Origin of the sequence: Microbulbifer sp. ARAS458-1, assembly GCF_045348205.1 — a bacterium.
Classification (GTDB): domain Bacteria; phylum Pseudomonadota; class Gammaproteobacteria; order Pseudomonadales; family Cellvibrionaceae; genus Microbulbifer.
The window spans coordinates 2,072,730-2,130,400 of record NZ_CP155838.1 but is presented as its reverse complement, the minus strand read 5'-3'; the positions used below and the strand labels follow the sequence as shown (position 1 = coordinate 2,130,400).

At 55.7% G+C, this 57,671-nt stretch carries 41 protein-coding genes (2 of these 41 cut by a window edge); 22 read left to right on the top strand and 19 right to left on the bottom strand.

What is annotated here, in order from left to right; genetic code table 11:
- The 5 genes from AAFH99_RS08670 to AAFH99_RS08650 all read left to right on the top strand — a co-directional run.
- Nucleotides 1-63, top strand: partial view of an ABC transporter substrate-binding protein gene (locus AAFH99_RS08670; RefSeq protein WP_406827518.1) — the 3' portion only. 1,143 nt of this gene lie to the left of the window's left edge; only the last 63 of its 1,206 coding nucleotides appear in the window; its start codon lies off the left edge, out of view; its stop codon occupies nucleotides 61-63.
- Between the two features lie 15 nt (nucleotides 64-78).
- Nucleotides 79-1,278, top strand: coding sequence for a CaiB/BaiF CoA transferase family protein (locus AAFH99_RS08665; RefSeq protein ID WP_406827517.1), 1,200 nt, complete (start codon nucleotides 79-81; stop codon nucleotides 1,276-1,278).
- Entirely contained in the window at nucleotides 1,275-2,435 is a 1,161-nt protein-coding gene (locus AAFH99_RS08660; protein ID WP_406827516.1) for a CaiB/BaiF CoA transferase family protein, read from the top strand. Before AAFH99_RS08665 ends, AAFH99_RS08660 begins: the two co-directional genes overlap by 4 nt.
- A 25-nt stretch (nucleotides 2,436-2,460) precedes the next feature.
- Nucleotides 2,461-3,255 carry an enoyl-CoA hydratase/isomerase family protein gene (locus AAFH99_RS08655; protein ID WP_043316981.1) on the top strand — a complete coding sequence of 265 codons (795 nt, stop codon included), beginning with the start codon at nucleotides 2,461-2,463 and terminating at the stop codon, nucleotides 3,253-3,255.
- A 69-nt stretch (nucleotides 3,256-3,324) separates the two neighbouring features.
- Nucleotides 3,325-4,785 carry an aldehyde dehydrogenase family protein gene (locus AAFH99_RS08650; RefSeq protein WP_406827515.1) on the top strand — a complete coding sequence of 487 codons (1,461 nt, stop codon included), beginning with the start codon at nucleotides 3,325-3,327 and terminating at the stop codon, nucleotides 4,783-4,785.
- Between the two features lie 235 nt (nucleotides 4,786-5,020).
- Here AAFH99_RS08650 and AAFH99_RS08645 read toward each other — a convergent pair whose 3' ends face one another.
- The gene (locus AAFH99_RS08645) at nucleotides 5,021-5,980 is read right to left on the bottom strand and encodes a DUF4862 family protein (RefSeq protein WP_406827514.1); all 960 of its coding nucleotides are present in this window, start codon (nucleotides 5,978-5,980) and stop codon (nucleotides 5,021-5,023) included.
- Nucleotides 5,981-6,279: 299 nt separating this feature from the next.
- On the opposite strand from AAFH99_RS08645, the gene AAFH99_RS08640 reads away from it, so the two are divergent.
- From AAFH99_RS08640 to AAFH99_RS08615, 6 genes are all read left to right on the top strand, one after another.
- A complete protein-coding gene (locus AAFH99_RS08640) occupies nucleotides 6,280-7,380 on the top strand; it encodes an XdhC family protein (protein ID WP_406827513.1) in 1,101 nt (366 codons plus the stop codon).
- Nucleotides 7,377-8,048, top strand: coding sequence for an NTP transferase domain-containing protein (locus AAFH99_RS08635; protein ID WP_406827512.1), 672 nt, complete (start codon nucleotides 7,377-7,379; stop codon nucleotides 8,046-8,048). The genes AAFH99_RS08640 and AAFH99_RS08635 overlap by 4 nt, the downstream gene beginning before the upstream one ends.
- Entirely contained in the window at nucleotides 8,036-8,554 is a 519-nt protein-coding gene (locus tag AAFH99_RS08630; RefSeq protein ID WP_406829172.1) for a (2Fe-2S)-binding protein, read from the top strand. Before AAFH99_RS08635 ends, AAFH99_RS08630 begins: the two co-directional genes overlap by 13 nt.
- Nucleotides 8,547-10,811, top strand: coding sequence for a molybdopterin cofactor-binding domain-containing protein (locus AAFH99_RS08625; RefSeq protein WP_406827511.1), 2,265 nt, complete (start codon nucleotides 8,547-8,549; stop codon nucleotides 10,809-10,811). Before AAFH99_RS08630 ends, AAFH99_RS08625 begins: the two co-directional genes overlap by 8 nt.
- Before the next feature lie 289 nt (nucleotides 10,812-11,100).
- Nucleotides 11,101-12,138 carry a hypothetical protein gene (locus AAFH99_RS08620; protein ID WP_406827510.1) on the top strand — a complete coding sequence of 346 codons (1,038 nt, stop codon included), beginning with the start codon at nucleotides 11,101-11,103 and terminating at the stop codon, nucleotides 12,136-12,138.
- 54 nt (nucleotides 12,139-12,192) lie between these two features.
- Complete coding sequence (locus AAFH99_RS08615; RefSeq protein WP_406827509.1) at nucleotides 12,193-13,647, top strand: sulfatase; 1,455 nt, start codon at nucleotides 12,193-12,195, stop codon at nucleotides 13,645-13,647.
- 217 nt (nucleotides 13,648-13,864) lie between these two features.
- On the opposite strand, the gene AAFH99_RS08610 is transcribed toward AAFH99_RS08615, so the two are convergent.
- The 3 genes from AAFH99_RS08610 to AAFH99_RS08600 all read right to left on the bottom strand — a co-directional run bounded on the left by AAFH99_RS08610 (nucleotide 13,865) and on the right by AAFH99_RS08600 (nucleotide 18,786).
- Nucleotides 13,865-14,761, bottom strand: a complete 897-nt coding sequence (locus tag AAFH99_RS08610) for an SMP-30/gluconolactonase/LRE family protein (protein WP_406827508.1) — start codon at nucleotides 14,759-14,761, stop codon at nucleotides 13,865-13,867.
- A gap of 338 nt (nucleotides 14,762-15,099) precedes the next feature.
- Nucleotides 15,100-17,454 carry an agarase gene (locus AAFH99_RS08605; RefSeq protein ID WP_406827507.1) on the bottom strand — a complete coding sequence of 785 codons (2,355 nt, stop codon included), beginning with the start codon at nucleotides 17,452-17,454 and terminating at the stop codon, nucleotides 15,100-15,102.
- A 33-nt stretch (nucleotides 17,455-17,487) separates the two neighbouring features.
- Nucleotides 17,488-18,786, bottom strand: coding sequence for an MFS transporter (locus AAFH99_RS08600; RefSeq protein ID WP_406827506.1), 1,299 nt, complete (start codon nucleotides 18,784-18,786; stop codon nucleotides 17,488-17,490).
- Between the two features lie 192 nt (nucleotides 18,787-18,978).
- Here AAFH99_RS08600 and AAFH99_RS08595 point away from each other — a divergent pair, with 192 nt between their 5' ends.
- The gene (locus AAFH99_RS08595; protein WP_051686978.1) at nucleotides 18,979-20,304 is read left to right on the top strand and encodes a carbohydrate-binding protein; all 1,326 of its coding nucleotides are present in this window, start codon (nucleotides 18,979-18,981) and stop codon (nucleotides 20,302-20,304) included.
- 59 nt (nucleotides 20,305-20,363) lie between these two features.
- Here AAFH99_RS08595 and eno read toward each other — a convergent pair whose 3' ends face one another.
- The 3 genes from eno to AAFH99_RS08580 are packed head-to-tail and all read right to left on the bottom strand — an operon-like array spanning nucleotide 20,364 to nucleotide 24,075.
- Nucleotides 20,364-21,680: a phosphopyruvate hydratase gene (gene eno, locus AAFH99_RS08590; RefSeq protein ID WP_406827504.1), complete on the bottom strand. Its 1,317-nt coding sequence runs from the start codon at nucleotides 21,678-21,680 to the stop codon at nucleotides 20,364-20,366.
- The gene (locus AAFH99_RS08585) at nucleotides 21,677-22,669 is read right to left on the bottom strand and encodes a phosphotransferase family protein (protein WP_406827503.1); all 993 of its coding nucleotides are present in this window, start codon (nucleotides 22,667-22,669) and stop codon (nucleotides 21,677-21,679) included. The genes eno and AAFH99_RS08585 overlap by 4 nt, the downstream gene beginning before the upstream one ends.
- A gap of 2 nt (nucleotides 22,670-22,671) precedes the next feature.
- Nucleotides 22,672-24,075 (bottom strand): aldehyde dehydrogenase family protein, encoded by a 1,404-nt coding sequence (locus AAFH99_RS08580; RefSeq protein WP_406827502.1) that lies wholly within the window; start codon nucleotides 24,073-24,075, stop codon nucleotides 22,672-22,674.
- Nucleotides 24,076-24,443: 368 nt separating this feature from the next.
- On the opposite strand from AAFH99_RS08580, the gene AAFH99_RS08575 reads away from it, so the two are divergent.
- Complete coding sequence (locus AAFH99_RS08575) at nucleotides 24,444-26,873, top strand: agarase (RefSeq protein ID WP_406827501.1); 2,430 nt, start codon at nucleotides 24,444-24,446, stop codon at nucleotides 26,871-26,873.
- A 411-nt stretch (nucleotides 26,874-27,284) separates the two neighbouring features.
- On the top strand, nucleotides 27,285-31,358 hold the full coding sequence (locus AAFH99_RS08570; protein WP_043317023.1) for a carbohydrate-binding protein: 4,074 nt from the start codon (nucleotides 27,285-27,287) through the stop codon (nucleotides 31,356-31,358).
- Between the two features lie 104 nt (nucleotides 31,359-31,462).
- Here the strand turns inward: AAFH99_RS08570 and AAFH99_RS08565 are convergent, their stop codons facing one another.
- The 4 genes from AAFH99_RS08565 to AAFH99_RS08550 all read right to left on the bottom strand — a co-directional run bounded on the left by AAFH99_RS08565 (nucleotide 31,463) and on the right by AAFH99_RS08550 (nucleotide 38,062).
- A complete protein-coding gene (locus tag AAFH99_RS08565; protein WP_043318258.1) occupies nucleotides 31,463-32,227 on the bottom strand; it encodes a ThuA domain-containing protein in 765 nt (254 codons plus the stop codon).
- 18 nt (nucleotides 32,228-32,245) lie between these two features.
- Nucleotides 32,246-33,934: a GMC oxidoreductase gene (locus AAFH99_RS08560; protein WP_406827500.1), complete on the bottom strand. Its 1,689-nt coding sequence runs from the start codon at nucleotides 33,932-33,934 to the stop codon at nucleotides 32,246-32,248.
- A 28-nt stretch (nucleotides 33,935-33,962) separates the two neighbouring features.
- Nucleotides 33,963-34,493, bottom strand: coding sequence for a gluconate 2-dehydrogenase subunit 3 family protein (locus tag AAFH99_RS08555; RefSeq protein WP_406827499.1), 531 nt, complete (start codon nucleotides 34,491-34,493; stop codon nucleotides 33,963-33,965).
- 80 nt (nucleotides 34,494-34,573) lie between these two features.
- Nucleotides 34,574-38,062, bottom strand: a complete 3,489-nt coding sequence (locus AAFH99_RS08550) for a TonB-dependent receptor (RefSeq protein WP_406827498.1) — start codon at nucleotides 38,060-38,062, stop codon at nucleotides 34,574-34,576.
- Nucleotides 38,063-38,530: 468 nt separating this feature from the next.
- Between AAFH99_RS08550 and AAFH99_RS08545 the strand changes: the two genes are divergently transcribed.
- Complete coding sequence (locus AAFH99_RS08545; protein WP_406827497.1) at nucleotides 38,531-39,505, top strand: sugar kinase; 975 nt, start codon at nucleotides 38,531-38,533, stop codon at nucleotides 39,503-39,505.
- A 28-nt stretch (nucleotides 39,506-39,533) separates the two neighbouring features.
- Complete coding sequence (locus AAFH99_RS08540) at nucleotides 39,534-41,930, top strand: alkaline phosphatase D family protein (RefSeq protein ID WP_043317031.1); 2,397 nt, start codon at nucleotides 39,534-39,536, stop codon at nucleotides 41,928-41,930.
- 69 nt (nucleotides 41,931-41,999) lie between these two features.
- Here the strand turns inward: AAFH99_RS08540 and AAFH99_RS08535 are convergent, their stop codons facing one another.
- The 3 genes from AAFH99_RS08535 to AAFH99_RS08525 all read right to left on the bottom strand — a co-directional run bounded on the left by AAFH99_RS08535 (nucleotide 42,000) and on the right by AAFH99_RS08525 (nucleotide 47,206).
- Nucleotides 42,000-42,764: a SapC family protein gene (locus AAFH99_RS08535; RefSeq protein WP_051686980.1), complete on the bottom strand. Its 765-nt coding sequence runs from the start codon at nucleotides 42,762-42,764 to the stop codon at nucleotides 42,000-42,002.
- 14 nt (nucleotides 42,765-42,778) lie between these two features.
- On the bottom strand, nucleotides 42,779-44,332 hold the full coding sequence (locus tag AAFH99_RS08530; RefSeq protein ID WP_406827496.1) for a tryptophan halogenase family protein: 1,554 nt from the start codon (nucleotides 44,330-44,332) through the stop codon (nucleotides 42,779-42,781).
- 93 nt (nucleotides 44,333-44,425) lie between these two features.
- A complete protein-coding gene (locus tag AAFH99_RS08525) occupies nucleotides 44,426-47,206 on the bottom strand; it encodes a TonB-dependent receptor (protein WP_406827495.1) in 2,781 nt (926 codons plus the stop codon).
- 387 nt (nucleotides 47,207-47,593) lie between these two features.
- Here AAFH99_RS08525 and mutS point away from each other — a divergent pair, with 387 nt between their 5' ends.
- Nucleotides 47,594-50,266: a DNA mismatch repair protein MutS gene (gene mutS, locus AAFH99_RS08520; RefSeq protein WP_406827494.1), complete on the top strand. Its 2,673-nt coding sequence runs from the start codon at nucleotides 47,594-47,596 to the stop codon at nucleotides 50,264-50,266.
- A gap of 142 nt (nucleotides 50,267-50,408) precedes the next feature.
- Nucleotides 50,409-50,732 carry a ferredoxin FdxA gene (gene fdxA, locus AAFH99_RS08515; protein ID WP_043317038.1) on the top strand — a complete coding sequence of 108 codons (324 nt, stop codon included), beginning with the start codon at nucleotides 50,409-50,411 and terminating at the stop codon, nucleotides 50,730-50,732.
- A 93-nt stretch (nucleotides 50,733-50,825) separates the two neighbouring features.
- Here fdxA and AAFH99_RS08510 read toward each other — a convergent pair whose 3' ends face one another.
- Complete coding sequence (locus AAFH99_RS08510) at nucleotides 50,826-51,362, bottom strand: carboxymuconolactone decarboxylase family protein (RefSeq protein ID WP_043317040.1); 537 nt, start codon at nucleotides 51,360-51,362, stop codon at nucleotides 50,826-50,828.
- 74 nt (nucleotides 51,363-51,436) lie between these two features.
- Between AAFH99_RS08510 and dinB the strand changes: the two genes are divergently transcribed.
- The 4 genes from dinB (at nucleotide 51,437) to AAFH99_RS08490 (ending at nucleotide 54,335) form a co-directional block, all read left to right on the top strand.
- Complete coding sequence (gene dinB / locus AAFH99_RS08505; protein WP_043317042.1) at nucleotides 51,437-52,519, top strand: DNA polymerase IV; 1,083 nt, start codon at nucleotides 51,437-51,439, stop codon at nucleotides 52,517-52,519.
- Nucleotides 52,520-52,696: 177 nt separating this feature from the next.
- Entirely contained in the window at nucleotides 52,697-53,017 is a 321-nt protein-coding gene (locus AAFH99_RS08500; RefSeq protein ID WP_197023769.1) for a DUF6116 family protein, read from the top strand.
- A 152-nt stretch (nucleotides 53,018-53,169) separates the two neighbouring features.
- Nucleotides 53,170-53,868, top strand: a complete 699-nt coding sequence (locus AAFH99_RS08495; RefSeq protein WP_406827493.1) for an RNA polymerase sigma factor — start codon at nucleotides 53,170-53,172, stop codon at nucleotides 53,866-53,868.
- Nucleotides 53,865-54,335 carry a hypothetical protein gene (locus AAFH99_RS08490; protein WP_043317046.1) on the top strand — a complete coding sequence of 157 codons (471 nt, stop codon included), beginning with the start codon at nucleotides 53,865-53,867 and terminating at the stop codon, nucleotides 54,333-54,335. The genes AAFH99_RS08495 and AAFH99_RS08490 overlap by 4 nt, the downstream gene beginning before the upstream one ends.
- 25 nt (nucleotides 54,336-54,360) lie before the next feature.
- Here the strand turns inward: AAFH99_RS08490 and AAFH99_RS08485 are convergent, their stop codons facing one another.
- The 4 genes in view from AAFH99_RS08485 to AAFH99_RS08470 are tightly spaced (at most 48 nt apart) and all read right to left on the bottom strand, a layout consistent with a single transcriptional unit that may run on beyond the window.
- On the bottom strand, nucleotides 54,361-55,155 hold the full coding sequence (locus AAFH99_RS08485) for an SDR family NAD(P)-dependent oxidoreductase (RefSeq protein WP_043317048.1): 795 nt from the start codon (nucleotides 55,153-55,155) through the stop codon (nucleotides 54,361-54,363).
- 2 nt (nucleotides 55,156-55,157) lie between these two features.
- Nucleotides 55,158-55,934 carry an SDR family oxidoreductase gene (locus AAFH99_RS08480; protein ID WP_406827492.1) on the bottom strand — a complete coding sequence of 259 codons (777 nt, stop codon included), beginning with the start codon at nucleotides 55,932-55,934 and terminating at the stop codon, nucleotides 55,158-55,160.
- Nucleotides 55,935-55,982: 48 nt separating this feature from the next.
- Complete coding sequence (locus AAFH99_RS08475; protein WP_406827491.1) at nucleotides 55,983-57,032, bottom strand: phosphotransferase; 1,050 nt, start codon at nucleotides 57,030-57,032, stop codon at nucleotides 55,983-55,985.
- Nucleotides 57,033-57,671, bottom strand: partial view of an acyl-CoA dehydrogenase family protein gene (locus AAFH99_RS08470; RefSeq protein WP_406827490.1) — the 3' portion only. Its footprint extends 585 nt past the window's final position; the window shows 639 of its 1,224 coding nt (coding positions 586-1,224); the start codon falls outside the window, past its right edge; the stop codon is at nucleotides 57,033-57,035.

Sequence of the window (57,671 nt, the reverse complement as noted above, 5' to 3'; positions counted from 1 at the left end):
GGCGATGCCAATATGCTACTGACACATCTCAACGAGCTGTTCGTAAAGTCCCGCCAAAACTGACAACCACTGAAACCTATGATGCAACCGTTAAAAGGCATAACCGTTCTCGAATTCAGCCAGTACCTGGCAGGCCCCTACGCGGGCCTGCGCCTGGCCGATCTGGGCGCGCGCGTGATAAAGGTAGAGCGCCCCGGCAGCGGTGACGCCTGCCGCAGGCTCGCCACCAAAGACCTGTGGGTGGATGGCGACAGCCTGCTGTTCCACACCATTAACCGCAATAAAGAATCATTTTGTGCGGACCTGAAAAACCCGCACGACCTGAATACGGTACGCGAACTGATCGCGCAGACGGATGTGATGACCCATAACTTCCGCCCCGGTGTGATGGAAAAAATTGGCCTCGACTATCCCAGTGTCAAAGCCCTGAATGCGCAGATTATTTACGGAGAAGTCTCCGGTTACGGCAACGAAGGCCCCTGGGTCCACAAACCCGGGCAGGACTTGCTGGCACAGGCGGTTTCCGGCGTGGGCTGGCTCTCCGGTAATCACAGTGACGGCCCGGTACCCCTAGGCCTCGCCATTGCTGATATGCTGTGCGGAACGCATCTCGCCCAGGGCATTCTCGCCGCCCTGGTGCGCCGGAAAAAACTCGGCATCGGCGCAAAAGTGCAGACGAGCCTGCTGGAGTCCATGGTGGATTTTCAGTTCGAAGGTCTCACCACCTACCTGAACAACGGCCGCCAGCTACCCAGCCGTAGCGAGATTGCCAATGCCCACGCATTTCTCGGCGCGCCCTACGGTATCTATCAAACCAGCGACCACTGGATTGCCATTTCCATGGGGCCACTCGGGCCGCTGGTCGAAGCACTGCAGTGCACAGCCCTGAATAAAAGTGACAGTGAAACCTTCAGCCAGCGGGACGCGATTAAAGCCGTACTGGCAGAACACCTGCGCACCCAATCCACCGACCATTGGATGACACGCCTGAATGCCGCCGGTATCTGGGCGTCGGAAGTGGTGGATTATGACCAGCTGCTCCACCACCCCGCCTTCAAGGCCGTAGCCATGGAGCTGCAGGTTTCCCGCCCCGCCTCCTCGGCTGACCACAGCTCATCTGAGAAAAGTACAGTTACCGTAAACACCACCCGTTGCCCACTGCGGATCAACGGCCAGCGCTTTACCAGTGCTAAAGCCGCCCCACGCCTGGGTGAAGATACCGATCATATTCGCAACAGCTTGCTAGAAAGTTCAAATCAGCGGGAGGCTGCACAATGAGCCAGTTCCAAAAACCGCTCGCCGGTATGCTGGTACTCGACTTCTCCCAGTTTCTGTCCGGTCCTTCTGCGGCTTTGCGCCTGGCGGACCTGGGTGCACGAGTAATCAAAATCGAGCGCCCGGAGCGCGGCGAAGACGGCCGTAACCTGTACCTTTCCGACTGCGTGCTGGAGGGGGAATCTACCCTGTTCCACGCCATCAACCGCGACAAGGAAAGTTACTGTGTCGACCTGAAAGATCCGGCCGAGCGCGAAGAGCTCAACACGTTGATCCGCAAAGCGGACATCCTGATCGCCAATTTCCGTCCCGGCGTCATGCAGCGACTGGAACTCGACTACAACCATGTAAAAGCCATCAACCCACGCATTATTTACGGTGAAATTACCGGCTACGGCGATACCGGCCCCTGGGCCGAACGTCCCGGACAGGATTTGCTGCTGCAGGCGCTCTCCGGCCTCACCTGGCTGTCCGGCAGCCGCGACGATGGCCCGGTAGCCATGGGTGTACCGGTTGCAGATATTTTTACCGGCGCGCAGCTGGTGCAGGGCATTCTCGCCGCCGCTTTTGCCCGCGAATTTACTGAAAAAGGCAGCCTGGTACAGATCAGCATGCTCGAAGCCATGCTGGATTTTCAGTTCGAGCCACTCACCATCGCCTTACAGGACCCGCAACAAACCATCGAGCGCGCCGTCGTCAATGGCGCCCATGCACTGGTGGCCGGCGCCTACGGTTTCTACCAGACCAACAACGGCTACATCGCGCTCTCCATGGGCCGCGTGGAAGACCTTGCGCGACTGCTCGACTGCCCCGCACTACTGCCCTACTGCGACCCGACCCTCGCCTTTACCGAGCGGGATGCCATCAAGCAGATTCTTGCAGATCACCTCCCCTCCCAGACAACCGCGCACTGGCTCTCGCTACTGGAACCGGCGGATATCTGGTGTGCGGAGGTACTCGACTGGAATCAACTGTTGGCACACGACGGTTTCAAAACCCTCGACATGCTGCAATCCCTGCCCATGTCTGGTGGCAGCCGGTTGACCACCAGCCGCTGCCCCATTCGCATCGACGATCAATTCCTGTGGGGAAGCCATCCAGCGCCGAAACTGGGACAACACCAGCGCGCCATCAATAACGAAATCAAAGATGAGAGATGAGAAGTGAAAATGAGAGGAACCGGTCATGAATGAGCGCCATTCGCAATCGAATGTTTCGCTATCAAAGTCTACCCCCGGGGTGGCCCATATTACTTTGCAGCTAGCACCAGCGAACGCCTATCACGAGTCATTCCTGCGGGAAATCGGCATTGTCATTCGCACCCTGGAACAGGACGACAGCGTACGCGTGGTGGTGATCAACAGCGCGCTGCCGAAATTTTTCTGTGCCGGCGCCGATATCAAAGTGTTTGAAAGCAACAGCGTACAGCAAAACCTCGCCCTGGTCGCCGCAGCACGGGAGAACGCCAACGCCATTGAGAACAGCAGCAAGATTTATATTGCCGAAGTCGCCGGCCACTGCCTCGGAGGCGGCCTGGAAATTGCCATGGCCTGCGATTTTATTTTCGCGGCAGAAGGCAACTACCGCTTCGGCCTGCCGGAAATCAAATTGGGGCTGATCCCCGGCAATGGCGGCACCCAGCGTCTGGTCCGCCGGATCGGCCGCCGCGCCGCCATGGAGATCCTGCTTACCGGGGACACCTTCGGGCTCGCCCAGGCCCAGGAGCTGGGTTTGCTGGACGGAGTTTACAGCGCGGAATCCCTGGCTGCCGGCACCGCCGAGTTTGCCGAAGAAATCGCCCGCGGTCCCGGCCGCGCCATCGCGGCCACCAAGCGTGCACTGCGTGAAGGCAGTTCCCTGCCGCTGGATCGCGGCCTCGCTCTGGAGGCGGAGCTGGCAGATTCTCTCTATGAAACCGCAGATGCGGTGGAGGGACTGAAAGCCTTCGTTGAAAAACGCGTACCAGTATTTAATCAGTAGCGTCCGACCGGTAGCACCAAACCAACAGACTCGACCGAACAACAAACAAAAAATGCGACGGAGAAGATGATGAGTACACAGATAGCGAAAACCGCCCAACAACATTACCAGTGTTATATCGACGGTGAATGGGTCGACAGTGATAGTAAGCTCCCGGTGGAAAATCCCGCGAACGGCAAAGTATTTGCCAGTGTCCCGGACTGCACCCTGGCACAGGCTGACACCGCCCTCGCCTCCTCGCAGGCGGCACTGCAGAGCTGGAAAATGCTCCCCGCCATCGAGCGCGGCCGCCACCTGTTCAACCTGATCGAAACCCTCAAACCCAAGCGCGACCTGTTTGCCAAACTGCTGGTACTGGAACAGGGTAAAACCCTTGCAGAGGCCTACGGCGAGTTCGACGATACGCTCAATTACCTCACCTATTCCGCCGAAGCGGCACGTCGTATCGAGGGCAATATCTTCCCGTCCGACAATGCCGGCGAACAGTTGTGGATTCAAAAAGTCCCCTACGGCGTGACCGTCGGTCTGTGTGCGTTTAACTACCCACTGGCACTGATTGGCCGCAAGGTCGGTCCGGCGCTGGTGACCGGCAACACCATGATCGTAAAACCCCACGAGGCCACCCCGGTGACCGCCATGGAATTTGCCAAAGCGGTGGAAGAAGCGGGAATCCCCAAGGGGGTGATCAACATCATCAGCGGCAGCGGAATCGCCGTGGGCGAGCACCTGGTAAAAAGCCCCATTACCCAACTGGTCACCCTCACCGGCAGCATCCGTGCGGGCCAGGCCATCTGCCGCGCAGTTGCGGAGAACGTCACCGCAGTCTCTCTGGAACTGGGGGGCAAGGCCTCGTTTATCGTGCTCGACGATGCGGACATCGACAAGGCCGTGGATGCGGTGGTTATTTCCCGCTACGCCAACTGCGGCCAGGTATGCATCTGTGCCGAGCTGGTGCTGGTGCATGAGAAGGTCGCGGATGAATTCACCCGCAAGGTGCTGGAAAAAGTAAAAGCGCTAACGGTAGGCAACCCGATGAACAACCCCAGCATGGGCCCATCGGTCACTGCCCAGGGTCTGGACCGCGTGGACTCCATCGTGCAGGAAACCATCAACGCCGGCGCCACCCTCGCCTGCGGCGGTGCCCGCCCGGAAGGCGCAGAGTTTGAACACGGCAACTGGTACCAGCCTACTGTACTCACCGACGTGACCGCGGATATGGCCGCTGCGCGGGAAGAAATCTTCGGCCCGGTACTGCCCATCGTCAAAATTTTATCGTTCGATGAAGCGGTAGAAATCACCAACCGCCGCAACGATGGCCTCAGCTGCTACCTGTGGAGCAACGATTACCGGGTAATTATGGACGGCATCAGCCGCCTGGAAGTAGGCACCGTATTCGTAAACAAACAGATCGTCGGTTATATCCAGGGCTACCACTCCGGCCACAAGCGCAGTGGTATTGGTGGTGAGGATGGTATCTACGGGATCGAAGGCTACTTGCAGAAGCGCGCGGTGTATTTGAACTGCAACTAGGGAGCCTCTGAATAATTACCGCGCGCGCGCCTTGAGGCGTCCGGCTGTGCTCTCAATACTCACGTACTTTAAGTACGCTCCGCTTGCTGCGCGCAGGCGGCCACCACCAGCCACTCGCTCGCTACATTATTCAAAGGCTCCCGACACTAAAACGGGGGCTATGCCCCCGTTTTGTTTTATATAAAAGCGCCCAATAAGAAATACGGCGCCGCAGAACTCCCTCCGCTTAACGCAGCTATTTAGTCAGAAGGTCTAGCGCCGCCAGGCAATCCCGGTTATAGGCTACCCGGGAAGCTGCATCCAGATCTGTCGGTCGCACGCCGATTTTCGCACCCAGATAGTCGAGCTTTTGCCAGTCTGCGGCTTCCAGAGTCAGTGCCAGCTGTTCCCGCGTGAGCAGTGAGCCTTCCGCAAATTGCCCGCCCTCAAATACTTCTGCCGGCGGCATATGAGTATCGCGCCATACGCCGTAGGGGGTTTCAACATCGGAGATGCCCGAGTACATCAGACCGCGCAACAGTCCCGCCTCGCGCACTAGTCGCAGGTGCTCCAGTGGGCCTTCCACGCTGCGTGTCTCCAGGGCCGAACGTCCCCAGTTGATGCAAATGCCCAGTTTTTGTTCGCGGTCCTGGTTCATTTCAAGCAGACAGTCGATTTCTTCCTGCACGGAAAGGAAGCCTTTTTCTGGCTTGAGACCTTCCACAAACGCATCACAATGCTCGATGACGAGGTTTGCACTACTCCAGTCCCAGGAGGTGATTTCTTCCAGCGAGCGTTTGAGCGCCGCAACAGAGGACTGAGCCGCAGTACGATTAGGACTGGTATGCAACTGCACGGCCTCTACCGCATTGCGCCCAAGGTGCCTATTGAGCTTCAGCACCGCCATATGCATCTGGCTGTAAAATTCAATCCCCTCCATGCGCCCTGCTTCATCATCAGACGCGATACCAAAGGCCGCATTCTTGCCCAGGCGCCCCATCACCCCAGGCACACCGGTAAACACGAAATCCCAAGTCGGGTCAATGTTACGCAGAAACCAATCGTCGTCATGGGCGTGCAGCTGCCCAGTGAATGGATGTTCAAGCCCCCGCAGATTTTTTAGCTGCTTGATGCCATTCAGGTAGTCCTCCTGAACTTCCGGCTGCCAGGTTTCTGTCACTGGGGCGGTAGCGTAAGCGCCAAGAATGTATTTCATATGCTGTTTGCGGTCCCTAAGCAAAGTGAGTGAGGTGAACGGGACGCTAATATACAGGAAGATGCCCGCAGAATCCCCGGCGCCGGTTTCTCCATCATCCCTTCGAATCCCGCCGCATCCGCAACCCCAAACACAATATCGCTGCACGCACTCACTTGGGCGAGAGTATCAATCCTCGGTATAGGCATAGAGCCATCCCATGGTAGGGTACAGATTGGTCTTCGACAGACCCAGCTTCAATATGTAGCAAGCAGAACAACACTAATTTGAGAACAATAAACAACCGCGGAATAACCACCATGCATGACCTCCATGAGGCACCTGCAAACCACCTGAGCACACTGCTGGACCTCTGGTTTACTAACCGGGACAGCCGTGGCTGGGTACTGGGCACCGTGTATCGGACTCGCGGGTCCAGTTACCGCAAGGCGGGCTCAATGATGTTATGTGACGACCTTGGCCGGCATTACGGGCTGCTCAGCGGCGGCTGTCTGGAATCTGACATTCAAAGGCATGCGCTGAAGGCGCTGCGCACCGGAAAGGCGGCCACCATCCGCTACGATGGCAGCGATGAGGACGATGTGGCCTTCCAGCTGGGCATCGGCTGCGGGGGCGAAGTCGAAATACTGCTGCAGCCTATTACCGCGGAGAACAACTACCTGCAGCTGGCGGAACTGAGAAACCAGCTAAAGCAAAGACAGGCGGTGGTTTTCCGCCAGCAGATCCCTGTAAATGGTGAAACCTGTACCGAACTGCAACCACTCCACAGCAAGGCTGAGAAGTCAGGTTTTCCGTCACAACGGCCGGTTCTGGCGGAAAAGGACGGCACCCTTTGGCTGAACACTCCCCTATTCCCCGCTCCGCACGTGCTGATCGTGGGCGGAGGCATTGACGCCCGGCCAATGGCACAGCAGTTCAACGCCCAGGGCTGGCAGGTCAGTCTGTGCGATCCGCGTCCGGCCAATGCACGACCCGCCTATTTTCCCAATTGTATAAGCTACCGCTGCCACCCCGACGCGCTGCCGGAAACGCTGGATCTCACCAGCATCGACGCAGCCGTGGCGATGAGCCACAACCTGAACCTGGATGCCGCCGCCATACGTCTGCTGCACCAGTACCCACTGCGCTACCTGGGGCTGCTTGGTCCAATCAGCCGCCGGGATCGCGTACTGGCGCAAAGCGGACTCTCTTCTGAAAAACAGCAAAAGCTGATTCGGGGCGTATTGCGTGCCCCCATTGGCCTGGATCTGGGGGGAGAATTACCAGAAAGTATTGCCTTGGCGACCTGCGCGGAAATTCACAGCGTGCTGCACGGTAAATCCGCGGCAGCACTCAGCGCCCCATCAACGCAGACTCGCCAGGACATGAGCTCAATCCCCTCACTGCAGGAGTGGTCATGAGCAGTGCGCGCCACGAATTGACCACCGTCATTCTCGCCGCAGGCGCCGCACAGCGGTTTGGTGACTGCAAGCACCTGCTAGTGCAGGGAGGAAAGTCGCTGCTACAGCACAGGGTGGACGCGGTGCTCGAGGCCGGGCTCAGTAACCCATTGATTGTCACCGGCGCCTGGCACAATGCCATCGAACAGATGCACCCCCACCTAAACCTTAAACACCACCATAACTGGCACCAGGGCCTTGGCTCGAGTATTGCTTTCGCCATGGGCTGTGTGCCGGAAAACGCCCGCGCAGTATTGCTGCTGCTCGGGGATCAGGTTGCAGTAAGCAATGAAGAGATTGCGCAATTGCACCGGCGGTGGCGGCAGCAGACAGATAAGGTGGTCTGCGCGCATTACCAGCATGCGCCGGGTGTACCGGCAGTTTTCCCTCGCAGTCTGTTTCCGGCGTTGCGTGAACTCGACGGTGACAGAGGGGCGAAGGCACTGCTCGAAGCGAACGCCAACTCACTGCACACCATCCCCATGCCCAGCGCGGCTATCGATATTGATACACCTGAAGACTGGCAGCGCTGGCAAAACACCCAACATGAATTAACGGAACCCCTGACCGGGCATCAGACCGAACCTCAGACGCCCCCTGAAAATAGTGGAGACGCATTATGGAATTAACCATCAACGGAAAAATTCACCAGGTGGACGTGGACGAGGATATGCCTCTGCTCTGGGCACTGCGCGATGAGCTGAAACTGACCGGCACCAAGTTCGGCTGTGGGGCAGGTCTGTGCGGCGCCTGCACGATTCATATCAATGGCAACCCCGCGCGCGCCTGCCTGACACCGGTATCCGCCGCCAAAGGGGCAACTATTACTACCATAGAAGGCCTGAGCGAAGCCGGGAATCACCCTCTGCAACAGGCATGGATCAAGCACAATGTTCCCCAGTGTGGCTACTGCCAGAGTGGCCAGCTGATGTCTGCGGCAGCGCTGCTCGCCAATAATCCGAACCCAACGGAACAGGAAATCGACAGCGCCATGAGCGGCAACCTGTGCCGCTGCGGCACCTACCCAAGAATCAAGGCCGCCATCAAGGACGCTGTAAAAAACTCCGCAGCAGGCGCCGCACTGGCGTACCCGGCAATAGGAAGCAAGACCAAAGGGAGCAGCAGTCATGCGTAAGCAGGAAACCAACATTTCTGTGGTCAGCCGCCGCAAATTCCTGCAACTGGCGGGTATTGGCAGCGGCGGCCTGATTCTGGGAAGCGGATTTACTGGCGCGCAGCCGGTATGGGCGGATGCCGACAATGCCAGCGATAGCGAACACACCCTCAATCTGTTTGTCAGCGTTGCCCCGGACGATACCGTATCCATCGTCTGCCACCGCTCGGAAATGGGCCAGGGTATCCGTACCGGCCTGCCACAGATTGTGGCGGACGAAATGGAAGCGGACTGGGAAAAAGTCAACGTAATCCAAGGGCTCGCCGATAAACGCTACGGCAGCCAGAACACCGACGGCTCGCGCAGTATCCGCAACTTCTACCACACCATGCGCACCATGGGCGCCAGCGCTCGCCATATGTTGGAGGCCGCCGCCGCACAGCTGTGGACTGTCCCCGTCGCCAGCTGTCAGGCACTACAGCACCGGGTCCACCATAAAGACAGCGGGCGCTCCATCCGCTTTGGTGAGCTGGCGGAACTGGCCGCCTCACAACCGGTGCCAGAAGCCAGTGCGCTGAAACTGAAAAGCAGTGAAGACTTCAACTACATCGGCAAACCGGTCGCTACCTATGACACGCCGGATATGATTGTCGGCAAGGGCCAATACGGGCAGGACATCCAACTGGAAAATATGCTGATTGCCAGCATCGAACGGGCTCCGGTTCTCGGCAGCACCGTCGCCAGTGTGAAACAGGACAAAGCCCGCGCGGTAAAAGATGTGGTCGCGATTGAGACCATGGATGGTGGGCAGCTGCCACCACTGTTTCACCCACTCGCCGGTGTCGCGGTGCTGGCAACCAATACCTGGGCCGCGCTGAAAGGCCGCAAAGCGCTGGAAATCACCTGGAGCGACAGCCCACATTCCGACCACAACAGCACGGAGTATATCGACACTCTCAAGCAACGCGTGGCCAAACCGGGTAAAACCGTGACTGCCTACGGCGATACGGACACTGAGCTGGCGAAATCCGAACGACACCACAGCGCGACCTACTCGGTCCCGTACCTGACCCACGCCGCCATGGAGCCCCCTAGCGCCACCGCTGTGGTTGGCGAAAACAGCTGTGAAATCTGGGCCTGCACCCAAACGCCGCAATCCGCCCAGCAGAATGTAGCCAAAGCGCTCGGGCTGAAGCCGGAGCAGGTGAAGGTAAACGTCACCCTGCTCGGCGGCGGTTTCGGGCGCAAGTCCAAACCGGACTTTGCGGTTGAAGCCGCGGTACTCGCCCGCAAAATGCAGCGCCCGGTCAAAGTGGTGTGGAGCCGCGAAGACGACATCCGTCACAGCTATTACCACGCTGCCAGCGCCGCCTACTTTGAAGCGGGCCTGAACAGCGACGGACTGGTTTCCGCGTGGCGCCAGCGCACCGCTTTCCCATCCATCAGCGGCACTTTTTCCGCAGGTGTCGACCAACCCTCTGCCGGTGAACTGAGCCTCGGTTTTGCCGACCTGGCCTTCGACATCTCCAATCGCACCTGCGAAACCGCCGTGGCCGAATACCATACCCGCATCGGCTGGATGCGCTCAGTCGCCAACATCCAGAACGCGTTTGGGATTTGCAGCTTCGCCGATGAACTGGCACACCTGTCAGGCCAGACCCCAGATGCCTTTTTGTTGGAGCTGATCGGCAAGGACCGATATGTCAATCCAAATCAGGGAGACTTCAAATACGGCAACTACGGCGCGCAGCTGAAAGACAGCCCGGTTGACACTGCTCGCCTGAAACGGGTGGTAAAAGAGACCGCCGCAAAAGCGGACTTTTCGCTCAATACAGGCAAAGGTGAAGGCTGGGGCATTGCGGTGCATCGCAGCTTCCTCTCCTACGTGGGAATTGCCACCCGAGTTCAGGTGCAGGGCGACAAGCTGAACATTGTCGAAATGCACTGCATTGCCGATGTGGGACTGGCGGTAAATCCGGACCGTGTCAATGCACAGATGGAAGGGGCGATGATCTTCGGCCTGAGCCTTGCGCTGATGGGCGAAGTGACCATGCAGAATGGCGCAGTGGAAAACAGTAACTTCCATGATTATCCGTTGCTGCGTATGCAGCAATGCCCGAAGCTGCACGTGCACCTGCTCACCAGTGACCAACCTCCCGCCGGGGTTGGTGAGCCTGGGGTTCCCCCCGTGGCTCCAAGTATCACCAATGCCATTTATGCCGCCTGCGGCAAGCGTATTCGTGATCTGCCGGTCAGCAACCACCTGACTCTGGTCTGACGCTCGCCTTTTCGGGCAGACACTAAAAAAGTCCGGCACCACTCAGTATCCTGGAAGGCTGCCGGGCTTTTTGATCACAACCTACAGCTCTAGTCTCCAGGATGTCTGATAACAATACGCTCACTTCCGATTAGTTTGCAGGGGCTGACTTAAAGTGTCGATGCTTACTACTCGATAATTTTTACCCAATAATGTGAGAAGAGGTTTCCCAGTCGGGGAAAGCGAAAGAAAATAGCAATTGTGTGCTGCTATTTCTAGTTTCGGACAATGCCTGTTTAGCAAAATTACGATGCTCATGACTTCAGACTGCGTGTCCATATCACCCTGTACTATTGACGGTTTCCTCGCTTACAGTCTGCGAAACCCCAATCTTGCTCTCATCGTAGTACCTGAACTCGGTGGCAAGATTGTCAGCCTGCGCTCCGGCTCGAAGCTACAGACCGAGTGGTTGTGGAAGAATGACCGAATCGGTTATAAGCCCGCAGAGCTGGATCACAAATACACCCAGCAACACGACACCGGCGGTATTGATGAGTGCTTCCCAAGCGTGGACGCCTGTGAACTACCGCAACGCGAGCGCAACGGGTCCGACCTCACCCTGCATGATCACGGTGAACTCTATGGCCGCCCCTGGGGCGAGCACGAATGCAAGATTGCAGAGGGTGGCTCGGCGATAGTGCGATTGAAGCAGCACTGCCAGACACTGCCGGTAACTTTCGAGCGCCGTCTGTTGCTCGCCCCAAATAACGGCACCATCCGGTTCGAATATCGTGTCGAAAACCTGAGTGACAACCCTATTCCATTCAGTTGGTGTATGCACCCAGCGCTTGCCATCACTCCCGGTATGCAGCTGCGCTTGCCGGATAACCACCATTTGTACTGCTCCTACGCCAGCGACAATGCCCCACTGACCACTGGCGACCAGTTCCGCTGGCCACTAACCTCAAACGGTACCGATATGTCGGTCATTCCAGACCCAGATACCGATAGCGGATACGCGGCGAAGTTACTTTCCCGTCAGGACCTGTTCGACTGCACCAGCGGTAATTCGCGGGCCATAGCCGGGCTGGAAAACCCGGCAACCGGTGAAGCGCTACATTTTGTGCTGCCACCGTCGGAAGTGCCCCATATCGCCCTCTGGCTCAATTACCGGGGCTGGGCCGGGGATGGCGGTACGCCCTATTTCAATCTGGTACTGGAACCGGCGATTGGCAACGCCGACAGCCTGCGGGAACTGCTGGACAGAGGGACGGCGCCGGCGGTTCCACCCCACACATCCCGCAACTGGTCGTTTGAGATTCATGCAACCACGCCACCACTTTGTTAACAATATACAAATAGAGGTACACTACCCCCGATCATTCAGCATTGGGGGGTTTCCATGTCTTTCCACAACCATACCGGCGGCTGCCCCGGCTTATTCGCCACACTGCGCGTCCTGTCCGCGTTCGTCTCGCTGATCCTGGTTTCCGCCACGGCGCAGGCCGCACAAAAGCCCAATATTATTCTGATTCTGGCGGATGACGCGGGCTACGCGGACTTCAGTTTCCAGGGCAGCGAGGTCTTCCAGACACCCAACATTGACCGCATCGCAAAAAACGGTACCCGTTTTGCGCAGGCCTATGTAAGTGCCGCGGTGTGTGGACCATCCCGTGCGGGTTTGGTCACCGGCAAATACCAGCAGCGTTTTGGTTATGAGGAAAACAATGTGCCGGGCTATATGAGTGCCAGCGGCACTACCGGAGACGATATGGGACTGCCGCTGGACGAAAAAACCATCGCCGATTACCTAAAACCACTCGGCTACCACAGCGCCATCCTGGGCAAATGGCACTTAGGCAATGCGGATCGTTTCCACCCACTCAAGCGGGGATTTGACGAATTTTATGGCTTTCGCGGCGGTGCGCGGTCTTACTTCCCGTTCAGTGAGAGCAACCCCAATTCCCGCTGGGAAGATTTTCTCGAGCGCGGTTTCGGTTCCTTTGCCGAGACACGCAAATACTTCACCGATGCGCTGACCGATGAAGCGGTCGCATTTGTGGAGCGCAACAACAGCGAGCCCTTCTTCCTCTACCTATCCTACACCGCGGTACATGCGCCCATGGATACACTGCCGGAAGATCTGGCCGCATTTCCCGAGCTTTCCGGCAACCGAAAGAAAGTCGCCGCCATGACCCGGGCACTGGACAGAGGGGTGGGGAGACTGCTCGACGCACTGGAACAACAGAAGCTGATCGACAATACCCTGATCGTTTTCACCAACGACAACGGCGGCCCCACAGATCACAATGCTTCCAACAACTTCCCCTTGAGCGGCACCAAGGCCACTCATCTGGAGGGGGGTATCCGGGTTCCATTTGTGATGCAGTGGCCTGGGCAAATTCCGGCACAGCAGACCTTTCCGGCCCCCATTAGCCTGCTGGACCTGTTACCGACATTTTACGCCGCCGCCGGTGGCCAGACGTCCACGCTGGAGGATATTGATGGTGTGAACCTGCTGCCCTTCCTGAACGGCGAAGCAAGCGGAAAACCGCACCAATCCCTCTACTGGAAGAAGGAGAGCCGCGCGGCGATTCGCGATGGCGACTGGAAACTACTGCGCTTCCCGGACAGACCCGCCGAGCTCTACAACCTAGCGGAAGATGTCAGCGAAACCCAGAACCTTGCGCTGCGACATCCGGACAAAGTTACCGCACTGTTCAAGAAATTATTCCAGTGGGAGCTGCAGCTGGAGCGCCCCAGATGGCAGTTGAAGAGGGAGTTTGAAGGGAAGGCCATGGAACGGATGGATACCTACCGCCAGGCCAAACTACCTGAGACCACCACAAACTATTAGACACCGGTATATCCCATAAACAAAAAGGCAGCCCTGCTCAATACTGGGCTGCCTTTTCTATTGCTTGTGCTTACCTTGAAGATCGATCCAATCGCCTGAATCACTTCACCGCAAGTGACGTTCTTTCCAGGGATGGGTGACATAGCCGTGGCTCATCACCACATCGACGTTTGCTAACTGATCCAGGTGTGGGGGTTTTAATGTCTTAGGAACCGCTTCATAAGAGAATCACCGCAGGTTCGGGCTGGCCTTTCACAGCATTCCGATACACCAATGTCACACCGTTGGCCACCGCCGCACCGGGTTGGTCTTCCAGCCCGACCGCTGCCGTGGTCACATACATATCGGTAAAGTCATCTCCGCCAAAGGCGGGGCATGTTGTGCGAATCACCGGTGCCTGTAATGCGTCGGTTGCACGGCCTTCCGGGGTAATGCACTGGGTACGGGCACCATCCCACAGGGAGGACCACATATTCCCCTCCCCGTCCATTACCGCCCCATCAGGGATCAATCCCTCTTTACTGAGGTCGAGAAAGACTTCACGCTCTCCGGCCAACCAACCATCGGCTTCGTTTAACGGCACTCGATAAATCACACCTCTGGCCGAATCTGCGTAATAGCCGAGGTTGCGCACGCGATCAAAACAGATACCATTCGGCACGGTCATACCGCTGTCCAGTTGACGCAACTCACCCTTGTACCAGCGATACAGATTGCCCTGATCCGGTTCCCCCTCCTTGCCCATGGTGCCGATCCAGAAGCCACCCCAGGGGTCGGCGCGGCCGTCATTGCTCCGATTGCCAGGGCGATCCGGTTCCAGGGCACACACCAGGGTTTTCTCGCCACTGTTCAGGTTCAGCAGGTTCAGGCCATTTTCACAGGCCACAATTACGCGGTCCCGATCGACCCAACCGATCGCCGAAGGCATTTCATCAAACTGCCAGGCCTGTTCACCTTCCGCGCCATTGGCAAGTACCCGCTTGTTGAGCAAGTCCACCCAGTACAGGTTTTTGCGCTCTGGATGCCACAGGGGGCCTTCCCCCAGGCTGCAGGTACGTTTATCGAAGACCTCTGCCGCACTGGACACAGCAGTGCTGTGCGAATACTCACTCACCTTCTCTTCCCCTCGACTCGTTGCATCATTATTTGATCGAATATGCGTTTTACCTGCGCTGGCTGCGACGCCCAGTGGCGAGACAGCGAAACCGGTCGACACCATCGCCAGTACTAGCTTCCGGCGCGACAATCCTTTTTTACCAAGCTGCAAATTCCTACCCTTCAGAAGTGGCGCCAATCGCACCGATTACCTTTGCCTACACCGAGTGGTCCAGACGGATACTGGCGGACTCTGGATTATCCGCGTCCAGCAGCTCCAGTCCACCGGTAGTTGTAAACACCATACGTCGTCCTTAAGACGTACGGGGCGACCATGTGCACCCATCCGGTGTGCTCTTACTCTGGCGCCACTGCCAATTTCGCTTCTCCAAAGCGGCGCTGGTACAGGTTCTCGTTCACCTCTTTGACCGCATCCACCAATGGTTGATAAGGAATGTCGGTAACAGACACAAAGCCCACGTTATAGTTTTCGCCGTCGTAGGCGCGGCCGGTCAATGGGGAGTCGATGTACTGGAACCAGTGCGCGCCAACAAAGTACGGGTTGTCGATCACACTATTCATATATTCGGCAAACTTCTTGCCACGGTCAGCCTGCGAGCTCGCGTGAATCAGGCCGGGACTCAGCAAACCAGAGTCCAGAGATCCATTGTGGAACTCGCCAATAATGGAAGGGCGGTCAATTTCTTCGAGGAAACTCCAGAATTTATTACTGACGCCCTCTTTGTAGTAGTTGTAGCTCACCACATCCGCGTATTTCGCCGCGGCCCGGCGCACCTCCGGTGTCATGCCCCAGTCGGCAAACCGTGCGCCCAGATACATATGATTCGGCATAAAGTGCTTGATGGCTTCCCGCACGATCTTGAAGTACTGGCCGGTGTAATGCTCCAGCATAGTGGAGAAGTCTTCGATCATGGCATCGCTGAATTCGGTCAGCGCAACACCATTCGCAAAAGCTTCCCAATCCGCCAGCTGAATATTCCAGGCAGTATTCAGCTTGCCGATCTCGCCATATTTATCCTGCATCAGCTGTACAAACTGTGCCTTGGTGGGACTTTCACCAGCGGCGCGGCCCAGGGTATTGATCACAATGCCATATTGGGAAGCGGTAGAGCCCTCCTGCCCCCAACTCTTCTCGTTGTCTACAAATACACCCACGCACCAGGGGTTGTTGGCCACTTCTTTGCCAATCTGCTCGGCGGTAATATAGGCACGCTCTTTGAACAACGGATCAAACGGATCCGGCAACGGACTCCAGTAATCGTTGCCGCTACTTACGGTCTTGAAATTGCCGATGATCCAACCGTTGGCAAAATACGGAATTCGATTCATCTGATAGTAGGCGGGGTCGATCCAGTTACCGAAGGAAGTGAATCCCCAGCTGAGCATGCGATCAATCGTAGTCTCCCGCCACTTCGCCATCAGCCGTTCTTCATCAGCAATATCGTACTTACGCTGTAAATTGGCCCGGTAAAAACTGAATGTCTCGCCGTGTTCAATAACGCCGGTGTGCACTTCACGGCGATAGCCAAAGTTCTGCCCCAGGGGCTCATTGTACTCCGGCAACCAGGTAAACATATCCGCACGCAGAGGCGAGCTGATATGGCGCGTTGGAATGGCCGTATCGGGCACGCGGTTAAGACCAAGAGAATCCTCCGGCGTCAGGTCGCCGGGAGTACGCTGGGGAATTCTGGCTTTGTCAAAGTCATATCCGGTAATGGTGGAGGTATTGGCCAGACGCACATTGGCAATGCCCGTGGAAAAGAACAGGTGCCCTTCCGGATCTACCAGGGCCCATTTTCCATCGACTTTCTCAGTGCGGAAATAGCCGGTAGCTTCCAGCTTTGGCCCTTCTGCCCAGCCGCCGAAGCGAGAGCGGCCATCCATTGGTGTTTTGCGCAGCTGTGATTGCTCTTCTTCAGAGATTGCGCGCAGCTCCTCCAGAGAATCTACCTTGCTAGCGAAATCCAGCTTGTTGTTCTGGCCAAACTCATCCACAAGATCTTTGAGATAGCTTTCGTCCAACGACTTGGGCTGAATCAGGCGTACGTTATCGATCACTAAGGTTTTATCTTCAAGGACGCCGATAACCGACAGGGCAACACTTTTGACAGCACTTACATCTATCTGCTTCACCCCACCGCGATAGATCATGTCCTGAAACTCCGAGTCCCAGCTCGGCGGGTTGGAGCGTATCCCGGTATCCACCGTCAGATCCGGCCCTTTCAGTTCCATATAATAGGTGCCGGAAGAGTTCTCTGGCACAGCGAAACTGCGGCTCTGGACCTTACCGTGCTTGTCAGCAGCTTTCACATACAGGTGCACCGAAGATTGCTTTGGGTTGGTAATGTCCAAGGCAAAGGCAAAATTTCCCAACCCACTCCAATCCCAGGGCTTCTCAGCCGCGAAGGTGATATTTGCCGAGTAATGGGATTTGGTACGCAGCTGTAGTTCCAGCGCCTTACCGGACTCTCCGGCAATCACGCGAGCATCCGCATTCTCCAGTTGGATTGCCGAGGGCAGCTGGCCCTGATCAAACGTCCACAGGGATTGGGTATCGCTACTTGCCGCCGCGGGCGCATCTATATTTACAGTATTCGGCGTAACGGCCGTGGAACTTACGTCATTACCGCAACCACTAATCAGGGATGCCAGGAAAATTGCTGTTGAACATTGCTTGATTGGGAGTTTCATAATTCGGCTCTTCATTATTGTCATGTAGAGGGCTCAAACCAAAGACTTGGCAGCGTCTAGATCAGAGTCTTGAACTGGACTCTGCATGGGAATCTCTTCGATCTTTCCAACCAGAAAGACGTAGGCACACAGCCCCAGGAGTGCCAGAGCTCCAATCAGCGCTAAGGCAGGACGGAAATCACCATCCTGTACCAGAAAGCCAATGGCCACGGGAATCGTTACGGCCGAGAGGCCACCAATAAAGTTGAAGCAGCCTCCCACCAAACCGACCATTTGCTTCGGGGCGATCAGGGAAACAAATACCCAGTTGATAGAGGCGAGACCGTTGCCGAAGAAGGCAAGGGATAGAAAAAAGGTAACGGCGGCAATCGAGTCCATATAGTTGGCGCCGATCACAGAGCCGGAAAGTAACAGGCCAAGGATCACTGGTGTCTTGCGTGCAAACTCATTCGAGAAGCCACGCCGCACCAGCCAGTCGGAAGTAAAGCCGGAGAGCAGCACCCCGCAAAAAGCAGCCAGAAACGGTACCGAAGCCAGTAACCCGGTTTTCAGGTCCCCCATCCCCCGGTACTCGGCGAGATAGGTCGGGAACCAGGTGAGGAAGAAAATCAGGGTACTGCCCAGGCAAAATTGCCCGATATAGATCCCCCAAAGCTTGCGACTGGAGAAGGCCAGACGGATATTGCCCCAGCTCACCGCCGCGGAACGTTCACCGACATTTACCGAAGACTTCTGATCCCGCTCCTGGCTCGCCGCAGCGCCAATGTCACTCTCGGGCTCACGATACAGCCAGTACCAGATCGCCGCCCAGACGATGCCGATCACCCCAGAGATAATAAACAGCCCGCGCCAGCCAAAACACTCCTGAATCAAAGCCAGTACCGGCATCAAAAATGCGAGACCGATAAACTGCCCGGAGGTATACACCGCAATCGCACTGGCCCGCTCCTGCTGAGAAAACCATTGGGTAACGATCTTATTATTCGCGGGGTAGGACGGCGCCTCGAAAAAACCGATCGCCATGCGGCATCCCACCAGCGCCGCCAGTGAACTGACCAGACCCTGTACGATGGTCGCCAGCGACCAGGCCACCAGAATGAAGGGATACAGGATCCGCACCTTCACCACATCCACAATCATCCCACCGGGAATCTGCATGATGGAATAGGTCCAGGCGAAGGCAGAGAAGATAATCCCCATCTGTACGGATGTGAGGCTCAGATCCTCAGAAATCGCATTGGCCGCCACCGAGATATTGGTGCGGTCCATATAGTTGATCACCACACTGATAAAGATCAGTGCCAGAACCCCGAATTTATTGGCTGCTTTCATACCGCTACTGCATCGTCGTTGTTATGTGGTCGCGACGCGGCATTGAGTGCCTGGAAATGCGAACGAGTCCCCATTCCGTACCTGCGCAATCAATGGCCACTTCAAATTGTCAACAATTAACAGTAACCTAACCGCTCCAATATAACAATAACGCGCTCATCCAGTACCAGAATGAGCGCAAGGAGCAAAGCAATGAAAACCACTCAGTGCGCCCTGGCGGCGCTCGTGTTTAGTACCCCCCTGATGGCCGCCGACTGGGACGGCACTCCGGTTCCAGCCGATGCGGGCCCCGGCAACACCTGGGAGCTACACCCGCTCTCTGATGACTTCAACTACTCGGCACCAGCTTCCGGTAAGAGCGCCACATTCTTCGAGCGCTGGAGCGAAGGCTTTATCAACCCCTGGCTAGGCCCGGGCGAAACCGAGTACTACGGCCCAAACTCCTCGGTAGAAAGCGGTAACCTGGTCATTAAAGCCAGCCGCAAGGCCGGAACCACCAAGATTCATGCCGGCGCTATCCACTCCAATGAAAGCGTCACCTACCCCCTGTATATGGAAGCGCGCGTTCAGATCACCAACCTCACCATGGCCAACGCCTTCTGGTTGCTGAGCTCTGATTCCACCCAGGAAATCGACGTACTGGAATCCTACGGCAGTGACCGTCCCAGCGAGACCTGGTTCGATGAGCGCCTGCACCTCAGCCATCACGTGTTTATCCGCGAGCCGTTCCAGGACTACCAGCCCAAAGATGACGGCAGCTGGTACCCAAACCCCAATGGCGGCACCTGGCGCAATCAGTGGATTCGAATCGGCACCTACTGGGTAGATCCCTGGACACTGGAGTACTACGTCAACGGCGAGCACGTACGCACTGTCACCGGCCCGAGTATGATCGACCCCTACGGCTATACAGGCGGCACGGGCCTCAGCAAACCGATGCAGGTAATCTTCGACGCAGAACACCAACCCTGGCGCGATACGCAGGGCACAGCGCCGCCGACAGATGAAGAACTGGCCGATCCGAGCCGAAACAAATTCCTGGTTGACTGGGTTCGCTTTTATAAACCCGTGCCTGATACCAATGGCGGTGGCCCCGGCAATGGGAGCATCAGTGTCGAGAAAGAGGCGGAAGATTTCGATAACGTTGGAGGCTATTTTTCAGACGGCCAATCGCAAGCCATTAGCACCTACACAACGGGAGCTACTACAGCGATCAATTACGTGAATCGCGAAGACTATGCAGACTACACCGTCACCGTGCCTGAAGATCGCATCTACAACATTACCTATAACATCAGTAGCGGTATTACCGGTGGACGTATTGACTTCCTTGTCAATGAAAGTGGAACCTGGAGCAACAAGACACAGACAGCGGTACCTAATGCCGGCTGGAACAATTTCCAACCATTAAGCGGAGGTACGGTTTATCTCGAAGCCGGTACACATACTGTGAGACTTTACGGGGCAGGTACACACGACTGGCAGTGGAATCTCGACAAATTTACGTTGAGCAACTGACAATCACCAAAGCAAAAGGCCGGAGCGGAAGCTCCCTCCGGCCTTTTTCTCAGAAAAATTCAGGAGAAAATGATCCGATAGAGCTCCGCCCCCACAAACCGAGCCCGGTTGCCCAGACTCCGTTCGATCCGCAGTACCTCATTCCACTTCACCATCCGCTCACTCCGGGCAAAGGAACCCACCTTGAGCTGACCGGCGTTAGTGGCCACCGCCAGGTGTGCGATGAAGGCATCTTCGGTTTCGCCGGAGCGTGCAGAGACGACGGGGAGCCAGCCGGCTTGCTGGGTCATTTCGATGGCGGCCATGGTTTCGGAGACTGTGCCGATCTGATTGAGTTTGATCAGTACCGAATTGGCCAGTTGGCTGTCGATGCCGTTCTGGATGCGCTCGATATTGGTGGTGAACAGGTCGTCGCCGATGACCTGCACGCGCTTGCCCACTTCTGTGGTGAAGCGTTTCCAGCTGTCAAAGTCAGTATCGGCGAAGGGATCTTCTATGGAGATGATGGGGTACTTGTCGCACCACTGGATCATCAGATCGCAGAATTCTGAAGGGGTGTACGAGGTACCGTCTTTCTTCAGGTGATAGCGCTCACCGTCAAACAGGTCGCTGGCGGCGATATCCAGTGAGATGGCGACATCTTTGCCCGCTTCGTAGCCTGCCAAACGTACCGCTTCCAGCAGGACCTCGAAGGGTTCTTCGTTGCTGTCGAATGCGGGCCACCAGCCGCCTTCGTCGGCGAGACCGACGCTTTTTCCACGCGCCTTCATCACTTCGCCGGCGGCGTGGTAGATATTGAAAGTCATTTCCAGGGTTTCTTGATAAGTTTTGGCACCTACCGCAATGATCAGGAAATCCTGGATATCGATGGCCCAGTCGGCGTGTGCGCCACCGCCAAGAATCTGGATTTCGTTCAGTGGCAACAGGGTGCCCTGCTCTTTGCCTCTTACCGCACTCAGGTACTCGTACAACGGTACACCGCGGGCGTTGGCAGCGGCGCGGGCGCAGGCCATGGATACGCCGAGGGTGGCGTTGGCACCGAGGCGGGACTTGTTGGCGGTGCCGTCCAGCTCAACGAGCCTGCTGTCGATGGCTTTCAGGTCGGTGACCAGCATGCCCTTCAATGCGGGGGCGATTTCTTTCTGGATATTTTCAATCGCCCTAAATACAGACTTGCCGCGAAAACGCGCTTTATCACCGTCGCGCAGCTCCAATGCTTCGAACTGGCCGGTGGAAGCACCGCTCGGCACTAGGCCGGCTCCGGTGATGCCGCTATCGAGGGTGACCTGCACTTCTACGGTCGGAAAACCGCGGGAGTCGTAAATCTGAAAGGCGTCAATACTCTGGATATTCATGATTTTCTTACCGTTATTCATTCGGCTGTCAAAAGCTCCGTCCACTGGTGCACAAGTTGGTTGAGTGTTTTGGGGGAATCCGGGATTACCGCATAAGTAAAATCCCGTACGGTCTGCTGCTGGCTGCTGTCGAGGTATTCCACCGGCGATTTCCCATCCACCCGGGCGAGCATCAGCATCGGCAGCAGATGGCAAAGACCGGCTTCGAATTCGCTGTCGACAACCGAATCTGCAGCGGTGGTGTAGCTCTCCCACACCTTCCGGCCGAGACCCAGTATTTGCGCGGCGTTTTTGGGCCGGTGCAGCGCTTTCAGCAGGAAGTGGTTCAGCAGAAAGGCGACATCAAATACCGGGTCGCCGTACCAGGCGACTTCGCAATCCAGGATCACCAGCCGGCCACTGCCCACCATCAGATTTTTCGGACTGTAGTCGCCGTGGATCAGACAGGTACTGGTATCAGCAATCCGCTCTGCTTCTGCGCTGAAGTACGGATTGAGCTGCGGGTGCCGGCTACCGGTCTTCAGTAGGTAGGGCTCCAGGCGCAGCTCGGTGAAGTCTTTGAGGGTGTCAAATTTATCCCGGGCAATCGCATCCCCCAGTGACTTGCGATGAATGGTACCGAGGTAATCCCCGGCAAGTCGCGCGTACTGACGGTCGTATTCCCCAAGCAACAGGCGTGACTTCCAGTTCTCCAGGCCACCCTCAATCATCTCCATACAGAAAAAGTAATTTTCCGCATCAGAGTAGAGAATGGCGGGTACGGATTCCGGCAGGAACTTACCAACGTAACGCAGGTATTCCTGTTCGGTGATGTTGCGTTTGATATCCGCAAACCAATCGTCTTTTACCTTGAGCTTATCCAGCGCGCGTTTCACTACGAAGCGCGACCGGCCGTCATCTACAACCAGGATTTCACAAGAAACCCCGCCGGAGAGCGGGGTAAAGGTTGCATCCGGTGAGTGCAGAAGACCTTTGTCGATCAGGTAATTACATAAGGCTACCTGATCCACAGTTATTCCTCTTCGGGTTCGGCGATCGATAAATTGCGGGTGTAGTCCAGCATGGTTTCACGACTGTTTACGCCACCGCCCATACCACTGGCACTGCAGGCACCGTAAGGCAGTCCGTAGGCGAATACGTTATGGGCATTGACCCAACTGTTACCAGAAACCATTTTCTTGGCGATGGCAATGGCACGGTCGTTATTGCCGGTCCACACGCTATTGGCCAATCCATAATCCAGGCTGTTGACCTGACGCAGTGCGTCTACGTCGTCTTTAAATGTGGTGATATAGGCCACGGGGCCGAAGATTTCTTCGCGGAAGCAGACATTTTCTTCGGATCCCATGAGCAGTGTGGGGCTGACGTAATAGCCGGAGCGCTCCGCATCGGAAATATTCTTGCCACCGTAAACCACTTCGGCGCCCTGCGCCTGGCCCTGCTGGATATAACCGTTCACAGTATTCAGTTGGCGCTCGCTGACCAGCGGGCCCATCTGGCTGTCTTCGTTCATACCGGCTTTGATCATTACCTTGTCCAGCTCCCCCTTTACCTTCTCGATAAATTCAGAGGCGACGCTCTCATGCACAATCCAGCGGGTCGCGGTGCAGCACACCTGCCCGGTATTCAGCGTAATGGCACCGGCAAGACCTGCCGCCGCCGCGCTGATATTGGCATCGTCACAAATAATGGAAGCGCCCTTGCCGCCAAGCTCGAGCTTTACCGGCTTCAGGTTCGCACCGCAGGCTTCGCCGATCAGGCGACCAACGCGGGAAGAGCCGGTAAAGGAAACAAAGCGCACTTTCGGGTGACGGGTAAACACGGTGCCCACCTCCGGACCTTCGCCGGGCAGCACATTGATGACACCCGCAGGGAAGCCGGCTTCTTCCGCCAACTTTGCGAGATACAGGGTAGAAAGCGGAGTGACCTCAGAGGGCTTGATCACTACAGTATTGCCCGCGGCCAGTGCCGGCGCGATGCCCCATTGGCACAACGTCAGCGGGAAGTTCCAGGGGAAGATAAAGCCGACCACACCGTAAGGCAGGCGTACCGTGCGCGCCTGCTTCATACCATCCAGGGCCAGCGGGGTTTCAAATTGTTCCTGCTCGCACAGATCGGCGAAATAACGCAGACACTCGATACCAAAGGGCACATCAAAACCGCGGGCGTTTTCCACGGGTTTGCCTACATCCAGCGCTTCCAGCTGTGAAAGCTCTTCCGCATCGCGCTCACACAGATCTGCCAACTTGCGCAGCAGTGCGGCGCGCTCGGCGGGCGTGGTGTCCTGCCAGGACTGGAATGCGGTGTGTGCGGCTTCAATCGCCTGCTCTGCGTCGGTGGCGACGGCTTTAGCAATCGTTGCTAGTGAGGACTTGTCTGCTGGGTTCTCCACCGGCATGGATTTACTGCCGGACATCCAGGCACCGTTGGAATAGAAAGGAACGGGGGGACTGACCGAGGAATGCCTGGACTTTCGCGCTGGTTTCAATCATCGCTTTACTCATTATTGTTGGTTATTGACTAAAGGTGGAACTGCACTAACCCAAACACTAACGCTTTTGTTAACAGTCAACAACATAAAAAGTTAGACCAGACTCTAATCTTCCACGCACTGCTCCTCTATCTATTTCGCCTCTTCCAAAGCCCTATTAAGAACACAATCTGACACAAATGGCACAATTGTTCGAACTCCAGAACATTCTGTTAACAATTCACCATTTACAGAATGCTCGCTTCCACCCTAGTATTCAAGTCGATAATAAATAAGACACTTGGAGAAAACGGATGAAGCCCCATTCCCTGCCCGCCCGCTTTGCCTTACTGACACTGACCGCAGCCCTGGTTGCCTGTGGTGGCGGCAGCGGCGGTTCCAACAACAACCCGCCCCCGGATGATGGAGGAAAAACGCAGCAGGACACACGGCCGGATGCGTTTTCATTCACCGCCGTTACCGATGCCGAAATGGGAACCGCCTACACCTCCGGTGCAATCACGGTTTCCGGTATTAATGCAGCCGCGAATATCAGTATCAGTGGCGGTGAATACTCGGTGAACAATGGGGCTTTCAGCAGCGACGCCGCTACCGTGGAGAACGGGGATAGCGTATCGGTTCGGGTAACCGCCAGCACCGAATACAGCACCACAGTCACCGCAACACTCTCTATTGGCGGCATCAGTGCAGATTACGCGGTAACGACCACAGCAGAGCCGATGCATCCCGAGCCACCGGCAGATACCGGAGTGAAAGTCGATTTCAATCTGAATATGCGTCACTCCGTAGGCGGAGAATCGGAGTTTGATCGCCGAAAGTTCATTACGCTGCACGCGTCGAATAAGGAAAACGAATGGTTCGACTACACCACTGCCCGAAATGCTCCCAACGAAGATCCGGATTTGATGACCAACTTCCTGGAAGGCTACGACGTCTATCTGGGGCGTGATACCGGAGATATGAAATGGCAATTGAGCCAACTGACCGAAGACGGAGCGCGTCCGGGCTTCATTGATGTTGATACGGCCGTCACCAACGCCGGCGGTGTTCGCTGGACTTACACCAAAAACGAAGACGCTCGCTGGCAGCTCGCGCGAAAACATGAGCACAGAGCCACCGATATGATCGTCGGCGGCCAGCAGCACCCCTACTGGCCAAACGGTGACGATACCGGCATGGGCTGGTCCTTCTCGACCACAGATACCGAAGATGAGCCATTCGGCACTGCGGTCGGGCACTTCATGGCTAACTACCTCTACGAGTATTTCAATCGTGGTGAGACCGACGAGTTCGGTCAACCAAAACCGGTCTATCTGGAGGTGATGAACGAGCCGCTCTACGAGCTGGTGGATTACCCGAAAGATGAGAAGACAGCGGCCACACCAGAAGCCGTATTCAAATTCCATAACGCCGTGGCCAATGAAGTTCGCGCATATCGCGATGCCTGGAATCAGGCCTCGCACGATAATGTGCTGATTGGCGGTTACACCGTCGCCTTTCCAGACTTTGACAAAGACAATTTCAATCGCTGGGAAGCGCGCGACAAACTGTTTATCGATATCGCCGGTGAGAACATGGATTTCCTGTCGGTGCATTTCTATGACTTCCCGGCCATCAATGGCACCCGCCAGCTGCGCCGTGGCAGCAACGTCGAAGCCACCTTCGACATGTTGGAGCAGTACAGCCTGATGGCCACCGGCGAGCGCATGCCATTTTTGGTGTCCGAGATCGGTGCTACCGTCCACAGCATCATGAACGACCCTTGGTCACCGGAGCGAGACGGCTACAAGCTGCGTGCCCTCAATGGCCTGACCATGAACATGCTGGAACGCCCGGACCAGATTCTGAAGTCGATTCCATTTGTTACCGTCAAGGCTGAGTGGGGCAGAAAATCGGAAACCGTTCCATATTCCAACCGCCTGATGCGCCAGAAGCACGAAGCCGCTGGTGAGACCGGTGATGCCTGGGTATACACGGAATTGGTGAAGTTCTATCAGCTTTGGTCCGACGTAAAAGGCACCCGTGTGGATAGCTGGGCCAGCGATCTAGACGTTCAGGTGAACGCCTATGTAGATGGCGATACCGCTTACCTAGTGCTGAATAACCTGGAGCAGGAAGATACCGAGCTGAGCCTTGCGGCGCTGGGCGTGGACGGAAACAGCCTGCAAAGCGTAACCATCAAGGAACTGCACTACGACAGCGGCGGCAAGCCGGTACTGGACGAAAGTAATGCGACAGAACTGCCGCAGATGTACACACTGAAGTCTGAAGGCACAACCATTCTTCAGTTGACCTATGCGGATGCGATCACGATTGATGGCGACGCCACAGAAACCAAGTACTACGCCGACAAATACAAACAGGCCATCACAGCCAACGCCAAGCTTCAGTTTGCAATCGACGATGTGACTGTGGGAGACAACGGCGAAGCGGTGCTGCGCCTGGGCGTTGGACGCGATCATGGCAAATCCCTCACCCCAAGCGTTACTGTTAACGGCAATGTGGTCACCGTACCGGAAGACTACCAGGGTTACGATCAATACTACGGCGGTAAAGGACGTGCCCAGTATTTCGGCGTGCTCGAAATACCGGTGGACCTGAGTTTCCTTAGCGAAGACAACGATATTGAAATCGTGTTTGAGGACGATGGAGGCTTTGTGAGTACCGCTACTTTGCAGGTATTCAACACCACCGAACCCCTGAAGCGCGGTGCGCGGAATTAAGCACATTTCTGACCCAGGCGCTTCATTCCAACATAACAACTACGACTTTCACCTTTCGCGGGCCGGTACTCACTACCGGCCCGCTTCTTTACTTCCCATCGCTTCCCACTTCACATCGCGTTTCTAGAGACAGTTCTCATCCCCGAAAGAATCAGGGAGAAAAGCACGACAAACCATCAAATTCACATTGTCGATTGTTAACAGTTTATTGTTTAATAATTATGACGGCAGACATAACGCTAACAGCGCCGCACCCCAAAACCTGCATCAACAGGATGTACTCGCGGCAACTGCAGTCGATCTGGAGCCGCCGTCCAAGCGCTTCGCCAATCCGAGGTACCGGCAAGCGCCCGAGCGGTTCAAAAATAATAACGACACCCGATGTACCGTGTCTTAATCTCGGAGCAAGCGATGAAACTCCCCTACCCCAGGCGCCCACTGGCGCTGGCACAGTCTGTGCTGGCCGCTGGTATCGCCTTCAGTACTGCCGCGACCGCTGCAGACTATCGAATTGAAGCGGAAGCCTTCAGCAGCGTGGGCGGCACCTACGCCGATGGCCAGCCTCAAAAAATCAGCACCTACTCAGTCAATGGCGTTACCGCCATCAACTATGTGAACCGCAGTGACTACGCGGAGTATTCTTTACAGATCGCGGAAGCGGGCACCTACAACCTCCAGTACCTGATCGGTACCGGTGTCGCCTCCGGTGCAGAGATCGATTTCCAGATCGGTAGCGGCAGTAGCTGGAACTCACTGGTCAAGAAAGCCGTTCCCACCGGAAACTGGGATAATTTCCAGCCTCTGGATGCGGGCAATGTCACGCTCCCAGCGGGCACCGTGAACCTGCGCGTGGTGGGCTCCGGCAGCAACGACTGGCAGTGGAACCTGGATGCGCTGGAGCTGACCCAGGTCAACACCGGTGGTAGTTCGAGCAGCTCCAGTAGTAGTGGCGGCAGCTCCAGCAGCGGCGGTGGCAGCAGTGCGTTCACCGTGGAAGCGGAAAGCTTCACACAGGTTGGCGGCACCTACGCCGATGGCCAACCACAGAAGATCGGCACCTACACCACAAACGGCGCGACGGCGATCAACTACGTCAACAAAGGCGACTATGCGGAATACACCATTTCTGTTCCGCAGGCAGGCAACTACGACCTCACCTATTTTGCCGGTACCGCAATTAACGGCGGCCGCATTGATTTCCAGCACAATAGCAGTGGTAGCTGGCAGACGCTGGCGCAAACCAGCGTTCCCAACGCCGGTTGGGATAACTTCCAGGCCTTGGCCGGTGGTAGTGTCTATCTACCAGCGGGCACCCAGCAGATCCGCGTGTACGGCGGTGGCACCCACGACTGGCAGTGGAACCTGGACCGCTTTGAGTTGAGCTACGACGGCGCGGGCTCCGGCTCCGGCGGCGGCTCCTCATCAAGCTCCTCCAGCTCTTCTTCGTCGAGCTCTTCCAGTAGCTCCAGTTCATCTGGCGGCAGCAGCTCAAGTTCTTCCTCTAGTTCTTCGAGTTCCTCCTCCTCAAGCTCCGGCGGCTCCAGCTCTGGTGGCAGCAGCCCCGGTAACGGCAGCCCTGTTTCCGGCACCTTCACCCTGCAGGCTGAAAGTGCGCACATTGTGGGTGGTGAAATCGAGACCTATGCCATCAACGGTGGCACGGCAGTGAACTACTTCAACAGTGGCGACTACCTCGAGTACAACCTGAGCCTGGATCAGTCCGGCCTTTACCGTCCGAAATTCTTCGTCGGTACTGGCAATACTTCCGGTACGTCTGTCGGCCTGATGGCAACCGACCACGAAGGTGAGCTGGTCATCAAGAACACCACCGACGTACAAAGCCAGGGTGACTGGGACAGTTTCTACCTGCTCAATGCCTCCAGCGAAATCAATCTGTTCGCTGGCGACCTCACCATCCGTATTTATGGAGCGGGCAGCCAGGACTTCCAGTTCAATATCGACTACGCGATCTTTGAGCGTGTAGGCGACGCGGACCTGGCGCTCGATGGCGACGGCGACGGCACCCCGGATGTTTCAGATCAGTGCCCGAGCACCGATCCGGCGGAAACTGCAAACAGCGTAGGCTGCGCCCCTTCCCAACTGGACACCGATGAAGACGGCATTACCGACAACCTGGATCAATGCCCGACTACGGGTGCCGATGAGTTTGTCAACGCGGTAGGCTGTGCCAGCGCGGGCGGTGACGACGACGACTTCGACGGTGTACTAAACAGCGCCGACAATTGCGCAAACACGCCGTACGGTCAGAATGTCGACCCCTCTGGCTGTACCGGCTTTGCCGACAGCGACGGTGATGGTGTTGCCAACAGCGCAGACAACTGCCCTTCGACCCCCGCTGGCGAGTTTGCCAACGAGTCCGGCTGCTCCGCCACACAGGTGGGCAATAGCCACAGCGCAACTGTAACGGTCAACGCGAACATCAAACACAGCGTCAATGGCGTTTCCGATTTCGGTCGTAACCGGCACATCACTGCGCACACCACCATTTACGAGAATGACTGGAAAGGCCACGCGGACAAGCTTAACTATTTCCTGAACACTCTCGACGTAACCCTGGGCCGCGACAACGGCACCGCAACCTGGAAATTCCAGGACACCAAAGAAGATCCAAACAAAGCCAACTGGCCGGATATGGATTACATGGTGACACGCGGTCAGGAACTCCGCGAGAGCTACGAAGCGAATGCCTTCTACAAACGCTTCAGCCCGGAAAGCACCGAGCTGATTGCCGGTACCAACCCGCATCCAACCTACCCGACCCTGAGCTGGTACGACAACGGAAAGACCTGGCACGGCTGGCAGCCGATGGATATCGAAACCTCCGCAGCCTGGATGGGTCAATATCTGAAGCACTACTACGCCAACTCCAGCAACGGCAATGTGGGCGACCCCATGCCAAAATTCTGGGAAGTGATTAACGAACCGGACATGGAAATGAAAACCGGTAAGTTCATGGTCACCAACCAGGAAGCGCTGTGGGAATACCACAATCTGGTTGCGCAGGAAATCCGTTCCAAACTCGGTAACGAAGCACCGATGATTGGCGGCATGACCTGGGGTCAGCATGACTTCTATCGCCGCGATGGTATCTCCCGCTTCGGCGACGATAACTATGATCAGTGGATTACCAACGAAGACCCAGAAGTACAGGAAGCCGCAAGAGCCTTCTTCCGCAATGCGATGACCACAACGGTTGATGATACCCGCAGCCAAGACTGGTACCAGTGGGATGTAATGTGGAAAGGCTTTATGGATGCTGCCGGCCACAACATGGACTTCTATGCCGTGCATGTGTACGACTGGCCGGGCGTCTCCAACGATTCAACGTCCACATTACGCCGCGGTGGGCACCTACCGGCCATGCTGGACATGATGGAGTGGTATGACGTCCATCAAAATGGCGCAGCCAACCGCACACCAATCGTACTTTCCGAGTACGGTGCGGTACAGGGTGGCTGGGATTACCTGGCGCACAACAGTCGTTACGAGTCTGAGGTGGTCAAATCCTTTAACGCCATGTTGATGCAGATCCTGGATCGACCTGACTACGTCATAAAGTCCATGCCGTTTACCCCTGCGAAACCACTGTGGGGCTACAAACCATTCGGTTGTGGCTATGAAGAAGTGCGCACCTGTACCGCGCCCTACCACTACAGCATGATGAAAGAGTCTCAGCTGAACAATGACGATTGGCACTGGTCCGACTACATTCAGTTCTTCGAGCTGTGGGCCGATGTAGACGGCACGCGAGTGGATGCTGTTTCCTCCGATGCCGACGTACAAGTGCAGTCCTATGTAGATGGAAACGAAGTATTCGTGATCATCAACAACCTAGAAACCGTCGCCACCACCATCGACCTCGATGTCGCTGGCCTCGGATCGGCAGTTCAGAATGTTGAAATGCGCAACATGCATTTCAACAGCAGCTTCGACACCATCACTGATCGGCATCATATGCAGCAAGCTCCGAGCAAGCTCACGCTGGCTGCCGATGGCACAGTGGTATTGCGCTACACTCTGAGCAACAATGTGGCGATCAACCAGTCCATGAACGAGAAGAAGTACTTCGGTAACAGTGTCAGTGGTGGTAGCGAACCGCACCGTATTACAGTAGCTGGCGGAGCAAAATCACTGCAGGTGAACAATGTCGCTGTTCCCTCGGGCTATGCCGAAGCACAACTGCGACTCACGGTAGCCCTGTTCCCAGGTGAAGACGACACCCCTGACAGCCTGCTGCAGATCGACAGCCTGACCATCAATGGCCAGACCGTTGAGACGCCACTGGACTGGCGTGGACGCAAGCAGAACGCTGCAGAACGGTACTTCAACACCCTGGAGATTCCCGTTCCGGCTGACATACTGCAGGCAAACAACACGATCAGCGTGGACTTCCGTCACAACGGTGATCTGACCGTCGCTAATCTGATTATCAAAGACTACAGCACCACACCAGTGCGTAATTAAGTCGACTTACAGACTTATCGTCTCAAACAAAAAAACCCCGCCCTGATAACAGGGCGGGGTTTTTTAATGATTCAGTAAACGTCAAATGTAGAGATCGCTGGTAGTTAGTCGATGCCTTTCCCGGTCGCGGCCCAGTATATACCCCCATAAAGGTGCGACAGGAACATGGCATTACCGTAAGACGCCGGCAAATGACCGAGGCCGGTATAGAAAGCGCGGCCGCCATCGTATTGCTGGTACCACGCCACGGGGTGGAACTTACCCATCCCCTCCGAATTAACTTCACCCCATGCGGCCTGCGCCTTGTAGGTGGTTTCATCCACCGACAAAAGGTAGTTCAGAGAGTCGCTGTGTTCAGGCCCATAGGTGTAATACTCCTCCGTCCACAGGAAACGGGCAGGCATATACTCGGCACCCGGAAAGCCAGCTTCCAGCACATGCACTTTCGCGGACTGCACTGCCGGATGAATCAAAAAATTCCGCCCAACCAGGCCCCGGTACCAGGGCCAGTCGTACTCGGTATCCGCCGCCGAATGCACACCCACATAGCCTTTGCCGGAACGGATAAACGCCTGAAACGCGTCCTGTTGTCGTTCATTCAACACATCACCGGTAGTCAACAGAAAAACCACCACATCGAACTGCTGCAGGTTCTCTGCAGTAAACGCCTCACTATCATCCGTGTGCACCACCTCGAAATCGTGCAGGCGGGAGAGTTCCGTTACCGCGGCAACCGCTGCCGGAATACTCTCGTGTTGCCAGCCCGCCGTTTTGGTAAACAGCAGCGTCTTGAACTGAGCCGCCGATACTGGTGTGGTGGCCATCAGCGCGAGTAACGTTAGCGCCCGCTTCGCTGTCGAATTTTTCAAATTGTTCTTCCCGGCCATTTAAAGTAACCCCTGTTGCATCTGCTGATCGGCATAGTCTACCGCCCGCGCGGTAAATGCCATAAACGTAATCGAAGGGTTCACACAGGATACGGACGAGAAGGCTGCGCCGTCCGTGACAAACAGGTTCTTCACATCATGGCACTGGTTCCACCTGTTCAGGTACGAGGTTTCCACCGAACGCCCCATACAAGCGCCACCCATTTCGTGAATGGCGCCACCCGGGGGCGCCTCGCCCTCAAACGGGCGGATATTCTGTAAACCGGCCGCTTTCAACATCTCTACGGCGGTTTCGCTCATGTCTTTCACCATAGCGCTCTCGTTTTCTCCGTAGGCAACATCCGTCACCAGAATCGGCATGCCCCAACGATCTTTCTTACTGGGGTGGAGGGTAACCCGATTTTCGTATTTCGGCAGGCTCTCACCAAAGCCCCACATAGTGAAATACCAGTTGCCAGGTTGACTGACCTTCTCCTTGAACGCGTTGCCGATACCTTTGCCGCTCTTGGCCCAGTGCCACCCTGCGCGGCTGGCCCCGCACTGAAATCCATACCCGCGCTCAAACGCACTGTGCTTTTCACGAATATTGCGAAACCGAGGAATATACACACCCCCGGGACGCCGGCCCTTGTAATAGTCTTCGAGATAGCCGGGCACCATGCCAGAGGCCCCGCCGCCACCACAATGATCCATAATATAGCGGCCCAGCAGATCGAAGCGGTTGCCAATCCCCTCCGGGAAAGTTTCAGATTTGGAATTCAGCAGAATCTGTACAGAGGCCAAGGTGGAAGCACACATAAACACCACCCGCGCGCGCACCTGTTTGCGCTCCCCAGTGCGCGTGTCTACATAGGCAACTCCACTGGCACGCCCGGAGCCCTGATCGTAGAGCACCTCCTGAACCTGGGCATTCGCCACCAGCGTCATATTCCCGGTGCGCTCGGCGGCCGGTAGCGCCGCCGAGTTGGACGAGTAGTAGGCACCAAATGAACAACCGCGAGGACACTCACTGCGGGCCTGGCATTGCACCCGCCCAAGTTCCAGGTGCTGCTTCTGGGGCTGCGTGAGATGCGCGACCCGCGCGGGGATAAAGTGACGGTCGGGAAAGGTTTCTTCGATCTTCTTTTTCATATCCCGTTCCACCACATTGAGCGGCAATGCCGGTAGAAATTTGCCGTCCGGCAAAACGTCGAGTCCTTCATAGCTACCGGAAATTCCCACGAACGGCTCCACCCGGTCGTACCAGGGTTCGATATCCTCATAGCGCACCGGCCAATCGATACCGTTGCCATCCATCTTGTTGGATTCAAAATCCAGTTTGCTCCAACGGTAACTCTGGCGCCCCCAGATTAGCGACTTGCCACCAACAGTCGCACCGCGGTACCAGATAAACGGCTTCTTCTGCTCGTAGGGATGATCGCGATCATTGATCAGATGATGGCGGGTATAATCGTTGTAGATATACACATCCTTCTGGATATGCTGCTCCGCCTTGAACTCCTCCGGCACATTCCCCCTGAACGGCATCTGCCAGGGCGCCTTGCCCTCGGTTTTATATTGCCGGTGTTTGACCATCTCGCCCCGATCCAGCACCAGGGTTTTGTAACCCTTTTCACAGAACTCTTTCGCCGCATATCCGCCGCTCATACCGGAACCGACGACGATTACGTCATATTCGGTGTTGCTCATTATTGTTTTCCTTCAAACCTATAGCATGTTACAACCAGGCGCGCCCTACTTCTGCCAGCTTGATTTCTTTGTAGGGTCCCGGAACCGGGTCATAACGCAGCGCTTGAGTGGCGCCGACTTGGGAGGTGTAGTAGCCGATTACGATGAGCTCTTTGAGCTGTTTGTAGGTAGCGTCCTGTCCGGAAGAGCCCAGCCGATCATCCAGAGACTGAATTTTTTCTGTTTTGCGTTCATCGGATAGTGCCAGAAACTCTTTTATTGATTGATCGCACAAGCCCCTCAAGCCATCGACAAACAAATTTCTTGCTTTGAATTCCATAAATTCGCCTAGGTAAAAATCGATATACTCCGGCACCCCTGCCTGACTGGCCGAGGGTGTATCTGACAGTGGAATGACAATATCTGAGATTTGAGAAACGAACTCCAGTTCATCTGGCCCTAGAAAGCCGGACGGCTTCCCGGAAAAGTCCAGCGCAGCATCCAAAGCTGCAACATCATTGGCGAGTGCGCCGCACCCAAGTACAATAGATATATTTCTAAGAAAGCGTCTTCGATCCATACAAACACCAGACAATGGGTGAAAAAAAGCCGCGTCTGTTTCCAAACGCGGCAAGGAATGACAATCTGATTGGGGAAGACTTAGAAGCGCGCCTGCACACCGAAGCGGAAGGTACGACCGGTGCGATAGTCCACTACAGTACGTGACTTTGTCGCATCTCCATCCAGTGGGTTTCCTTCGTCAAACAACACGCTGTTTCCATCCGCATCTACCTCACCCAGGTCCATAAAGCGGCTAGTATAATAGGTGCGAACGCCTTCATCAGTCAGGTTAGTAGCCTGGAAAGACAGCGTCACATTGTCGTTTAGCGCATAGCTGGCAGACAGATCGAGAGTTTGACGACCTTCCTGCCAAAGTGCACCATTGTTCCAGCTACGCTGTGCCAACTGATCGGAGGTACCTTGGTAGGCAAGACGTAACTGGTGCCCATTCTGCTCCCAGAATACGGTCGCGTTGTAGCTGTGCTCTGGTGTGTACGCTACGGGTAGCTCCGGGAGAACGACATTCGAATCCAGTGAGGAAACTTCCTGTTCGTAAGCGCTATCCTGGAACGTATAGTTGAACATGGTACCGAGGCCACCAAATACGCCCGGGAGCATATCGTACGTTTGCGTGTACTGAAGCTCTAAACCTTGAATCTGAGCACCTTTGCCATTTTTGATTTGCGTGGTGCGGAACTGGGCACACATCTGCTCAGGATCGCCTGAGAATGCCCAATCTTCATTCAGCATCACATTGCCTTGCATACGCTTAGGCATACAGTTTTCAAGATCACCGGCTTGCTTGATCAAGTCCGCAGCCTCATAGGGCTCTTCATTTTCGTCCAGCCCCAGGTCACGCAAATCATCCATATAGGTAACGATGGTCTGCGATTCTTCGAAGTTAGTCATGTCCTTGTAGAACAATCCAGCGGCAAACAAGGCGTTATCGGAGAAATACCACTCGAAAGAAAGATCAAGGTTATTTGACTCCAGCGGATCCAACTTGGTGTTGTACAGCGTAATCACGCTACCTGTACGATCTCCCCAAATACTCTCTACCACCTTGAATCCGGGGCGAAGCGAGTCAATCTGCGGACGAGCCATGGTTTTGGACACGGCGAAACGCCCAACCATTTCATCGTTAATAACGTAGTTCAGGTTCAAGCTTGGCAAGACCGCACTATATTCATGCTCATCCTCAACCGCGAAAGAACGCTGACTCAAATCCGGGCCAGGAATGATATTGCCATCTTCATCGAACTGGCGCTCACCATAGATATTGAAAGACTCGGTGGACGTATCGGAATGGCGCCACAGCCACCATTCTGCAATTTCTGCGCCCGCCCAATTATTTTTAACGGCAAGTGGTTCAAAACAGGCACCTGCGTCAGGAAGAGGAACATCATCTTCGCGAGTTTCAGTTCCCATGGTGTCATAGCCCTGACCATCTACCCGAGACCAACGAGTTTCATCATTCCAGTTAGTTCCACCGTAAAACAGGATATCGGGGCAAAGCGGATTGGATGAATCACGCAAGGCTTCAAGGGCGAACGGGTCGAACACTAAGCCATTGTTATTCGGGTCAGAATGGAAGTTCACACCGGAATAGCCTTCAGCTTCCACAGTAGTCTTCACGTAACGAACCCCAATGTCACCAGTCAGGCGGTCATCCAGGAACGCAAAATTCCCTTTCAGATAAACAGCTTGATTATCCAGCTCGGTCAGGCGTGTTTCGGTATTGTCCGGGAGATAATCTACGTCTGTATTACCCAGGGCGGCCATAAATGCTTTTTCAGCGGAGACAACCGCCCAGCCGTCGGTGATATTATCGCGGCCGTACCCCAGCGACTCCATAAAGTTGTCAACCGGGAACTCACCACCGGCAATATTGGTACCGCTGATATCCGTCATCCCGCGAACAGTCGTGAACACCTCGCCAGTAACAGGATCGCGAGTTACGGTACCCTCTGTTACGTTATTAAAGACAGCCATTTGGTTGTCGACGAACTTCTCTCGATCGGAGAATTTTGCACCGAACTCTAATTTATTAACGCCGGCAAAATCCACATCCCAATCCACATCAAAATAGGCAGACTGCTGTGTATCTTCAACAGCTCGGTCTGTTTTCGTCAGATAACTCAGGTGTTGAGCAGCGAGATCATCCGGGTTAAATCCTGTAGTCGAATAGTTATCTCTCGTGTGCTCTGTATCTGGTGGCAACACATCGCCATGATCAACTATCCCGGTACCACCAACCAAGACGCAACGGCCAGATGTACAATCGTAGCCCACCGGCTCTAAATCATCCGGGTGGGTATTCATCATTTGCGTCGCATTGATTCGGTCAAAGTTCTGCATGTTTACATACAAAGATTGACCGGGAAGTTGCTCTGCTTTGGAATAGTTGAGACCACCAGATACAACAATCGAGTCACCAATCTGCTGAGTCAAATCCAGCGAGACAATGGTGTTCTCATTTGAAAAGTTATTGGTGCCCTGAGAAATATCACCCAACGCCGTACGGTTTACCATTTTTGTAAACGTCTGGGTTTCGGTGTCGTAGACATGCCAATTTTGCTGAGGATCAGTCCATTCAGCGGGGTCCATATTGATACCGGCGACCGTCTCCCCTTCGATCATGTTTTCGTAATCACCGATGCGAGTTCTCAGGTCGTGCATAGTAGACACGATATCCTGCTTGTTCCAGCTAACATTTGCATTAACTTCAGTGGTTTCCGTTGCATACCACTGTAAACCGAGATTTACGCCCTGGCGATCTCGTTCATTCTGAAACAGCTGCATATGTGAAAACGGAACGGCGATACCCGTGACATCTTCGATGATATTGCCATTCTGGTCACGAGCGATCCGGGAAGTCTTTGCTACAAAATCTTCAGCTTCGTACTGGTCCTTCCGGACCGAGTTCGTCTCGTCAAATGCGGTAACAATGATCCCCACAGTATCATTCAAGAATTTGCCGGTATACGTAACAGACGCTTTATGATCTTCACCTTCCGCCAGGTCGTTGTAGCGACCCTGGCCGGTAATATTCAGCCCTTCGGTAACTTCCAGCGGCTTGGCAGAAACCAAATTGATATTCGCACCCAGGGACCCCTCGTCGTGGTCCGCGCTGGGGGTTTTCACCACTTCAATTTTTGAAAGTATATCTGCGGAGTAAGCTGACAGGTCCACTGCTTGACTGAATCCCGTAGAACCCAGCTGCACACCGTTCAAACTGATGTTGTTCTGCTGCGCATTCGCACCGCGCACGGTGATAGTGGTGCCTTCACCGTCGGCAGTCTGCATGGAAACACCAGTCACACGGGACAGTGCTTCGGCGATGTTCTGGTCGGTGGTTTTACCGATGTCTTCGGCGTTGATGGTGTCTTTGATGTTGCCGCCGTAGCGTTTGTCATCAATGGACTTTTCAATACTGGCACGAATACCAGTCACCTGAACTTCTTCAAGTGCTTCGTATTGGCTTGGGTCTTCGGTTTCCTGCGCGAGTGCCTGGCCGCTACAAGCGGACAGTACGGCAACTGACAGTGCAGACATACGGAAGCGATTACGTACAGTGGACGTAGACATGGCTAACTCTCTCCATCGGATCGCATTTTTATTATCAATTCGGCATTCACTGATACCGCTAGTGGCGCCGCCCCTAGTTTTCGAAAGAAGACCCGGTTTTGTTATCTAGTGGGTTTCTTCCATCGATGGCTTAATCATCCACCAACCCCGGAAATTATGTCAACTGTTGATTGTTAACAATTAAAAACCATTGTTTAATGGTTGGTGAACGGGGCGTCAGCAGCCAGAGTGAGGCGATCCGAACCTCAATCTTTCAAGTTATTGTTTTATAAGTATTTTTTAACTAGCTACTCATTTATTGGCAGCCCGTTGTTGACAATTTACAAGGTCGCTTTGGGGGAGTAAAGATGCAATCCTCTCGCCCCAGGCACTCACCGCGCAGCGGCAAGACTTAACTGTCATTCATTCATTTGATGGCGCAAATTGTCCCAGACGGCGCGTATAAGGCAACGTATAAAGGTGACTGGTATGACAGATCTGGTAATTCTGGGAGAGAGCATGGTGGAATTCAGCCAACGGACCCCCGGAATGTTCCAGCAATCCTACGCTGGGGATGTGCACAGTGTGGCGGTGTACTTCAAGAGACTGGCCAGTTCCGGTGATCGGGTGCGCCTGATGACTGCCGTGGGCCACGATGCGGCCAGCCATGGGCTGGTGTCTGCCCTGGCGCAGGAATCCATCGATACCTCACTGGTTTTCCGCCACCCCACACGCCAGTTGGGGCTGTATATGGTCAATACCGATAACCGGGGTGAGCGCAGCTTCAGCTACTGGCGCTCGGACTCTGCGGCCCGGGAGGTGATGCCATTGTTCCGCGAAGCCACCCAGGTGACTGGGGATGGCGGTTATCTGCCCTGCGGCATCGCCCCGCGTCCGGATCTGTTTTTCTTCAGTGGTATCTCTCTGGCCGTATTAACCCCCAATTCCCGCCCTGCGTTCTGGGAATTGCTGGAGCAGCTGCACGACGCCGGCACCCGCATTGTGTTTGATCCGAACTACCGCCCCAAGCTGTGGAACTCCGTAAAAGAGACCAGAGCGGAGTACGCGCGTGCCTTTGAGTACGCGCACCTGGCATTGCCCGGTATTGAGGACCTGTCGGCTCTGTACGGAGTGAACAGCTTTGACAGTGCCTGCGATTTCCTGGACGGCTTTGATATCGAAGAGCTGGTGATCAAGGACGGCCCCAACGGGGTCTGCTACCGCGGGCCAACGGAACACTTTGTTGAGCCGATTACGCCGGTTGCCCAAGTAGTGGATACCACTGCTGCCGGGGATTCATTCAATGGCTCCTACCTCGCCTACCGCAGCCAGGGCTTGAGCCCACGCGAAGCCATTGCCTGTGCCGCCAGAGTGTCTGCACTGGTGATTCAACACAAAGGAGCGCTGGTGGATGCCGAAGTATTTCGTCATTACCTAACAATGCCCGCACGCAGCGAACAATAAATCCGATCGAGAAAACGGAAAACCAACCATGAAAAGAAGAAGCTTTCTGAAGCTCGGCTCCGGTGCCGCTCTGGCACCAGCCATATCGCCTTCCCTTGCGGTTGCCATGGCAGCGGCGCGCCCAAAGCTGGTGGAGACTACGCCACTTGGCAGCCTACCACGTGGTACTCAACACTGGCTCGGCGGCCACTTCTGGGGCAACCGCCTGCAGGACTGGCAGTGCCGTGAGGGGCGCCTGGAGTGCCTGCAAGGGGACAAAACCTTTGAGGTACGCACCGCTGCCCTGCTGACACGGGAGTTGATAAACACCCACAAACCCGGCCGCATCCGCGCCCGTGTCGGTCTGCTGACACCGGACGCCAAAGGGTTTTGCGGATTTCTACTGGGCGTCGGCGCCGGCGAGCTGGACTACCGCGGCGCGGCGCTGGCACAGCGCGCTGGCGGCACCAACGGCGGCTTTATGGCGGTGCTGGATGAAAGCGGTAATCTCGGCTTCCGCGACTTTTCCGATCAGGACCACAGCATGGCGTTTACCCAGCTGGAGCGGGAAGGCAGTGTCAGCATCGCTCAAGTCGGCCAGCGGGAAATCCTGCTGGACTGCCATATCGACCCGGTCAAAAACGGCCGCTTTGATGTGCGACTGATAGCCAGCGATGCACACAGTGGCGAGGAGTTCGGCTTTGCGGTCCGCACCGAGGTTCCAGCAGAGCAACTGACCGGCGGTATTATGCTGGTTTCCTCTCCGCCCGCGAATGCCGCCGGTGCACGCTGGTGGTTTGCGGATATCGAAACCGGTGGGGAGAAAATTGCCGAGCATCCACAGCGCCAGCTCGGGCAGGTGATGGGTTGTATGCACAGTCTGAACTGCGGTAATAATCAGGCTGTGATGAAACTTTCCGCCCAGTTTATGCCGATCGATCTGACGGCGACTGCAAACGCTATCCTGGAGTATCGAGCGGTTGGCACTAATCAGTGGCAATTGGGCGCCGAGCGACCCATCGAGGACGGCTATGTCGCGGCCTTCCGTATCGCCGGGTGGGATGCGAGCAAAGACCACGAATATCGTGTGCGTTTTACCAATAGCGAAGCGGCGCTCTACTCCGGTACCATCGCCCGTGATCCGGGCCAGTCCCGCCCACTTAAAATCGCGCTCTATTCCTGCATCATTCCCACGGCGAAAAGCCTCGATGAAACGGAGTACAAAAAGCATATTCCGGAAGAGCGTATTCTCGGGCGTTACACCAAGGACAGTATTTTCTTCCCCCACAACACCCTGGTTTCCCACTGCGACAGTCACCAACCGGACCTGTACGTGTTTGCCGGGGACCAGTATTACGAGACATTCCCCACCCGCTACGGCCGTGATACCCCCCAGGCGAAGCTGGATACCCTATACCGCTGGTACCTGTGGTACTGGACCTTCCGCGAATCCGTGCGCAACCGCCCTTCCATTGTACTGGTGGATGACCACGACGTTCTGCAAGGCAACCTGTGGGGCAATAAAGGCGATGGCAGTGGTGGGCCCCGGGAGGAAGATGGTGGCTTCAAGCACGATATCGAGCTGGTGAAAATGGTGTACCGCATTCAGAGCAGCCACACGCCGGATGCCTACGACCCGACACCCATTCGCCACGGGATTCCGGTGACCTATGCGCACTTTGTTTACGGCGGCACCAGTTTCGCGATGGTGGAGGATCGCAAGTTCAAATCCGCACCGGACTATGAAGCGGATCGTCTGACGGTTACCGGCGAGTTGCTGGGGCAACGGCAGGAGCAGTTCCTGCAGGACTGGGCGAAGATGGACCCGGGTCTGCCGAAAATCTGCCTGACCGCCTCTATCTGGGGCTCACCGCAGACGGATGAGGAAGGCAAGGGGTTGATTGATTACGACGCCAACTGCTATCCCCCCGATGGGCGTACCCGTGCGGTGAAGCTGGTGGAAGATGCGAAGGCGCTGGTGCTTGCGGGGGACCAGCATCTGGGGTTGGTGGCGCGGCAGTACAGTGGCGCCTTCCCTGTGGGTGATGAGAGCGCGGGGGCACTGTTCTTCTCAGGTCCTGCTTCGGCGGCGTTCTGGCAGCGCTGGTTTGAGGGTTTTGGCAAGCTGGAAGGCCGTTACGGTGACGATCCCAATACCGGGAACTTTACCGATCCGTTTGGCAATAATATGCGCGTGCTGGCGGCGGCGAATCCGAAGATTACTCATGCGGAGTTCAGTGATGACAATACGACTTGGGGTAAGTTTGTTTCCGATCGCAATCTGAAAAGTGAGGGATACGGGATTGCGGTGGTGGATCATTCGGAAGGGCAATATCGGCTGGAGTGCTGGCCGTGGGATGCAGATCCAGCGCGGGACCGACAGTTCGCTGGATGGCCGCAGGTGCATCCGATTGAGTCCTCGGCAAGTCCCGATCCCACCGGATAACCCGTTCTTTCCTATCCCGGTGGCGGCGCCGCTACCGGGTACAGCCGCCTTCGCATTAAGCTTTCGAAACTATCCCAATTTATTTTTTAGAAAAATTAACTTCCGTACCTGCCCCATAGAAGCCCCCAACCAGTAAGCCGCCTGTAAATATCCATGTTGATGGAAATGCACGAGCTTATCCGCGTCGAGCTTTTGCAGTTTTTCTTCGTTGACCGTATAGAGGCCTTCGTAACGCTTCTGTTCGCCACTGGCGAACTGTACGTTGATGTGGGCGGGTTCGATCAGGTCATTGTCGGCCAGGGCTTTGAGGAATGCGGTGGTGGATTCCATACCCGCCATCAATTGCCCCATAAGGTCGCTGACCTGCTGCATGAATGGTGTGTTGTTGCCTTGGTCGTCGAACAGACGTTCACCCTCCCCCCCGTTTTCGTGAATCCGTTTACTGCTCAGGTCCAGGGTAATCACTGCGCCCTTGTCTTTACCAACGTCTTCACCAGCACCGGCCTGTGGATTTTTGTAGCCAACCATAAAGGGCTGCCGGCGGACATGCATGGGAATGTATTGGGCATCCCAGCTCTCACCGCTCAGGTAGAGGTTTTCACCGGGTTCGAAACCGAGCAGTACACACAGGGAGAACTGGCCATTACTGGGGTCTTTGGTGATGCAGACCGGGTATTCGAGCACGAGGTTGCGCAGCTCGTTCGCAACTACGGGCACCAGGTGGGTGGCTTCGCCGTACTCGGCGCCGCGCTTGGTAACGACGGTAAGGTTGCGGTGGCTTTCGTTGTTGAGGGCAACCACATTGCTATTTCGTGGGTTTGCTTGTGCGCTCATGGTATTTCTCTCCTTCAGATTCTTTGTAGGCCATGCTGGCAGATTTTGTTGATCAGGTCCCGGTGGTTTTCCAGGGCGGCGAGCATCTGCTGTGTGGCTTTCTGTTTTTGCTGGAACAACTGTTGTGCTTGCTCCCGATACTGTTCCGACAGGCCGAAGGCATTGGGCTCCGTCTCGAATCCCATTCCGTAAAGCACATACTGGTAGCTGGCTGCGGGGAAGACTTCTACCGCGCGGTCGAAGTCATCGTGCCACGGGGGCTGGTAGCGCCACAAGGTAAGGAGCTCTTTCAGACTGGCTGGGATAGTTTCTGGGTCGCGATTGTCGAGCCAGAAATGGCTATCCGTGCGCTTGGTAAGTACATAGTGCAACTTGAGGAAGTCGATAATGCGGTCCCAGCGGTACAGGAAGGTATCGTTGAATCGCCGTGCCACAACATCCATTGCAGCCCGGCTTGCGGGGAACTGCTCGGCAATCATACTCGCGGAGATTTCCACCAGCACCAGCGCCGAGGCTTCCAGCGGCTCCAGGAAGCCAGCAGAGAGACCGATTGCGACACAGTTGCGGTGCCAGAACTTTTCCCGGTGGCCGGGCACGATGGGGATTTTGCGCACCCCCATTCTATCCAGCTCTGCCTCACTCAGGTTCAGATAAGCGGCGAGCTCGCGGTAGGCTCCCGTTTCATCGATATGCGCACTGGAAAATACATGCCCTACTCCGCGGCGATTCTGCAGGCCGATATCCCACACCCAACCGGCGCTCTGGGCGGTTGAGATGGTGTGAGTGGCAATGGGGCTGTCTTCGTTCTCGTACGGGATCTGAACGGCCAGCGCGTTGTCGATAAACAGCACGTCTTTGCAGGAACGGAACGGCACCCCGTAGTGATCACCCAGTAAGCGCGAGCGAAAGCCACTGCAGTCGATAAACAGATCACCTTCAATATCCCCCGCAGTCTCTGTCTGCAGGGACTCAAGATCGCCGTTCGCCAATTCGGTAACGCCGGTGACATCCGCGAGGATATGACGCACGTTCAGATGTTCTATGCAGTGTTTTTGTAGGAAACCTGAGAACTTGCCGGCATCCAGGTGGTAGGCGTAATTGGCAACGGCGGCGTATTCCGGGGTGCCGATCTGTTTGGGCGCGCGGTTGTGCTCACACAGGGCTTCCTGAGGGCACACCATATCGGAGAAAGATTGATTCCGGTCCCCACACAACCACTGGGGAGCAAGATTGAACTGATTGAAGTTCTCCGGCAGCACTAGTGGGTGATAGTAAAAATCGTCCTCTGCACCCGTGGTCCAGCGCACAAATTTGGCGCCCTGTTTGAAGCCCACGTTGCACACGCGGATAAAGTCGGTTTCACGGATACCCATTTTTTTAAGGGTTGTACGCATGGTGGGCCAGGTGCCTTCACCTACGCCAATGGTCGGCACATTCGGCGATTCCACCAGAGTGACACGAACCGGATTGGCCTGGTCCCTGTTGAAGCGTGCAGCAAGGGTGCCCGCGGTAATCCAGCCTGCGGTACCACCACCGAGAATAACGACGGATTTTATTGGATCAGTCATTTCTGACCTCTGGTTTTTATACGGTGAAAACAAAGAGGGCCACCACATCTGTGGCAGCCCTCCCTGGTACTACATGAACAATCCAGCGCTCACTTAAAACTTGGCGCGTACGCCGATGTTGTAGCGAGCCCCATACTGCTGGGCGCTGACCAGCTGATTGGCGAACCGACCGTGACGACGGATGGTTTCTTCAGTAATGTTCAGCCCCTCCACAAACACGGAGATATCCTCAGTCACATCGTAACTGGCATTCAGGTCCCACTGGCCGTAGGCTTCATTGAACACAGGCTGCCCCCCAATCTGGGATTGACGGGTAGCCAGTAGGAAATCATCGCGCCAGTTGTAAGCCAAACGCGCCTGGAATGCGTCTTTCTCGTAGAAGCCGATCAAGTTGGCGGAGTCGCTCATACCGGTCAGAGCAAACACATTTTCATTGTCGTACACGTCGTATTCGACATCACCATCGACGATGGTTGCATTAAAGATTGCACCAAATCCGGTATCACCAAACATATGTTGGACGGCCAGCTCCCAGCCGTAAACCTCAGCATCCTCCAAATTGCCGGGGGTGGCCACATTCCAGGTCACCACCGGATCACTCGCATTACCGAGACAAGCCGGGTTTGACCCACTGGCATCAGGGCAGCCCGGGCGCGGGTTAACACTCGGGTCTGTAATCGGATTGCCGTTGACGTCGGTGATCACACGGTCTTCAAACGTTGCGCCAATAAAGTTCTCAACGTATTTCTTGAAGTAGCCCACAGATGCATAGCTACCCTCGTCGTAGTAGTACTCTATCGACAGATCAAAGTTATCGGAGGTAATCGGCAACAGACCCGGATTGCCCTGAGAGGCGTTAAACGGGCCGCCGGGACGTGACACATTCAGGGACGTGGACGGGAACATCGCGGAGATGTCCGCGCGGCTCAAGGTGCGGCTGTAAGAAGCGCGGGCAACAAGTTCCTCACTCAACTCAATACTCGCATCCAGATTCGGCAGGAAGCGAGTGTAATCCCCTTCCAGAGTATCGGCGCTTGGTGTGTCATCATTGACTTCGCGCAGCTCTTCGTCGTGCCAGTAGCTAAGACCGAGAATACCATTCTGGATTGAAGTACCGACCACTTCTGTATCTTCAAATCGCAGCCCGGCGTTCAGGCGAACCGGGTAACCGTTAAATTCGGTTTCGAAATCAGCCGTAACAAAGGCCGCCAGGGTTTCTTCTTCCACCTTGTTGAAGGTTGGCGTTGCCTCGAAGTACTGACCACTGGCTTTAACTGCCTCAATGAAGTCAGATGCCTCATAGTCTGCCAGCAGCGGGAAAAGGCCAGCATTACTGCCAATTTGATCGCCAAAGTCACCCAGCTGCTCAAAGTCGATACCAAGAGATGCCAAGTCGCCCAGATCTACAAAGGCGAAAGATTGGCTATCGTAGGAATCTACCTTGTAATCCGTACTGGCAATACCAAATTTGATGGTTTTGAGTGCCCCGTCGCCCAGGTTCTCCCAAGTGCCATCCAGTTGGAACTGTTGAATCTGGTTTTCGATTTCCAGTCCTCGCTCCTGGAATAGGTCGGATACGATATTTTCTGGGGCGAACGCACCACCAGCGAGAGCAGAATCATCGAAGCTGATACCTGGCAAACCGCTACCGCTGGAAAAGTCCGCGGTAATATCCACCAACTTACCCGGGTTTTTGGTATTCGCGATGGTCTCTGCGGGAATCCCGCCCGGCTGGGAGTGAGAAGTAGAATCGTGCACGTCCAGGCCGAAGCTCAACGATTCGGTTGCATCCCATTCGACATTCAAACCGACAGAGTCGTTTTCGGTTACAAACTGATAATTCCACGCCCAGAAATTGAGCTCGTCGTTCAGGACACTCGGGTTAATTACGGTACCATTGCTGTCCGTTACACCGGTGGAGCTGTCAAACCAGACACTAGTCCGGTTCATGGAAATATCTTCGTCGTAGCGGGACGCGGTGTAATCCAGGGTCGCCGTTACGTTGTCTACCGGCGCAAACTGCACAACCAGCTGCGCATTTTGACGTTCCCGCTGGTGGTCGGCCACGTCTACGTCAAAGGTCCAGGGGGCCCAATAAGTGGCTTCCGGGTTTTTATTGCGATCAATGGCCGAAGTGTCGGCCGCACCGTAGTTGGGAACCCAGGCCTGAGTGCTCACCGATTCACTGCGGCTATCGCGCACCGCGTGGGACACCGCTACCAGGACACCAAGTTTATCTTCGAAAAAGGTGCTGCTCACCATACTGGCGATTTCCGGAGTGACGGTATCACCTTTTTCGACACTGGTGTCCATGACACCTTTCACGCTGGCGCTGGCGACAAACCCGTCGTAATCGAATGGCCGTGCGGTCTTGATATTGATGGTGGAGCCGATACCACCGGAGTAAATATCTGCCTTACCGGTTTTAAATACCTCTACGCCACTGACACTTTCCGCAGAAATTTCCGCGAATTTGAAGCTGCGGTTAATACCTTCAGACTGCAGCGCCGATGAATTCGGCATCTGCCGTCCATTCAGGGTCACCAGATTAAAGTTGGGGCCAAAGCCGCGCACAGTAACCTTATTACCTTCGTTGTTGCTGCGGTCGATGGATACACCGGTAATTCGCTGTAAGGATTCTGCGAGATTGGTGTCCGGGAATTTACCGATGTCTTCTGCCGAAATCGCGTCCACTACGCCGGCGGAGTCGCGCTTGACGTCCATGGCGTTAGTGAGGGATTGACGAATACCGGTCACAGTAATTTCTTCTAGCGCACTGGTGCCGGTTTCCTGGGCGTAAGCGCCTGCAGAAACAGCCGAGATCACGGCAGCGGACAAGGCGCTCAGGGTGAAGCGCTTGTTATAGATAGGCATGGATGCTCTCTCTCCATCTGTAGGCTCGATGCTCAGACTGCACACCAAAGCGGTGACCGAGTTTCGAGCGCTTTTTCATTATTGAGTTGAACCTTCCTCGCGGCCTACCGGGGTGAGCACCAGTCATAAAGTGCCCCCCGAGAATAGCCGCGCGCCCATCCTCTGTTTCCTGCGGCGCAATGTCAATATTTAATTGTTAACAATTCTCGATAAGTGGTCGGTCTTGCTGATGCGCACCTCTTCTCCTGCAGCTCCCGATAGTCTGTCGGGTAGCGCTTTGGTATCCTTGCCGGCTTGCTTCTTCCGCCCCACCCCGGGGGGGAACCGAATCCAACCTCCACAGCCAAACCTGACATAACCCACTGATTTAAAAAGAATTTTCTCAATATGCCCGCAACAGCCGCCAAAACCGCCAAGCCCGAACATACGCCGATGATGGCCCAGTACCTGAAGATCAAGGCTGAGCACCCCCAGGAGCTGGTGTTTTACCGCATGGGCGACTTCTACGAGCTGTTTTACGACGATGCCAAGCGCGCGTCGGAGCTGCTGGATGTGACCCTGACCGCCCGCGGCAAGTCTGGCGGTCAGCCGATTCCCATGGCGGGGATTCCCTATCACGCGGCCGAAGGCTACCTGGCGCGGCTGATTAAGGCCGGGGTCTCCGTGGCGATCGCAGAGCAGATTGGCGATCCGGCTACCTCAAAAGGGCCGGTGGAGCGCAAGGTGGTACGCATCGTCACCCCGGGTACGGTGACCGACGAGGCCCTGCTGAACGAGCGTCGGGACAACCTGCTGGCAGCGACCGTGCTCGTAGGTGAGAAATTCGGCCTGGCGCTGCTGGATGTGGGCACCGGCCACTTCGCCGTGCAGGAAGTCGAAACCCTGGAAGCCCTGGCGGAACAGGTACAGCGCTACAGCCCAACTGAACTGCTGGTTTCCGAAGACCTCACCCTGCCCGCGGAAATCGAGCGCCGCCCGGGTATGCGCCGCCGTGCGCCCTGGGAATTCGACCTGGAAAGCGCCCTGCGCCTGCTGAACCGCCAGTTTGGCACCATGGATCTGGAAGCCTTTGGCTGCAGCCATATGCACGCCGCGCTGTGTGCCGCCGGTTGCCTGCTGCAATACGCCCGCGATACCCAGCGCACCGAGCTGCCCCATATCCGCACCCTGCGCACCGAGCGCAGCGAAGATACCGTGGCCCTGGATCCCGCCAGTCGCCGCAACCTGGAAATCGATACCAATCTGAACGGCGGTGACGACAACACTCTGCTGTCCGTATTCGACGCCTGTAAAACAGCAATGGGCAGCCGCCTGCTGCGACGCTGGCTGAACAATCCCCTGCGCAACCTGCATACCCTGCAGCAACGCCAGCAGGCAATCACCGCGCTGATCGAGGATTACCGCTTCGAGCCCCTGCGCGAAGCCCTGAAACCCATCGGCGATATGGAGCGCATTCTCGGCCGCCTGGCCCTGCGCTCCGCCCGTCCGCGGGATCTGTCGCGCCTGGGTATGTCCCTGTCCCAGTTCCCCGAGTTACAGCGTCAATTGTCTGAAACCGACGCCGGCCTGCTGAAACAACTCAGCCAGGAAATGGGTGAGTGGCCACAAACCGTAGAGTTACTGGAGCGCGCAGTGGTGGAGAATCCACCGGTAGTGCTGCGAGATGGTGGGGTGATCGCGGACGGCTTTGACGAGGAGCTGGACGAACTCCGCGGTATCAGTGAAAACGCCGGCGACTATTTGGTACAGCTGGAAGTGCGCGAGAAAGAACGCACCGGGATCCCAACGTTAAAGGTCGGTTACAACCGGGTGCACGGTTACTTTATCGAGATCAGCCGCGGCCAGAGTGACAAAGCACCGGCGGACTATATCCGCCGCCAGACCCTGAAAAACGCCGAGCGTTTTATCACTCCCGAGCTGAAAGAGTTCGAAGACAAGGCGCTCTCTGCCAAGAGTCGCGCTCTGGCCCGGGAGAAGTTCCTGTACGAGGAACTGCTCACCACCCTGAACGAATCGCTCGCAGCACTGCAGACCGCCGCCGCCGCGGTGTCCCAGCTGGACGTACTGGCAAATATGGCCGAACGCGCCGATCAACTGCGCCTGATCCAGCCGGAACTGAGCGAGGAACCCGGCATCCACGTGGAAGGCGGCCGCCACCCGGTGGTGGAACAGGTGCTGGACGACCCGTTTGTGGCCAACGATATCGAGCTGCACGAAAGCCGCCGCATGCTGGTGATCACCGGCCCGAATATGGGTGGTAAATCGACATACATGCGACAGACTGCGCTGATCGCCCTGCTCGCCCACTGCGGCAGCTTCGTACCCGCCGACAGCGCACGCATCGGTTTGCTGGACCGGATCTTTACCCGTATCGGCAGCGCCGACGACCTGGCCGGCGGCCGCTCCACCTTTATGGTGGAAATGACCGAGACTGCGAATATCCTGCGCAATGCCAGCGAGCACAGCCTGATCCTGATGGACGAGATCGGCCGCGGCACCAGTACCTACGACGGCCTCTCCCTGGCCTGGGCCTGTGCCCATTTCCTCGCCGACAAGGTACGCGCCTTTACCCTGTTCGCCACCCACTATTTCGAACTGACCGAACTGCCGGAACAGTGCCCGGATGCGGCCAATATCCACCTGAATGCCACCGAACACGGGGACTCCATCGTGTTCCTGCACCGTATTCAGGAGGGCCCCGCATCCAAGAGCTACGGTCTGCAGGTGGCCAAGCTTGCGGGAATTCCGCAGGAAGTTCTGGAGGAAGCCAAGGCACGGCTGGCCGCGCTGGAAGCGGGGCATACCACTCGCGACTCAGGTCCGGGCGCCCCCCGGCAGCAGGCTGTTACCGACCCGGCCCCGGAGCCCACTCCCGTACCGGCTCCTGCTCCGGAGACAAAAGCCCCGGCACCCCAACCAAGGCCCGCCGCGCCCGCACAGGTCGACCTGTTCGGCAGCGCCCCGCACCCAGCGGTAGAGGCCCTGGAAGGACTGGACCCGGATGACCTGACCCCGCGCCAGGCGCTGGAGCAGCTCTACACCCTGCGCAAACTGTTATAAGCACCCAACCAATTCGACTCAAAAGCCACTACAATTCGCGCCAGTTATTGCTAAAATCCGCAGCTTTCAAGAATAAGGTCCGGTTCCGGCACGCGGAGCCGACCGGGCAGCGGCGACGCATCAGCATTATCGAGGGACAAGCATGACATTCGTAATTGGGGAAAACTGCATCAAGTGCAAATACACCGACTGTGTGGAAGTTTGCCCGGTAGACTGCTTCTACGAAGGCCCCAACTTTCTGGTGATCCACCCGGACGAGTGCATCGACTGCGCCCTGTGTGAGCCGGAATGCCCGGCCAACGCCATCTTCTCCGAGGACGAAGTGCCGGACGATCAGCAGGAATATATCGAGCTCAATGCCGAGCTTTCTGAGGTGTGGCCAAACATCACTGAAAAGAAAGATCCCCTGCCGGATGCGGAAGAGTGGGATGGGAAGACAGGGAAATTACAGTACCTGGAGCGATAGGCCCCGCGTTAACTTCAATAAAAAAGCCGTCTTCCGAGACGGCTTTTTTGTTCGTGAAAAATATCCGCGCACTCATACGCAATTGGCCCGACATCAGTCCGGCGTTATCCCCAACAAGGCAGCGGCATGACTCAATTCCGCAGACAGCCCGCCAACCGCCAGCGCCTCTAGAATTTCCGCATCACTGGCACCCGCCTCCCGGGCGGTATTAACCACCTTATCGCCGTGATCATGGGGTCTGCTATTTCCGTGGCGGGCGACCTCCAGTAAAGCGTGTTCTTTCTCGTTGTAATGGGCGTGATCCGGATCTGTGCGGATGCGAAGCACCTCATGGGGGTCAACGCCCAGCTTCTGTAACAGGGTGCTGTGCTGAGAAATACCGTAATCACTGTGCTCGTCTGATGCGATCATCAGAGCGATCCCCTCCTTGAGCCTTGGCGAAAGGTGCCCGGTCAGCATCACATGTTGGTACCTGTCCCAGAGCTGGGTCAAGATGGTCGGATTATTGGCATAAGCGCGGAACAGGTTGGGCACAGAACCCAATTGAGTGCGAACATCGTCGAATACCGCCGTCACCTGCGCTTCATTTGGTATTCCTGTCGTGTTGCTGACCAAAGGCATATTACTCATATCCACCTCCCTCCTGGGCTGCGAGCAGCAAAGAATCTGGTTGGCTGCGCCAAAATACTGGATATAATTCCAGCATGCGTAAAATCATCCACTGTGACTGCGATTGCTTCTACGCCTCCGTAGAGATGCGGGACGACCCCAATTTACGAGGGCGCCCGATCGCCGTGGGCGGAGCCAGTGATCGCAGGGGCGTCATCTCCACCTGCAACTACGAGGCACGCAGTTTCGGTGTGCGCTCGGCAATGCCGACGGCACACGCCAAAAAGCTGTGCCCTGATCTGATTGTAGTGCCGGGCAACATGAAAAAATATCGGGAAGTGAGCGCTCAGATAAGGGACATATTCCTACTTTATACCGACGCGATAGAACCACTATCCCTTGATGAGGCCTATCTTGACGTAACCGGTAGCTCCCACTGCAATGGCAGTGCAACTTTGATCGCCAGAGAGATTCGCGCACGGGTTCGCAAAGAGTTGGGAATCACTATCTCTGCGGGGGTGGCCCCCAATAAATTTCTCGCCAAGATCGCCAGCGACTGGCAAAAACCCGATGGACTAACCGTCATTCACCCCGATGCGGTGGAAGACTTTGTTCTACGACTCCCCATAAAAAAAATACACGGCGTCGGGCGCGTAACGGCAGAAAGAATGCAACGCGAGGGAATTCGTACCTGCAGCGATTTACGGCGATTTACTCTGGTGGAAATGGTGCAGAAATACGGCAAGTTCGGTAATCGCCTGTTTCACTTGTGCCGGGGTATCGATGAGAGGCCGGTGTCTAGTGATAGCTCCCGCAAAAGTGTCAGTGTGGAGTGCACGTTTAGCGAAGACCTTGGGCAGTTTGAAGCCTGGCAGGAAGAGATGGTAAACCTGTTCGGGCGCTTGCAGGAACGGCTGGAAAAACTCGGAGACCGCTATGAGATAGCCGGCGCAATCGTCAAGGTAAAGTATGCCGACTTCAGTCAATCCACACACGAACGATCGAGCAAAGCAGGCCGCATCAGCGAGTTCAACCAACTGCTCCAGCAGTGTTGGGAAAAGCGCAGCGACCCGATTCGGCTACTTGGGGTGGGAATCAAACTCAAAGATTTGCGCGCCGAATTAGGCCCAGAGCAATTGCCGCTTCCCTTGCGATACCGGTCATCCCTCAGCACCTGAAACTGCTCACTTTTCAGTCTACTGCCGCGCCTCTACTATCACCTTAAAGGGGCCAGCAGTGAGGTTTTGACGCCAATCCTTGCGTCTTTTCAAACACGGAACCTTTCCGCAAGATACCGGTCCAGCCACCCCGAGCTATACTCCCAACACGGTCCTCAAAGCAGTTTCACACAGTTTATGAAGCGTGTTCTCCCCAGCGCCTTTGTCGGTTGGTTTCTCAATTACGCGCGTAAACTAAAGCACCCACAGTTATTCAAGTGGATTTGCGCTCTGTTTCTGATCGACCTGATCATTCCAGATTTTGTGCCATTTGTGGATGAGATTCTACTGGGGCTTGGAACGATATTTTTGGCCTCGTGGCGCAAAAGTCGTGAGGAACTCCGAGACCCACCAGAACGCGATGAAAAAATTGTAAAAGGGAGCACAGAAAAGGCCACAAGCCAAAAAAGCAGCGCATATACGACGTCTGCAGAAAATACAAAGTACGGAAAACACTGAGTCAGAGAGTGGTATTCGCCGAATAAACACCGCGGCGAAATAACGTTAACAGAAGATTTACTGGTTCATCGATGTACTCCCGAACAGGAACTTTCGGGGGGTGTGCGACCGAGTAAGTGACAATGGGAATTGGAGCCAAGGAGGCAGATCCCATGTTTGCGGAGAAGTTGTACAGTCTCAGTGATGAAGACTTACTGCAACAGTATTGCAGTACGCGTAATCCAAAAGCTTTTCGTGAAATCTACCAGCGCTACAAAGACCCTCTGTTTCGCTACTGCGCCCAGATGAATCTAGAGCGGTGCGTGTCCTTAATGGAAGAGTTCTGGCTCAACCTGTTGCAGGAGCCACCGACATTGCACGGACAACGCCTGAAAAACTGGCTCTACACCCGCCTGAACAAAGCGCTCAACTCCACGCGCTCCGGCCAAACAGAGCAGCAGTCCACAGCAGGCTCAACATTGCAGTCCACCTTCGAAGCCTCCGATGTGCTCAGTGCGGTACAGCAACTGCCTCACCGGCAACGCAATATTTTCCTGTTGTTTAATGAGTGCAACCTATCACTTGCCACCATTGCGGACATAGAGCGGATATCTCTTGCTACCTGCCGACAGGAACTGGCGGACGGCCGACAATCGGTTACTTTCAATCTTCACGGCAGTAGCCGGAAGCCCTGGAAATCCAGTGTAACGCGCGCCCGAGAGGCTGCGGAAATGGAGCCAACCCCACAGGTTTCAGAAAAGCCGCGCCAGCCCAGAGCGCGCTTCCCATGGGGTACTCGAAAAGGTACCACGAACACAGCCACCGGCACTCCGTCCACAGTGAATTCACCTGTTGAGGCAGCGCGAGCATGAGTAAACACTGGGAAGTATCGTATAAACGCGCCATAGCGGAGGTGCGGACACCCACCGCACTGGACGAGAAAGTGCTTGAGCGCATTCGCGGGGTTAAGGCCCTTCGCCCGATTCGTCCACCGCAGAAGCACAGTGGCCTGCTCTCCAAGGCAGCATCCAGTTTTAGCGCGCTGGCAATCGTAGTGGTTTTACTGCATCCAGCCCAGTACATAGGTGCCGCCCCCGGCCAGATCGTACCGGAAAGCGCTCAGACGGGGAGCCGGGGACTGGAACGCTACCGGGCAAAACCCGGCACGATAGTGGATACCAAATCTGATCGCTGGCACGCACTGCGGACTGAGGTAGACGCCGGAAGTTATACGCAACTATGCGCTCAGTGGCGCCGTGAACAGCGCTCCAATACCAGCGACTCCCTACCCGCGGATTTAGCCAGCAAGGCCCGACAGCATTGTCGAATCCTGCCTTGATTCAGTGATCCGCTGGAACACCGGGTCAATAGGCAGATACGCCCCCATCCACGGCAAGGGCTTGCCCGGTGACATAGGTCATCGCCGGCGAGCACATCATCAGCATCGCGCTGACGACTTCTTCCGGTCTGCCCAATCGTTTCATCGGACATCCAGATGCGAAGGCAGCGTGTACCTGTTCCAGAGTCGCCCCCTCGGGGGTGTGCATTTCAGCAATCATCGGAGTCAAGGTGAAAAACGGGCAGATGGCATTGACTCGTACATTGTACCGCGCATATTCCACCGCGGCGGTGCGGGTCAGCCCCACCACGGAGTGCTTGGCCGCCGAATAAGGCGACGCTTTGGGAGCGCCGCCGATACCGGCCATTGAGCTTACATTCAAAATCACACCGCCGCCCTGAAGACGCATCCGTTTCAGTTGATGCTTCATCCCAAAGAACACCCCTTTCACATTGACCCGGTGTTGAAGGTCAAAGGTTTCTTCATCGACCTCTTCGAGGTACTGCAACGGTGGCGCGATGCCCGCATTGTTGATGGCAATATCCAGATAGCCAAAATTTTTCTGAGACAGTGCCACCAACGCAGCACAATCCGTTTCCGAAGAGACGTCACAAGCCATCGCCTGCACTTCGGCACCCATTGCTTTCAGTTTTTCCACCACGAGCATCAGGCCAGCGTTATTGATATCCCCCAGAACCAGCCTCGCTCCACGGCGCCCGAATTCTTCGGCAAGCAACGCGCCAAAACCGCTGGCAGCCCCGGTAATCAGCACTGTTTTTCCACTGAAATCCAGGAGCGGATCTCTGTAAGCGTTCACCATGATTACAGCCCTCCACAGGAAGTGAGGCCGCCATCCACCACTACGCATTCACCATTGGTATAACTGCCTGCATCGGAAACCAGATACAGAACGGTACCCGCCATTTCTTCCGGTTCCGCGTGGCGGTGCATGGGGATATGACTGATGGCGGTCTTGTATATTTCCTCATGGGAGAACAAAGCACCGGCGAATTTCGTTTTGGTCAGGCCCGGTAGCAGTGCATTAACTCGGATGTTGAACTGGGCGCATTCTTTGGCAAAGGCTTTGGTCATGTTGACCACCGCAGCCTTGGTAATGGAATAAATGCCCTGCCCGGCCCCCGGTTGTAATGCATTTATAGACGCCGTGTTCACGATGCAGCCACCACCGTGTTCCCGCATCAGTTTTCCGGCTTCTAAAGACATAAAGAAGTAACCGCGAATATTGACCGCGACAGTCTTCTCGAAGGCGCCAAGATCCGTATCCAGAATATGCCCGAAGTAAGGGTTGGTGGCAGCGTTGTTAACCAGAATATCCAATTTTCCGTAGTACTTTCGAATATGCGTGAATAACTGGTGAATATCTTCCATATTGCCGATATGGCAAGGGAGCGCTTCGGCCTTGCCACCCGCTTCGTTAATTGTGTTTGCTACCGCCTCACAGCCTTCAATTTTGCGGCTGGATACCAGCACATGAGCACCCTGCTCTGCCAGCAGCCTGGCAATGGCCTCACCAATGCCACGGCTGGCACCGGTGACCAGGGCAACTTTCCCACTCAGATCAAAAAGATTTGTCGCCATTCAATTCTCCTAACGCATGATGCTGTTAATTAAGATACTTGCTTTTGTTCAAGACTCTTTTTCGATTACATCCAAAGCCAGTGCAGCCAGAGGCGTAACAAACGCACCAAGCGTCGCTGCATTACTGCCGGACGCATTACCCTCCTGAGCACGTTTAGCGACGCCCTGAATGATTGCCGCCAGTCGAAAGAAGCTGAATGCGAGATAGAACGCCCAGTTGTCGATACCTGTGATTCCCATACGCTCACAGTACTGCGCTACATATTCCCGCTCACTCGGTATGCCAAGTCGTGTTCTGTTCACACCCATCAACCCGGAAATATTGCCACTGTCGACAGGCATACGCAGTTGCATGCACTGATAGGCAAGATCAGCAAACGGGTGCCCCAGAGTAGAGAGCTCCCAGTCCAGCACCGCAATAGCCCGGGGTTCAACAGGGTGGAACACCATGTTGTCGAGACGGTAATCCCCGTGCACCAGTGCTACCCGGCCATCGTCTTCGGGCAGGTTGTCACCCAGCCACCGAATCAGCTGATCCATCGCATCGATGGTTTGCAGTTCTGATGCGCTATATTGTCTATGCCAACGGTCGAACTGTCGCTCAAAGTAGTTACCCGGCCGGCCGTAATCCGATAGCCCGACGGCTTCAACATCGACGCTATGGAGCCTTGCCAGTACTCGGTTCATTTCGTCATAGAACCCGGTGCGCTCTTTGCAATTGAGCTCCGGTAGTGCGGCATCCCAGAATATTCGGCCGCCACAGTACTCCATGACATAGAACATCGACCCGATCACATTGCGATCTTCACACAGGTGAAAAACGTTTGGCACAGGTACATCACTATCTGCCAGTGCGCGCATCACACGAAACTCACGATCTACCGCATGAGCAGATTTCAGCAGCTTCCCCGGCGGTTGCCGCCGCAGTACATAGAGGCCCGCGTCAGTCTCCACCTTGAAGGTGGGATTGGATTGCCCCCCGGAGAATTTCGTCGCCCGTACCACACCATCAAACCCGGGGAGAATTTCTCTCAGGTAGCCGCGCAAGCTTTCTATATCCAATTGATCAACGAGGCCCGCGTGGTTTACTTCAGACATTCACTCCTCCTGTTGCGCGGTAGCAGCGTAAGCGGCGGCAAGATTGCGGCCGAGCTGCATCATGTGTACCTGATCAGGTCCATCGGCAATACGAATGGTGCGTGCATAACTGTAGGCTCGCGCAAGGTGCAGGTCCTGCCCCAACCCCGCGGCACCATGGATCTGGATTGCGCGATCGATCACTCTGCATGCCATATTAGGCGCAACGATTTTGATCATAGCGATCAGGTCACGAGCCGCCTTATTGCCATTCCGGTCCATCTCATCTGCGGCTTTCAGGGTCAGTAATCGCGCCTGCTCTATTTCGCATGCAGAGGTTGCAATATCCTCACGCACCGAACCTTGCTTAATCATCGGTCGGCCGAAAACCACACGACGTTCAGCCCGTATTGACATCATTTCCAGTGCACGCTGCGCTTGTCCTATCAGGCGCATACAATGATGGATGCGGCCCGGGCCGAGGCGGCCCTGGGCGATCTCGAACCCACGCCCTTCCCCGAGAATCAGGTTTTCTTTTGGTACCCGAACATTGTCAAACTGAATTTCCGCATGCCCTTCAGGTGCATCCTCGTAACCGAACACGCTCATCGGGCGGATAACTTTGACTCCCGGTGTATTCATAGGGACAAGAATCTGGGA

What these genes read in the sequence shown, in the direction of transcription:
- AAFH99_RS08665 (WP_406827517.1), top strand. Translation starts at nt 79, where the DNA reads ATGATGCAACCGTTAAAAGGCATAACCGTTCTCGAATTCAGCCAGTAC.
- AAFH99_RS08660 (WP_406827516.1), top strand. Translation starts at nt 1,275, where the DNA reads ATGAGCCAGTTCCAAAAACCGCTCGCCGGTATGCTGGTACTCGACTTC.
- AAFH99_RS08655 (WP_043316981.1), top strand. Translation starts at nt 2,461, where the DNA reads ATGAATGAGCGCCATTCGCAATCGAATGTTTCGCTATCAAAGTCTACC.
- AAFH99_RS08650 (WP_406827515.1), top strand. Translation starts at nt 3,325, where the DNA reads ATGAGTACACAGATAGCGAAAACCGCCCAACAACATTACCAGTGTTAT.
- AAFH99_RS08645 (WP_406827514.1), bottom strand. Translation starts at nt 5,980, where the DNA reads ATGAAATACATTCTTGGCGCTTACGCTACCGCCCCAGTGACAGAAACC.
- AAFH99_RS08640 (WP_406827513.1), top strand. Translation starts at nt 6,280, where the DNA reads ATGCATGACCTCCATGAGGCACCTGCAAACCACCTGAGCACACTGCTG.
- AAFH99_RS08635 (WP_406827512.1), top strand. Translation starts at nt 7,377, where the DNA reads ATGAGCAGTGCGCGCCACGAATTGACCACCGTCATTCTCGCCGCAGGC.
- AAFH99_RS08625 (WP_406827511.1), top strand. Translation starts at nt 8,547, where the DNA reads ATGCGTAAGCAGGAAACCAACATTTCTGTGGTCAGCCGCCGCAAATTC.
- AAFH99_RS08620 (WP_406827510.1), top strand. Translation starts at nt 11,101, where the DNA reads ATGCTCATGACTTCAGACTGCGTGTCCATATCACCCTGTACTATTGAC.
- AAFH99_RS08615 (WP_406827509.1), top strand. Translation starts at nt 12,193, where the DNA reads ATGTCTTTCCACAACCATACCGGCGGCTGCCCCGGCTTATTCGCCACA.
- AAFH99_RS08605 (WP_406827507.1), bottom strand. Translation starts at nt 17,454, where the DNA reads ATGAAACTCCCAATCAAGCAATGTTCAACAGCAATTTTCCTGGCATCC.
- AAFH99_RS08600 (WP_406827506.1), bottom strand. Translation starts at nt 18,786, where the DNA reads ATGAAAGCAGCCAATAAATTCGGGGTTCTGGCACTGATCTTTATCAGT.
- AAFH99_RS08595 (WP_051686978.1), top strand. Translation starts at nt 18,979, where the DNA reads ATGAAAACCACTCAGTGCGCCCTGGCGGCGCTCGTGTTTAGTACCCCC.
- eno (WP_406827504.1), bottom strand. Translation starts at nt 21,680, where the DNA reads ATGAATAACGGTAAGAAAATCATGAATATCCAGAGTATTGACGCCTTT.
- AAFH99_RS08580 (WP_406827502.1), bottom strand. Translation starts at nt 24,075, where the DNA reads ATGTCCGGCAGTAAATCCATGCCGGTGGAGAACCCAGCAGACAAGTCC.
- AAFH99_RS08575 (WP_406827501.1), top strand. Translation starts at nt 24,444, where the DNA reads ATGAAGCCCCATTCCCTGCCCGCCCGCTTTGCCTTACTGACACTGACC.
- AAFH99_RS08570 (WP_043317023.1), top strand. Translation starts at nt 27,285, where the DNA reads ATGAAACTCCCCTACCCCAGGCGCCCACTGGCGCTGGCACAGTCTGTG.
- AAFH99_RS08560 (WP_406827500.1), bottom strand. Translation starts at nt 33,934, where the DNA reads ATGAGCAACACCGAATATGACGTAATCGTCGTCGGTTCCGGTATGAGC.
- AAFH99_RS08555 (WP_406827499.1), bottom strand. Translation starts at nt 34,493, where the DNA reads ATGGATCGAAGACGCTTTCTTAGAAATATATCTATTGTACTTGGGTGC.
- AAFH99_RS08550 (WP_406827498.1), bottom strand. Translation starts at nt 38,062, where the DNA reads ATGTCTACGTCCACTGTACGTAATCGCTTCCGTATGTCTGCACTGTCA.
- AAFH99_RS08545 (WP_406827497.1), top strand. Translation starts at nt 38,531, where the DNA reads ATGACAGATCTGGTAATTCTGGGAGAGAGCATGGTGGAATTCAGCCAA.
- AAFH99_RS08540 (WP_043317031.1), top strand. Translation starts at nt 39,534, where the DNA reads ATGAAAAGAAGAAGCTTTCTGAAGCTCGGCTCCGGTGCCGCTCTGGCA.
- AAFH99_RS08535 (WP_051686980.1), bottom strand. Translation starts at nt 42,764, where the DNA reads ATGAGCGCACAAGCAAACCCACGAAATAGCAATGTGGTTGCCCTCAAC.
- AAFH99_RS08530 (WP_406827496.1), bottom strand. Translation starts at nt 44,332, where the DNA reads ATGACTGATCCAATAAAATCCGTCGTTATTCTCGGTGGTGGTACCGCA.
- AAFH99_RS08525 (WP_406827495.1), bottom strand. Translation starts at nt 47,206, where the DNA reads ATGCCTATCTATAACAAGCGCTTCACCCTGAGCGCCTTGTCCGCTGCC.
- mutS (WP_406827494.1), top strand. Translation starts at nt 47,594, where the DNA reads ATGCCCGCAACAGCCGCCAAAACCGCCAAGCCCGAACATACGCCGATG.
- fdxA (WP_043317038.1), top strand. Translation starts at nt 50,409, where the DNA reads ATGACATTCGTAATTGGGGAAAACTGCATCAAGTGCAAATACACCGAC.
- AAFH99_RS08510 (WP_043317040.1), bottom strand. Translation starts at nt 51,362, where the DNA reads ATGAGTAATATGCCTTTGGTCAGCAACACGACAGGAATACCAAATGAA.
- dinB (WP_043317042.1), top strand. Translation starts at nt 51,437, where the DNA reads ATGCGTAAAATCATCCACTGTGACTGCGATTGCTTCTACGCCTCCGTA.
- AAFH99_RS08500 (WP_197023769.1), top strand. Translation starts at nt 52,697, where the DNA reads ATGAAGCGTGTTCTCCCCAGCGCCTTTGTCGGTTGGTTTCTCAATTAC.
- AAFH99_RS08495 (WP_406827493.1), top strand. Translation starts at nt 53,170, where the DNA reads ATGTTTGCGGAGAAGTTGTACAGTCTCAGTGATGAAGACTTACTGCAA.
- AAFH99_RS08490 (WP_043317046.1), top strand. Translation starts at nt 53,865, where the DNA reads ATGAGTAAACACTGGGAAGTATCGTATAAACGCGCCATAGCGGAGGTG.
- AAFH99_RS08485 (WP_043317048.1), bottom strand. Translation starts at nt 55,155, where the DNA reads ATGGTGAACGCTTACAGAGATCCGCTCCTGGATTTCAGTGGAAAAACA.
- AAFH99_RS08480 (WP_406827492.1), bottom strand. Translation starts at nt 55,934, where the DNA reads ATGGCGACAAATCTTTTTGATCTGAGTGGGAAAGTTGCCCTGGTCACC.
- AAFH99_RS08475 (WP_406827491.1), bottom strand. Translation starts at nt 57,032, where the DNA reads ATGTCTGAAGTAAACCACGCGGGCCTCGTTGATCAATTGGATATAGAA.